59 protein-coding genes and 1 pseudogene (1 of these 60 cut by a window edge) are annotated in these 52,436 nt (G+C 71.6%); 29 read left to right on the top strand and 31 right to left on the bottom strand.

The genetic code is table 11. The features are described from left to right. On the bottom strand, positions 1 to 205 hold the 5' portion of the coding sequence (locus ACGFML_RS03625) for a DUF3311 domain-containing protein (protein ID WP_393539543.1). Its footprint begins 65 nt before the window's first position; the window shows 205 of its 270 coding nt (coding positions 1-205); the start codon lies at positions 203 to 205; the stop codon falls past the left edge of the window. Positions 206 to 338: 133 nt separating this feature from the next. Further along, positions 339 to 1,100, bottom strand: a complete 762-nt coding sequence (locus ACGFML_RS03630; protein ID WP_393540392.1) for a GntR family transcriptional regulator — start codon at positions 1,098 to 1,100, stop codon at positions 339 to 341. A gap of 241 nt (positions 1,101 to 1,341) precedes the next feature. On the opposite strand from ACGFML_RS03630, the gene ACGFML_RS03635 reads away from it, so the two are divergent. The 4 genes from ACGFML_RS03635 to ACGFML_RS03650 all read left to right on the top strand — a co-directional run bounded on the left by ACGFML_RS03635 (position 1,342) and on the right by ACGFML_RS03650 (position 6,115). Then, positions 1,342 to 2,607, top strand: a complete 1,266-nt coding sequence (locus ACGFML_RS03635) for an extracellular solute-binding protein (protein WP_393539545.1) — start codon at positions 1,342 to 1,344, stop codon at positions 2,605 to 2,607. 101 nt (positions 2,608 to 2,708) lie between these two features. Next, a complete protein-coding gene (locus tag ACGFML_RS03640) occupies positions 2,709 to 3,710 on the top strand; it encodes a carbohydrate ABC transporter permease (protein ID WP_393539547.1) in 1,002 nt (333 codons plus the stop codon). Beyond that, positions 3,707 to 4,546 (top strand): carbohydrate ABC transporter permease, encoded by an 840-nt coding sequence (locus tag ACGFML_RS03645; RefSeq protein ID WP_393539549.1) that lies wholly within the window; start codon positions 3,707 to 3,709, stop codon positions 4,544 to 4,546. The genes ACGFML_RS03640 and ACGFML_RS03645 overlap by 4 nt, the downstream gene beginning before the upstream one ends. 3 nt (positions 4,547 to 4,549) lie before the next feature. Then, positions 4,550 to 6,115 (top strand): glycoside hydrolase family 3 protein, encoded by a 1,566-nt coding sequence (locus ACGFML_RS03650; RefSeq protein ID WP_393539551.1) that lies wholly within the window; start codon positions 4,550 to 4,552, stop codon positions 6,113 to 6,115. 194 nt (positions 6,116 to 6,309) lie between these two features. Here ACGFML_RS03650 and nagB read toward each other — a convergent pair whose 3' ends face one another. Further along, entirely contained in the window at positions 6,310 to 7,092 is a 783-nt protein-coding gene (gene nagB / locus ACGFML_RS03655; RefSeq protein WP_393539552.1) for a glucosamine-6-phosphate deaminase, read from the bottom strand. 159 nt (positions 7,093 to 7,251) lie between these two features. Beyond that, on the bottom strand, positions 7,252 to 8,025 hold the full coding sequence (locus ACGFML_RS03660) for an SDR family oxidoreductase (protein WP_393539554.1): 774 nt from the start codon (positions 8,023 to 8,025) through the stop codon (positions 7,252 to 7,254). Between the two features lie 141 nt (positions 8,026 to 8,166). Between ACGFML_RS03660 and ACGFML_RS03665 the strand changes: the two genes are divergently transcribed. Both ACGFML_RS03665 and ACGFML_RS03670 read left to right on the top strand, forming a co-directional pair. Continuing rightward, positions 8,167 to 8,787 (top strand): TetR/AcrR family transcriptional regulator, encoded by a 621-nt coding sequence (locus ACGFML_RS03665; protein WP_393539556.1) that lies wholly within the window; start codon positions 8,167 to 8,169, stop codon positions 8,785 to 8,787. Between the two features lie 469 nt (positions 8,788 to 9,256). Then, on the top strand, positions 9,257 to 10,729 hold the full coding sequence (locus ACGFML_RS03670; RefSeq protein WP_393539558.1) for a sensor histidine kinase: 1,473 nt from the start codon (positions 9,257 to 9,259) through the stop codon (positions 10,727 to 10,729). A gap of 240 nt (positions 10,730 to 10,969) precedes the next feature. On the opposite strand, the gene ACGFML_RS03675 is transcribed toward ACGFML_RS03670, so the two are convergent. Together ACGFML_RS03675 and ACGFML_RS03680 are read right to left on the bottom strand one after the other, a co-directional pair. Further along, entirely contained in the window at positions 10,970 to 11,227 is a 258-nt protein-coding gene (locus ACGFML_RS03675; protein WP_003983230.1) for a WhiB family transcriptional regulator, read from the bottom strand. A 320-nt stretch (positions 11,228 to 11,547) separates the two neighbouring features. Continuing rightward, positions 11,548 to 12,531, bottom strand: coding sequence for a diacylglycerol/lipid kinase family protein (locus ACGFML_RS03680; protein WP_393539560.1), 984 nt, complete (start codon positions 12,529 to 12,531; stop codon positions 11,548 to 11,550). 96 nt (positions 12,532 to 12,627) lie between these two features. On the opposite strand from ACGFML_RS03680, the gene ACGFML_RS03685 reads away from it, so the two are divergent. Continuing rightward, entirely contained in the window at positions 12,628 to 13,089 is a 462-nt protein-coding gene (locus tag ACGFML_RS03685; RefSeq protein ID WP_393539562.1) for a hypothetical protein, read from the top strand. Between the two features lie 118 nt (positions 13,090 to 13,207). Here the strand turns inward: ACGFML_RS03685 and ACGFML_RS03690 are convergent, their stop codons facing one another. The 4 genes from ACGFML_RS03690 to ACGFML_RS03705 form a co-directional block, all read right to left on the bottom strand. Then, the gene (locus ACGFML_RS03690) at positions 13,208 to 14,176 is read right to left on the bottom strand and encodes an RNA polymerase sigma factor SigF (protein ID WP_393540394.1); all 969 of its coding nucleotides are present in this window, start codon (positions 14,174 to 14,176) and stop codon (positions 13,208 to 13,210) included. 43 nt (positions 14,177 to 14,219) lie between these two features. Continuing rightward, a complete protein-coding gene (locus ACGFML_RS03695) occupies positions 14,220 to 14,633 on the bottom strand; it encodes an anti-sigma regulatory factor (RefSeq protein ID WP_393539564.1) in 414 nt (137 codons plus the stop codon). Between the two features lie 301 nt (positions 14,634 to 14,934). After that, positions 14,935 to 15,423, bottom strand: a complete 489-nt coding sequence (locus tag ACGFML_RS03700) for a GNAT family N-acetyltransferase (protein WP_393539566.1) — start codon at positions 15,421 to 15,423, stop codon at positions 14,935 to 14,937. A 32-nt stretch (positions 15,424 to 15,455) separates the two neighbouring features. After that, positions 15,456 to 15,716 carry a UBP-type zinc finger domain-containing protein gene (locus tag ACGFML_RS03705; RefSeq protein WP_393539568.1) on the bottom strand — a complete coding sequence of 87 codons (261 nt, stop codon included), beginning with the start codon at positions 15,714 to 15,716 and terminating at the stop codon, positions 15,456 to 15,458. Between the two features lie 58 nt (positions 15,717 to 15,774). Here ACGFML_RS03705 and ACGFML_RS03710 point away from each other — a divergent pair, with 58 nt between their 5' ends. Continuing rightward, a complete protein-coding gene (locus ACGFML_RS03710) occupies positions 15,775 to 17,373 on the top strand; it encodes a Na+/H+ antiporter (protein ID WP_393539570.1) in 1,599 nt (532 codons plus the stop codon). A 56-nt stretch (positions 17,374 to 17,429) separates the two neighbouring features. Here the strand turns inward: ACGFML_RS03710 and ACGFML_RS03715 are convergent, their stop codons facing one another. Both ACGFML_RS03715 and ACGFML_RS03720 read right to left on the bottom strand, forming a co-directional pair. After that, positions 17,430 to 18,392: a 1-aminocyclopropane-1-carboxylate deaminase/D-cysteine desulfhydrase gene (locus ACGFML_RS03715; RefSeq protein WP_393539572.1), complete on the bottom strand. Its 963-nt coding sequence runs from the start codon at positions 18,390 to 18,392 to the stop codon at positions 17,430 to 17,432. A gap of 39 nt (positions 18,393 to 18,431) precedes the next feature. Then, positions 18,432 to 19,160, bottom strand: a complete 729-nt coding sequence (locus ACGFML_RS03720) for a helix-turn-helix domain-containing protein (protein ID WP_393539574.1) — start codon at positions 19,158 to 19,160, stop codon at positions 18,432 to 18,434. 334 nt (positions 19,161 to 19,494) lie between these two features. Between ACGFML_RS03720 and ACGFML_RS03725 the strand changes: the two genes are divergently transcribed. Continuing rightward, the gene (locus ACGFML_RS03725; protein ID WP_393539576.1) at positions 19,495 to 19,737 is read left to right on the top strand and encodes a hypothetical protein; all 243 of its coding nucleotides are present in this window, start codon (positions 19,495 to 19,497) and stop codon (positions 19,735 to 19,737) included. A gap of 813 nt (positions 19,738 to 20,550) precedes the next feature. Here the strand turns inward: ACGFML_RS03725 and ACGFML_RS03730 are convergent. The 3 genes and pseudogenes from ACGFML_RS03730 to ACGFML_RS03740 form a co-directional block, all read right to left on the bottom strand. Further along, positions 20,551 to 20,694, bottom strand: a pseudogene (locus ACGFML_RS03730) (1-aminocyclopropane-1-carboxylate deaminase); the annotation flags it as partial. A gap of 54 nt (positions 20,695 to 20,748) precedes the next feature. Beyond that, positions 20,749 to 21,339, bottom strand: a complete 591-nt coding sequence (locus ACGFML_RS03735; protein WP_393539578.1) for an N-acetylmuramoyl-L-alanine amidase — start codon at positions 21,337 to 21,339, stop codon at positions 20,749 to 20,751. A gap of 163 nt (positions 21,340 to 21,502) precedes the next feature. Next, complete coding sequence (locus ACGFML_RS03740) at positions 21,503 to 21,736, bottom strand: hypothetical protein (RefSeq protein ID WP_393539580.1); 234 nt, start codon at positions 21,734 to 21,736, stop codon at positions 21,503 to 21,505. Between the two features lie 89 nt (positions 21,737 to 21,825). Between ACGFML_RS03740 and ACGFML_RS03745 the strand changes: the two genes are divergently transcribed. The 3 genes from ACGFML_RS03745 (at position 21,826) to ACGFML_RS03755 (ending at position 23,779) form a co-directional block, all read left to right on the top strand. Beyond that, positions 21,826 to 22,557 (top strand): helix-turn-helix domain-containing protein, encoded by a 732-nt coding sequence (locus tag ACGFML_RS03745; RefSeq protein WP_393539581.1) that lies wholly within the window; start codon positions 21,826 to 21,828, stop codon positions 22,555 to 22,557. Positions 22,558 to 22,566: 9 nt separating this feature from the next. Beyond that, a complete protein-coding gene (locus ACGFML_RS03750) occupies positions 22,567 to 23,484 on the top strand; it encodes a glutaminase (RefSeq protein WP_393539583.1) in 918 nt (305 codons plus the stop codon). A gap of 73 nt (positions 23,485 to 23,557) precedes the next feature. Continuing rightward, entirely contained in the window at positions 23,558 to 23,779 is a 222-nt protein-coding gene (locus tag ACGFML_RS03755; protein ID WP_393539585.1) for a hypothetical protein, read from the top strand. Positions 23,780 to 23,789: 10 nt separating this feature from the next. On the opposite strand, the gene ACGFML_RS03760 is transcribed toward ACGFML_RS03755, so the two are convergent. From ACGFML_RS03760 to ACGFML_RS03770, 3 genes are all read right to left on the bottom strand, one after another. Further along, entirely contained in the window at positions 23,790 to 24,224 is a 435-nt protein-coding gene (locus ACGFML_RS03760) for a VOC family protein (protein ID WP_393539587.1), read from the bottom strand. A 67-nt stretch (positions 24,225 to 24,291) separates the two neighbouring features. Beyond that, a complete protein-coding gene (locus ACGFML_RS03765; protein ID WP_393539589.1) occupies positions 24,292 to 25,236 on the bottom strand; it encodes a beta-ketoacyl-ACP synthase III in 945 nt (314 codons plus the stop codon). A 326-nt stretch (positions 25,237 to 25,562) separates the two neighbouring features. Next, the gene (locus tag ACGFML_RS03770; RefSeq protein ID WP_393539591.1) at positions 25,563 to 26,525 is read right to left on the bottom strand and encodes a helix-turn-helix transcriptional regulator; all 963 of its coding nucleotides are present in this window, start codon (positions 26,523 to 26,525) and stop codon (positions 25,563 to 25,565) included. 288 nt (positions 26,526 to 26,813) lie between these two features. Here ACGFML_RS03770 and ACGFML_RS03775 point away from each other — a divergent pair, with 288 nt between their 5' ends. The 3 genes from ACGFML_RS03775 (at position 26,814) to ACGFML_RS03785 (ending at position 29,367) form a co-directional block, all read left to right on the top strand. Beyond that, a complete protein-coding gene (locus ACGFML_RS03775; protein WP_393540396.1) occupies positions 26,814 to 27,899 on the top strand; it encodes a magnesium and cobalt transport protein CorA in 1,086 nt (361 codons plus the stop codon). Positions 27,900 to 28,201: 302 nt separating this feature from the next. Next, positions 28,202 to 29,068, top strand: coding sequence for an oxaloacetate decarboxylase (locus ACGFML_RS03780; protein ID WP_393539592.1), 867 nt, complete (start codon positions 28,202 to 28,204; stop codon positions 29,066 to 29,068). Beyond that, the gene (locus tag ACGFML_RS03785) at positions 29,065 to 29,367 is read left to right on the top strand and encodes a hypothetical protein (protein ID WP_393539594.1); all 303 of its coding nucleotides are present in this window, start codon (positions 29,065 to 29,067) and stop codon (positions 29,365 to 29,367) included. Before ACGFML_RS03780 ends, ACGFML_RS03785 begins: the two co-directional genes overlap by 4 nt. A gap of 118 nt (positions 29,368 to 29,485) precedes the next feature. Here the strand turns inward: ACGFML_RS03785 and ACGFML_RS03790 are convergent, their stop codons facing one another. Continuing rightward, positions 29,486 to 30,757: a CynX/NimT family MFS transporter gene (locus ACGFML_RS03790; protein WP_393539596.1), complete on the bottom strand. Its 1,272-nt coding sequence runs from the start codon at positions 30,755 to 30,757 to the stop codon at positions 29,486 to 29,488. Next, positions 30,750 to 31,472 (bottom strand): FadR/GntR family transcriptional regulator, encoded by a 723-nt coding sequence (locus ACGFML_RS03795; RefSeq protein WP_393539598.1) that lies wholly within the window; start codon positions 31,470 to 31,472, stop codon positions 30,750 to 30,752. The genes ACGFML_RS03790 and ACGFML_RS03795 overlap by 8 nt, the downstream gene beginning before the upstream one ends. 155 nt (positions 31,473 to 31,627) lie before the next feature. Here ACGFML_RS03795 and ACGFML_RS03800 point away from each other — a divergent pair, with 155 nt between their 5' ends. The 4 genes from ACGFML_RS03800 to ACGFML_RS03815 all read left to right on the top strand — a co-directional run bounded on the left by ACGFML_RS03800 (position 31,628) and on the right by ACGFML_RS03815 (position 33,523). Then, a complete protein-coding gene (locus ACGFML_RS03800; protein ID WP_393539601.1) occupies positions 31,628 to 32,065 on the top strand; it encodes a fluoride efflux transporter FluC in 438 nt (145 codons plus the stop codon). Continuing rightward, positions 32,062 to 32,523: a DUF190 domain-containing protein gene (locus ACGFML_RS03805; RefSeq protein ID WP_393539603.1), complete on the top strand. Its 462-nt coding sequence runs from the start codon at positions 32,062 to 32,064 to the stop codon at positions 32,521 to 32,523. Before ACGFML_RS03800 ends, ACGFML_RS03805 begins: the two co-directional genes overlap by 4 nt. Next, on the top strand, positions 32,520 to 32,894 hold the full coding sequence (gene crcB, locus ACGFML_RS03810) for a fluoride efflux transporter CrcB (RefSeq protein WP_393539605.1): 375 nt from the start codon (positions 32,520 to 32,522) through the stop codon (positions 32,892 to 32,894). The genes ACGFML_RS03805 and crcB overlap by 4 nt, the downstream gene beginning before the upstream one ends. A gap of 71 nt (positions 32,895 to 32,965) precedes the next feature. Further along, complete coding sequence (locus ACGFML_RS03815) at positions 32,966 to 33,523, top strand: GNAT family N-acetyltransferase (RefSeq protein ID WP_393539606.1); 558 nt, start codon at positions 32,966 to 32,968, stop codon at positions 33,521 to 33,523. Between the two features lie 248 nt (positions 33,524 to 33,771). On the opposite strand, the gene snpA is transcribed toward ACGFML_RS03815, so the two are convergent. Further along, a complete protein-coding gene (snpA, locus tag ACGFML_RS03820) occupies positions 33,772 to 34,419 on the bottom strand; it encodes a snapalysin (protein ID WP_393539608.1) in 648 nt (215 codons plus the stop codon). 192 nt (positions 34,420 to 34,611) lie between these two features. Here snpA and ACGFML_RS03825 point away from each other — a divergent pair, with 192 nt between their 5' ends. The 3 genes from ACGFML_RS03825 (at position 34,612) to ACGFML_RS03835 (ending at position 38,219) form a co-directional block, all read left to right on the top strand. Next, positions 34,612 to 35,604, top strand: coding sequence for a LysR family transcriptional regulator (locus ACGFML_RS03825; protein WP_393539610.1), 993 nt, complete (start codon positions 34,612 to 34,614; stop codon positions 35,602 to 35,604). A 276-nt stretch (positions 35,605 to 35,880) separates the two neighbouring features. Next, on the top strand, positions 35,881 to 36,285 hold the full coding sequence (locus ACGFML_RS03830; protein WP_393539612.1) for a hypothetical protein: 405 nt from the start codon (positions 35,881 to 35,883) through the stop codon (positions 36,283 to 36,285). Positions 36,286 to 36,779: 494 nt separating this feature from the next. After that, on the top strand, positions 36,780 to 38,219 hold the full coding sequence (locus ACGFML_RS03835) for a hypothetical protein (protein ID WP_393539614.1): 1,440 nt from the start codon (positions 36,780 to 36,782) through the stop codon (positions 38,217 to 38,219). A 136-nt stretch (positions 38,220 to 38,355) separates the two neighbouring features. Here the strand turns inward: ACGFML_RS03835 and sodN are convergent, their stop codons facing one another. After that, positions 38,356 to 38,751 carry a superoxide dismutase, Ni gene (sodN, locus tag ACGFML_RS03840; RefSeq protein WP_393539616.1) on the bottom strand — a complete coding sequence of 132 codons (396 nt, stop codon included), beginning with the start codon at positions 38,749 to 38,751 and terminating at the stop codon, positions 38,356 to 38,358. A 167-nt stretch (positions 38,752 to 38,918) separates the two neighbouring features. On the opposite strand from sodN, the gene sodX reads away from it, so the two are divergent. Next, positions 38,919 to 39,404, top strand: a complete 486-nt coding sequence (sodX, locus tag ACGFML_RS03845) for a nickel-type superoxide dismutase maturation protease (protein ID WP_393540398.1) — start codon at positions 38,919 to 38,921, stop codon at positions 39,402 to 39,404. On the opposite strand, the gene ACGFML_RS03850 is transcribed toward sodX, so the two are convergent. Then, complete coding sequence (locus tag ACGFML_RS03850) at positions 39,308 to 39,937, bottom strand: CGNR zinc finger domain-containing protein (RefSeq protein WP_393539618.1); 630 nt, start codon at positions 39,935 to 39,937, stop codon at positions 39,308 to 39,310. The genes sodX and ACGFML_RS03850 overlap by 97 nt on opposite strands. 105 nt (positions 39,938 to 40,042) lie before the next feature. Between ACGFML_RS03850 and ACGFML_RS03855 the strand changes: the two genes are divergently transcribed. Further along, the gene (locus ACGFML_RS03855) at positions 40,043 to 40,804 is read left to right on the top strand and encodes a class I SAM-dependent methyltransferase (RefSeq protein WP_393539619.1); all 762 of its coding nucleotides are present in this window, start codon (positions 40,043 to 40,045) and stop codon (positions 40,802 to 40,804) included. Between the two features lie 49 nt (positions 40,805 to 40,853). On the opposite strand, the gene ACGFML_RS03860 is transcribed toward ACGFML_RS03855, so the two are convergent. The 3 genes from ACGFML_RS03860 to ACGFML_RS03870 form a co-directional block, all read right to left on the bottom strand. Continuing rightward, positions 40,854 to 41,606: an amino acid ABC transporter ATP-binding protein gene (locus ACGFML_RS03860; protein WP_393540400.1), complete on the bottom strand. Its 753-nt coding sequence runs from the start codon at positions 41,604 to 41,606 to the stop codon at positions 40,854 to 40,856. Between the two features lie 47 nt (positions 41,607 to 41,653). Continuing rightward, positions 41,654 to 42,592: an amino acid ABC transporter permease gene (locus tag ACGFML_RS03865; protein ID WP_393539621.1), complete on the bottom strand. Its 939-nt coding sequence runs from the start codon at positions 42,590 to 42,592 to the stop codon at positions 41,654 to 41,656. Positions 42,593 to 42,663: 71 nt separating this feature from the next. Further along, on the bottom strand, positions 42,664 to 43,635 hold the full coding sequence (locus ACGFML_RS03870; RefSeq protein ID WP_393539623.1) for an ABC transporter substrate-binding protein: 972 nt from the start codon (positions 43,633 to 43,635) through the stop codon (positions 42,664 to 42,666). A gap of 533 nt (positions 43,636 to 44,168) precedes the next feature. Between ACGFML_RS03870 and ACGFML_RS03875 the strand changes: the two genes are divergently transcribed. The 3 genes from ACGFML_RS03875 to ACGFML_RS03885 all read left to right on the top strand — a co-directional run bounded on the left by ACGFML_RS03875 (position 44,169) and on the right by ACGFML_RS03885 (position 47,101). Next, complete coding sequence (locus tag ACGFML_RS03875) at positions 44,169 to 45,383, top strand: NADP-dependent malic enzyme (RefSeq protein WP_393539625.1); 1,215 nt, start codon at positions 44,169 to 44,171, stop codon at positions 45,381 to 45,383. A gap of 141 nt (positions 45,384 to 45,524) precedes the next feature. Beyond that, on the top strand, positions 45,525 to 46,487 hold the full coding sequence (locus ACGFML_RS03880) for a zinc-binding dehydrogenase (RefSeq protein ID WP_393539627.1): 963 nt from the start codon (positions 45,525 to 45,527) through the stop codon (positions 46,485 to 46,487). Between the two features lie 14 nt (positions 46,488 to 46,501). Continuing rightward, complete coding sequence (locus ACGFML_RS03885; protein ID WP_393539628.1) at positions 46,502 to 47,101, top strand: HutD family protein; 600 nt, start codon at positions 46,502 to 46,504, stop codon at positions 47,099 to 47,101. Between the two features lie 51 nt (positions 47,102 to 47,152). Here ACGFML_RS03885 and ACGFML_RS03890 read toward each other — a convergent pair whose 3' ends face one another. Then, positions 47,153 to 47,926: an antibiotic biosynthesis monooxygenase gene (locus tag ACGFML_RS03890; protein ID WP_393539631.1), complete on the bottom strand. Its 774-nt coding sequence runs from the start codon at positions 47,924 to 47,926 to the stop codon at positions 47,153 to 47,155. Positions 47,927 to 48,037: 111 nt separating this feature from the next. On the opposite strand from ACGFML_RS03890, the gene ACGFML_RS03895 reads away from it, so the two are divergent. Both ACGFML_RS03895 and ACGFML_RS03900 read left to right on the top strand, forming a co-directional pair. Continuing rightward, positions 48,038 to 48,247, top strand: coding sequence for a helix-turn-helix domain-containing protein (locus ACGFML_RS03895; RefSeq protein WP_393539633.1), 210 nt, complete (start codon positions 48,038 to 48,040; stop codon positions 48,245 to 48,247). Further along, positions 48,247 to 48,798 (top strand): Clp protease N-terminal domain-containing protein, encoded by a 552-nt coding sequence (locus tag ACGFML_RS03900; RefSeq protein WP_393539635.1) that lies wholly within the window; start codon positions 48,247 to 48,249, stop codon positions 48,796 to 48,798. The genes ACGFML_RS03895 and ACGFML_RS03900 overlap by 1 nt, the downstream gene beginning before the upstream one ends. Positions 48,799 to 48,858: 60 nt before the next feature. Here ACGFML_RS03900 and ACGFML_RS03905 read toward each other — a convergent pair whose 3' ends face one another. From ACGFML_RS03905 to ACGFML_RS03920, 4 genes are all read right to left on the bottom strand, one after another. After that, the gene (locus ACGFML_RS03905; RefSeq protein WP_393539637.1) at positions 48,859 to 49,740 is read right to left on the bottom strand and encodes a hypothetical protein; all 882 of its coding nucleotides are present in this window, start codon (positions 49,738 to 49,740) and stop codon (positions 48,859 to 48,861) included. A 253-nt stretch (positions 49,741 to 49,993) separates the two neighbouring features. After that, positions 49,994 to 51,118 (bottom strand): helix-turn-helix transcriptional regulator, encoded by a 1,125-nt coding sequence (locus ACGFML_RS03910; RefSeq protein ID WP_393539639.1) that lies wholly within the window; start codon positions 51,116 to 51,118, stop codon positions 49,994 to 49,996. Between the two features lie 2 nt (positions 51,119 to 51,120). Beyond that, positions 51,121 to 52,056, bottom strand: coding sequence for a DUF4097 domain-containing protein (locus tag ACGFML_RS03915; RefSeq protein WP_393539641.1), 936 nt, complete (start codon positions 52,054 to 52,056; stop codon positions 51,121 to 51,123). A 144-nt stretch (positions 52,057 to 52,200) separates the two neighbouring features. Then, on the bottom strand, positions 52,201 to 52,380 hold the full coding sequence (locus tag ACGFML_RS03920; RefSeq protein ID WP_393539643.1) for a DUF6104 family protein: 180 nt from the start codon (positions 52,378 to 52,380) through the stop codon (positions 52,201 to 52,203). Positions 52,381 to 52,436 lie beyond the last annotated feature (56 nt).

The raw sequence follows: 52,436 nt of genomic DNA on the forward strand, positions 1-52,436 counted from the left end.
TCAGCACGGTCGAGATCAGCACCCAGAGCATCTGGTACCAGTAGAAGAACGGGATCCCGATGAGCGTCGGCTCCATGCGGGCGTACGAACTCACCCACAGCATCGCCACGAACGGAGCGAGCAGACACACCCCGATCACCACCCGGGCGGGCGTGACGACGCGTCTGCGCTCCGGTGGTGCGGCTGCCGACTCTGGCTGTGACATGGCGGGCTCCGTCCGTGGCCTGTTCTCCTGGGTAACAGGCTGGAAATCTAAGCCAGGGTCGTGGCGCGCGTCACTAGGTGTCCGCATATCGGTATGGCATACCTGAGTTGTGGGCCCGCGGCGCGGGGCCCGCTCAGTCGGTGGGGCGGCGCAGCCGGGCGACGAACTTGTAGCGGTCGCCGCGGTAGACCGAGCGCACCCACTCCACGGGCTCTCCCCGGGCGTCGAGGGAGTGCCGGGAGAGCATCAGCATCGGCAGGCCGACGTCCGTGCCCAGCAGCCCGGCCTCGCGCGGGGTGGCCAGCGACGTCTCGATGGTCTCCTCCGCCTCTGCCAGGCGGACGTCGTAGACCTCGGCGAGCGCGGTGTAGAGAGAGGTGTACTTGACGAGGTTGCGGCGCAGCGCGGGGAAGCGTTTGGCCGACAGGTGGGTGATCTCGATGGCCATCGGCTCGCCGCTGGCCAGCCGCAGCCGTTCGATGCGCAGCACCCGGCCGCCGGCGCCGATGTCCAGCAGAGCGGCGAGGCGGTCGTCGGCGGTGACATAGCCGATGTCCAGCAGCTGGGACGTCGGCTCCAGTCCCTGGGCGCGCATGTCCTCGGTGTAGGAGGTCAGTTGCAGCGCCTGGGAGACCTTGGGCTTGGCGACGAAGGTGCCCTTGCCCTGGATGCGCTCCAGGCGGCCCTCGACGACGAGTTCCTGGAGGGCCTGGCGAACCGTCGTACGGGAGGTGTCGAACTCCGCGGCCAGGGTGCGCTCGGGCGGCACGGGGGTGCCGGGCGGGAGTGTTTCGGTGATCTCCAGCAAGTGCCGCTTGAGGCGGTAGTACTTGGGCACCCGGGCGGTGCGCGGGGCGCCGCCGCCGCTCTCGGCACTGCCGCCTTCGGTCTCCATGGCCCGCCTCTCCGACTGGTGTCGCGCTGCCGTCACCGGCTCCTCCGTACGTAGCGGCTCACATCGTGGCACGAGTGGACACCGCGTGCCGCCTCGCAGGTCCCGGACCCCCAGATGTCGGTCCGGTAACGGACCTGACAGCGACTCTTATACACCCTTGACACCCCAAAAGGTCTAGGCCAAGCTGCGGGCACTGGTCTAAACCATTAAAGACCACACCCGGCCTTTGGGGGAGAGCGCAATGAAGCGTGGGCTCATAGCGGCGACGGCGGTCGCGGGAATGCTGGTGGGTGTCGCTGCCTGTGGGTCGAGCGGCGGCAAGGCGGGAGCGGACGGCTTCAAGGGGCAGAAGCTGACCGTATGGGTCATGAGCGGGTCGAATCCGGCGCAGTGGAGCAAGCAGGTCTCCGCGCAATTCAAGAAGAAGACCGGCGCCACCGTCGAATTCAAGGTCCAGCAGTGGAACGGAATTCAGCAGAAGCTGAGCACCGCACTGTCCGAGGACACCCCGCCGGATGTGGTGGAAATCGGCAATACGCAGACGGCGGCCTATGCGAAGGCGGGCGCCCTGGCCGACCTCGGTGACCTGAAGAAGGACATCGGCGCGGACTGGAACGACGCCTTCAACAAGGCGTCGCTGGTGGACGGCAAGCAGTACGCACTGCCGTGGTACGCCGGAAACCGCGTCGTCATGTACAACAAGAAGATCTGGGCCGAGGCGGGCCTGACGGGCACCCCCAGGACCCGCAACGCGCTCTTCAAGGCGTTCGACACCATCAAGAAGAAGACCGACGCCGAACCGCTCTATCTGCCCGGCCAGAACTGGTACTTCTTCGACGGCCTGACCATCGGCACCGGCGCCGACCTGGTGAAGAAGCAGGGCGGCAGGTGGGTCTCCAACCTCGGCGACCCCAAGGTCTCCAAGGCCATGGACATCTACCGGCAGTACCAGTCCTTCAGCACGGCCCCGAAGAACAAGGACGAGGCCACCCCGCAGCAGGCCGAGGTGTTCGCCAAGGGGAAGACCGGCGCCGTCATCGCCATGGGCTACGAGGCCGCCACCGCGATCAAGGCCAATCCGGACATCAAGAAGGACATCGGCTTCTTCACCATTCCCGGTGAGACCGCCGCGAAGCCCGAGGGCGTCTTCCTCGGCGGCTCCAACTTCGCCGTCGCCGGCATGGGCAAGAACCAGGAACTCGCCAAGGAATTCCTGAAGATCGCCCTGTCGAAGCAGAACGACGCGCAGATGGTCAAGGAAGTCGGCTGGACGCCGAAGTCCCCCGACCTGGCCGACGCCGCCAAGGGAAATCCGGCCGCGCTGGCCGCCGCACCCGCCGCGGAGAAGGCCGGCGGCACGACTCCGCTGATTCCCCAGTGGGCCGCGGTCGAGAACCTTCCGAACCCGATCAAGAGCTATATGACGGCCGTGCTGGGCGGTAAGTCCCCGGCCGACGCCGCCAAGGGCGTCGAGTCCGAGATCAACACACGCCTCGCCAAGGAGTAGTCCGGCACCGGGCACGCAACCAGCTGCGTACGGGGCCGGCCGTCCCCGGCCCCGTACGCGCACACCGGGTAACCGCAGGCAACGAGGGGGAGCAGGGTCCCATGGCAGTGCAGCTCGACGGCGCGGTGGTCAAGACCGCGGCGCGGACCGGCAAGGGGGGCCTGCCACCCGGCCGGCGCGGCTCCGGGAGACGGCAGGGCTCCGGGAGACGGCGCGGCACCCCGTATCTGCTGCTGCTCCCGGCCCTGTTGGCGACCGCGGTGCTCCTCGGCTGGCCGATGGTGCGCAACATCCTGCTCTCCTTCCAGAACCTCAACATGAAGGAGCTGATCCAGCACCTCACCGAGTGGCGGGGAGCCGGCAACTACCAGGAGATCCTGGGCAGCGAGCAGTTCTGGCGGGTCACCCTGCGCACCATCGTCTTCACCGCGGTCAACGTCGTCCTGATCATGGTGCTCGGCGTGCTGATCGGACTGCTGCTGGCCCGGCTCGGCAAGAAGATGCGCCTGACGCTGTCCGCCGCGCTGGTGCTCGCGTGGGCGATGCCGGTGATCGCCGCCACCACCGTCTTCCAGTGGCTCTTCGACTCCCGCTACGGCGTCGTCAACTGGCTGCTGGACCGACTCGGTTGGCACGCCATGGCCCACTACGACTGGGTCGGCACCCAGCTGTCGACGTTCTTCGTCATCACCGTACTGATCGTCTGGCAGTCGCTGCCCTTCGTGGCCCTCAACCTCTACGCCGCCACCACGACCATCCCCAGGGAGCTCTACGAAGCGGCCCGGATGGACGGCGCCGGCACCTGGCAGGTCTTCACCTCGGTCACCTTCCCCTTCCTCAAGCCCTTCTTCCTGGCCACGACGTTCCTGGAGGTCATCTGGGTCTTCAAGGCGTTCCCGCAGATCTTCGCGATCAACGAGGGCGGCCCGGACCGGCTCACCGAAACCCTGCCGATCTACGCCTTCACCGAGGGCGTCGGCAACCTCCACTTCGGTATGGGGGCCGCGATCTCCCTGCTCACGATCCTGGTACTGCTCGCCATGACCGCGTACTACCTGCGTCTGACGCTCAAGCAGGAACGGCAAGAGGAGAACGAGCTGTGAAGCGCGCTGCTCATTCGACGGTCGGCCGCATCTGGCCCAACGCGACGGCGGCCGTGCTCGCCCTCGGTTTCGTCTTCCCCGTCTACTGGATGTTCACCACGGCCTTCAAGCCGACCCGGGACATCATCACGGAAGACCCCGTGTGGTTCCCCTTCCACGGGACCTTCGAGCACTTCGCGACCGCGGTGGACGCCCCCGGCTTCTGGACCCTGGCCGGGAACTCGGCCGTGGTGACCGTCCTGGCCGTCGGCCTGTCGCTGGTCATCGCGCTCTGCGGGGCGTTCGCCCTGACCCGGATGCGCTTCAAGGGCCGCAAGGGCATTCTGCTGACCTTCATGGTGGCCCAGATGGCGCCCTGGGAGGTCATGGTGATCTCGATCTATCTGATCGTCCGCGACGCCGACATGCTCAACAGCCTCCTCCCGCTCACCTTCTTCTACATGGTGATGGTGCTGCCCTTCACGCTGCTGACGCTGCGCGGCTATGTGGCCGCGGTGCCCAGGGAACTGGAGGAGTCCGCGATGGTCGACGGCTGCTCGCGCCGCCAGGCGTTCCTCAAGGTCGTCTTCCCGCTCCTGGCCCCCGGCCTGATGGCCACCTCCCTCTTCGGCTTCATCACCGCCTGGAACGAATTCCCGCTCGTCCTGGTCCTCAACAAGGAACCGGAAGCGGGCACCCTGCCGCTGTGGCTCTCGCAGTTCCAGAGCCAGTTCGGGGACGACTGGGGTGCCACCATGGCCGCCGCCTCCCTCTTCGCCGTCCCGATCCTGCTCCTCTTCCTGTTCCTGCAACGCAAGGCGGTCGGCGGTCTCACCTCCGGCGCAGTGAAGGGATAACGCATGGCTGCCCCTCTTGGCCCCCTCGGCCCCGTACGCTCCACCGACACCCTCACCCGCGACGCCCTCGCCGTCCTCCAGCCCGGCTTCACCGGCACCACGGCCCCCGGCTGGCTGCTCCGCCGCCTCGACGAGGGCCTGGCGTCGGTGGGCCTGTTCGGCCGCAACGTGCACAGTGAGGAACAACTCGGTGCGCTGTGCGCCCGGTTGCGCGAGGTCCGTGAGGACCTCCTCGTGGCGATCGACGAGGAGGGCGGCGACGTCACCCGCCTCGAGGTCCGCGGCGGCTCGTCCTTCCCCGGCAACCTCGCGCTCGGCGCCGTCGACGACACCGCCCTGACCCGTGACGTGGCCCGGGAACTCGGCCGCCGCCTGGCCCGCTGCGGCGTCAGCCTCAACTGGGCGCCGTCCGCCGACGTCAACTCCAACCCCGCCAACCCCGTCATCGGCGTCCGCTCCTTCGGCGCCGATCCCGGGCTGGTCGCCCGGCACACCGCCGCCTACGTCGAGGGCCTCCAGTCCGCCGGCGTGGCCGCCTGCACCAAGCACTTCCCCGGCCACGGCGACACCGCCGTCGACTCCCACCACGACCTGCCGCGCATCACCGCCGACCTGCCCACCCTCCAGGAACGCGAACTCGTGCCCTTCCGCGCGGCCGTCGCCGCCGGCACCAGGGCCGTGATGAGCGCGCACATCCTGCTGCCCGCCCTGGACGGCGACCACCCGGCCACCCTCAGCCCGGCCGCCCTGCACGGCCTGCTGCGCGCCCCCGTCGCCGAGGGCGGCCTCGGCTTCGACGGTCTGATCGTCACGGACGGCATGGAGATGCAGGCGATCGCCGCCACCTACGGCATCGAGCGCGGCAGCGTCCTGGCCATCGCGGCCGGCGCGGACGCCATCTGCGTGGGTGGGGGACTGGCCGACGAGGACACCGTGCTGCGGCTGCGCGACGCCCTGGTGGGAGCGGTGCGCGACGGGGAGCTGTCGGAGAAGCGGCTCGCCGACGCCGCAGCACGGGTGCGCGCCCTGGCGCGCTGGACCCGGAGTGCGGGCGCGGCGGCGGGGACCGCGCCCGCACCCGGCATCGGCCTCACCGCCGCCCGGCGCGCGCTGCGCATCACCGCCGACGGCCCGCACCGGCCGCTCACCGGCCCCGCCTGTGTCGCCGCCTTCACCCCGCTGGCCAACATCGCCGTGGGCGACGCAACCCCCTGGGGCGTCGCGGCCGAACTCACCCGGCTCCTCCCCGGCACCCGGACCGTCGCCTACACCGCCGAGGCCGCGGCCACCGCGGGCGTCCCCGCCATGGTCGACGGCCTGCTTGCGGAAGCCGACGACCGCCGTGTCGTCGCCGTCGTCCGCGATGTCCACCGCCACCCGTGGATGGCCGAAGCCCTGCGCGTCCTCGTCGCGGCCCGCCCCGACACCGCGGTCGTCGAAATGGGTGTCCCGCAGGCCCCACCCGTCGGCGCGCTCCACATCGCCACCCACGGCGCGGCCATGGTGTGCGGCCGGGCGGCGGCCGAGGCTCTGACGGACAGTGAGCGGCACACGGCGGCCGGCGGCTGAGCACGCCGTACGGGGCCGGTTCCGCGGTCACCGCGAGGCGAACCGCGCGACCGGCCCGGCGCACACCGCGCCGCAGCGACCGGACACGAGCGACCGGCGGCACCTCCCTGACGCAGGGGCCCAGGGGGTGTCCGTGTCCGCAACGTCCCGCCCGGGCCGCCTACGGGCGGACGACGGGACTTTGCGGACAACCCCTAGATCCCCTGCCACTCCGGCTTCGCCGCATACGTGTCACGGAAGTACTCGGCGAGCTTCAACTTGGACGCCGCGGCCTCGTCGACGACGACCGTCGCATGCGGGTGCAGCTGCAGGGCCGAGGCCGGAACCAGTGCGGCGACCGGACCCTCGACGGCATGGGCCACCGCGTCGGCCTTGCCCTCGCCGGTGGCGAGCAGGACCAGGTGACGGGCCTCCAGGATGGTGCCGATTCCCTGGGTGATCACGTGGTGCGGCACCTCGTCGAGGCTGTCGAAGAAGCGGGCGTTGTCCTCCCGGGTCTGCCGGGTGAGGGTCTTGATGCGGGTACGGGAAGCGAGCGACGAGCACGGCTCGTTGAAGCCGATGTGCCCGTCGGTGCCGATGCCCAGCAACTGCAGATCCACACCCCCGGCCTCGCTCAGCGCCGAGTCGTACGCCTCGCACGCGGCCTGGACGTCCGCTGCCGCGCCGTCCGGCCCCATGAACGCCTCTGCGCCGAGCCCCAGCGGCTCCACCACCTCGCGCTGCACCACCGAACGGTAGGACTCCGGGTGCCCGGTCGGCAGGCCCACATACTCGTCGAGCTGGCAGATGCGGGCCCGTGAGGCGTCCACCGCACCGGCCCGGACCTTCGCCGCGAGCGCCTCGTAGACGGGCAACGGGGTCGAGCCGGTGGCCACACCGAGCAGCGCGTCGGGCTTGCGACGCACCAGGGTGGCGATGGCCTCCGCGATGAGCTCGCCGCCTGCCGTGGCGTCCGGGACGATGACAACTTCCACGCTGGGCCTGCCGTTCTGGAGAATGGGCTATGTGGTATAGACCAATCTAGCAGAGGGCCGCCCCGGAAACCGGATGCCGTCACGCAAGGGCAGGGGACGATTTCGCGTCGTCCTGGTGGCCGTCGGACCACCAGGACGGTACGCGGACCGTGGCGTCCGTCAGAGCAGTACGCCTCCCGTCGCGTCGATCCAGTGGCCGGTCACCCAGCGGCTGTCGTCCGAGGCGAGAAAGGCGACGACGTCACCTATGTCGGTGGGGTCCGCGATCCGGCCCAGCGGGGACACCGAGCCGAGATACTCGCGCGCCTCGCTGTTCGCCTCCCCGCGCAGCCAGCCGGCATTCATGTCCGTGTCGACGGCGCCGGGGGCCACGGCGTTGACCGTGATCCCGCGCCGGCCCAGGTCCTTGGCGAGCGTCGACGTGAAGACGTCGATCGCGCCCTTGGTCATGGCGTACGTGATCAGCTCGGGCTTGGCGGCCCCGCGGGTCAGGCCCGTCGAGATGTTGATGATCCGGCCGCCGTCCCGCAGGTGGTCCAGCCCCTGCTGGACGACGAAGAACGGAGCCTTGGTGTTGACCGCGAAGAGGCGGTCGAAGTCCTCCTCCGTCACCTTGCCGATCGGCTTGAGCGTGCCGTCGACCGCCTTGTTGATGCCGGCGTTGTTGACCAGGATGTCCAGCCCGTCGGCCTGCTCGCGGAACGCCGTCCACAGGGTGTCGGCGTCCCCCGGAACCCCCAGCTCGGCACGGACCGCGAAGGCCCGCCCGCCCGCGGCCTCGATCGCCGAGACCGTCTCCTTGGCCGCGGTCTCGTCGCGCCCGTAGTGCACGCCCACCCGCGCGCCGTCCCGCCCCAGTCGCTCCGAGATCGCCCGGCCGATACCCCGGCTGCCGCCCGTCACCAGTGCCGTCCTGCCGCTGAGTGCACCCATGGCGCTACCCCTCCCCAATCCGTGTGCGCTCGACGGAACGACTGCGCATGCAGGCGGTCCCGCACCGGAGCGCTTTCTGTATCGCTCGATACAGAAAAACCGTAACACGCCTTCCGTATCGGCCGCTATAGAATTGACTCCATGGCGACCAAGAACGCGAAACAACGCGGTCGGCCCCGCTCGTTCGACCGGGACACGGCCCTCGAAAAGGCCCTCCGGTCCTTCTGGGAAAACGGCTACGAGGCCACCTCCATCTCCGACCTGACCCGCACGATGGGCATCAGCGCGCCCAGCCTCTACGCCGCCTTCGGCGACAAGCGGACACTGTTCGACGAGGTCGTGGCCGAGTACGGCCGGCTCTACGGCGGCTTCCTCTCCCGCGCCGTGGCCGAGGAGCCGACCGCCCGCCGCGGTCTGGCCCGGGCGCTGCGCGAGGCGGCGGCCGAATACACCGCGCCCGGCCGCCCCCGCGGCTGCCTGGTGATCAGCGCCGCCCAGAACACCGCCCCCGCTTCGGCCGAAGTGGCCGAGTCCCTCCGGGAGATGAGGCTGTCCACCCGCCGGGATTTCGAGCGCGTGATCACGGCGGACATTGCCGCGGGAGAGCTGCCCGCCGATACGGACGCGACGGCGCTCGCCCACTATCTGGGAGCCGTCGTGCAGGGGATGTCGCAGCAGGCGCGGGACGGCGCTGACCGGGTGACGCTGGAGGCGGTGGCCGACCTGGCGATGCGGGTCTGGCCGGAGCGGCCCCGACCCTAGAAGGTCGACGTGAGGGGGCCCGACGTGAGGGGGCTCGACGCGAGGGGGCCGTGCGGCCCGGCGCCCACGTCCCCTGAAGCACCCGCGGGCCGCGGCGCCGGGACAGGACCCTCAACCTGTCCGGCACCGCAGCCCGGAGCTGACACCGTCCGTCCCCGTTGTCCGGCCGGGAGCACCCCATGTGCGGTAGGAGTACGGCCCCGGCCCGGGGCCGGTCGGTCGGAGGCCGCGACGCAGTCAGGGCAGAGAGCGCCTCGGGCCTCGTTCCGCCCTCCTGTGCGGGGAGAGCGGAGGTTCATGAGCCGGGGTTTACCGGCGGATGTGGTGTATCCGATATTGTGGACTAGACCATTCTCGGTTGTCCATGCCCGTGCACGGCCCGCGGATGTCCGCGGGTGTGGGGACGGACAAAAGATACGCCTGAGCAACGGGTACACGCTACGCCGGTAGGCTCCGGGATGTGCCCTCCATGAACGATCTCGTACGCCAGCACACCGCTCTGAGCGACTCGGACCTCGAGTGGCTGCATCTGCTGGTCTCGGAGTGGCAGTTGCTCTCCGACCTTTCCTTCGCCGACCTCGTGCTCTGGGTTCCCACCCTCGACGGCACCCGGTACGTCTCGGTCGCGCAGATGAGGCCCAATACCGGCCCCACCTCGTACCAGGACGACATGGTCGGCCATCTCGTTCCGCGCGGCCGCCGGCCGATGCTGGACTCCGCCCTCGACGAGGGGCGGATCGTGCGGGAGGGCGACCCGGAGTGGCGGGAGGAGGTGCCGGTGCGGGTCGAGTCGATCCCGGTCCGCCGCGAGGGGCGGGTGCTCGGCGTGATCGCCCGCAACACCAACCTGCTGACCGTCCGCACGCCGAGCCGCCTGGAGCTCACCTATCTCCAGAGCGCCTCCGACCTCGCCCAGATGATCGCCGCAGGATCGTTTCCGTTCCCCGGCCAGCAGGTCGACATGGATGCCTCGCCGCGGGCCGGCGACGGTCTGATCCGGCTCGACGCCGACGGCGTCGTCCAGTACGCCAGCCCCAACGCGCTCTCCGCCTACCACCGCCTCGGCCTCGCCGCCGACCTGGTGGGCCACCACCTCGGACAGGCCACCGCCGAACTCGCGCCCGCCCGCGGCCCGGTGGACGAAGCGCTGGTCAAGCTCGCCAGCGGCTGGGCCCCCCGGGAATTCGAGGTCGAGGGCGAGGAAGGCGTCATCCAGTTGCGTGCCATTCCGCTCAAACCGAAGGGTGCGCACATCGGTTCCCTGGTCCTGCTGCGCGATGTCACCGAACTGCGACGCCGTGAGCGGGAACTGATCACCAAGGACGCCACCATCCGGGAGATCCACCACCGGGTGAAGAACAATCTCCAGACCGTTGCCGCACTGCTGCGGCTGCAGGCCCGCCGAATGGATTCCGAGCAGGGCCGCGACGCGCTCAACGAAGCGGTACGCCGGGTCGGTTCGATCGCGATCGTGCACGAGACCCTGTCGCAGAACCTCGACGAACGGGTCGAGTTCGACGAGATCGCCGACCGGGTGCTGGCCATGGTCGCCGAAATCTCCCCCGGAAAGGTGACGGCCCGGCGCACCGGCCGCTTCGGGATCCTGGACGCCGAGGTCGCCACCCCGCTGTCGATGGTGCTCACCGAGGTCCTGCAGAACGCCCTGGAGCACGCCTTCGGCCAAGCGGAAGGCGGCACCGTCGAGGTCGGCGCGGTGCGGGGCGGCAGCCGCACCGAACCGCGGCTGCTGGTGACCGTCCAGGACAACGGCCGCGGCCTGCCCGAGGGGTTCGACCCGCAGCGCGCCGGAAACCTGGGGCTGCAGATCGTACGGACCCTGGTGGAGGGGGAGTTGGGCGGCACGTTCGACATGGTGCCGGCGCCCGGGCACGGCACACGCGTCGTGCTCGACGTACCCGTCCGTGCCGAGAAGCAGCACTGAGGCGGGCGCCGGTACCCGGCTCGCGGAGCCGGCCGCCCCAGGAGGGGGACCGAACCGGAACCATGGCGAACCGGAACCATCACGAGTCCGAACCGTGACGGGCCGGAACAGCAACAAGCCCCGGACCCATCTGGTCCGGGGCTCAAAGCTATTGCGATGCGGTAACGACCGGGCTTGTCAGCTCCGGGGCTGCATCGGGATTACTGCGCGCTGCGGCTCGGGGGCCACGGGGCGACTGGCTCAGGCGCTGGCGTTGCGCGCCCGGTTGCGAGCTGCACGGCGCTTCATTGCGCGGCGCTCGTCCTCGCTCAGTCCACCCCAGACGCCGGAGTCCTGGCCGGACTCGAGCGCCCACTGCAGGCACTGCTCCATGACGGGGCAGCGGCGGCAGACGGCCTTGGCTTCCTCGATCTGCAGGAGCGCAGGACCGGTGTTGCCGATGGGGAAGAAGAGCTCGGGGTCTTCCTCGCGGCAAACGGCGCGGTGACGCCAGTCCATGGCTGCTCCATCTCCTCGTATGACGGGAACGTTGCTTGTGAATGTGAACGCTTTCACGAATCCCTCCACAAGGGAAGGGCCGAAATCCAGTGGAGAACTGGCGCGGTCCTGTGGAATGAGGAGGAGGATTCGGGCTCTCAAGGGGGCCGGTGAAGTGGCCGTCCCGATCGCCATGAAGAGACTCGCAAACCTCAGCGGCGGATACAACCCCTTCCGGAAACTTTTTTTTGATTCCTTGGTGTCGCCTCAGTCACAGCCGTCATTCCAGGGGGTGGAAGTCAGTCTAAACGTTCGAGTGAAAGGACTTTAGGCCCTGCTGCTCACACAATCACACGCAGTGCACGGCGAACGCCTGTGAACGTCACGCTCGTACGCAGTCCCAGGTGGTCCCCGTCCATCTGGAAGGGCAGTGGCGCCTGCGAATGCAAGGTGAACTCGGTGAGGTCGTGGAGTGAGACGGCGTGCTTGCCCCGGGGGCCGCGATGTGGTGTTGACGTCAGCAGCTGGGTGCCGTAACGGGCCACCGACGGTGTGGAGAGCCTGCCCAGTGCGAACAGATCCAGGCCGGTGTCGAACGACGCGTCGGGGGACGGGTAGATCGGGCGATTGCCCAGGTAGGTCCAGGGTGCGGTGTTGCAGATTATGGACATCACGAGGTCCTTGACGACCTCGGGACCGCCGTCCGCACCGGCCGGGCGTTCGAGGGTGATGGAGCCGTGCCGGCGGTTCTGCTCGCCCAGGTACTGGCGTACGAACTGTCGCACGTACAGGGCATGCGTCGAACGCTTGCCGCGTTCGCGCTGTTGCTCTACGCGGCCCACGACGCCCGCGTCGAAGCCGAAGCCGGCGCAGAAGGTGAACCAGCGCGCCGGTGCGCCCTCGTCCGTGCTGCCCGGGGTGCCGGAGGCCAGGCCCAGGCCGATGGTCCGCTCGCTGCCCTCGCGCAGCGCGTCCAGCAGGGCGCCGGTCGCCTCGACGGCGTCATTGGGCAGGCCGAGCGCGCGGGCGAAGACATTGGTGGAGCCGCCCGGCACGACGGCGAGCCGGGGGTGTGCGTCCGGTTCGGGGCCGTTCGCCAGCAGGCCGTTGACGACTTCGTTGACCGTGCCGTCGCCGCCGAGCGCCACGACCAGTTCGGTCTCGCCGCCCTCGGTGGCCTCCCGGGCCAGGTCGCGGGCGTGCCCGCGGTACCTCGTCTCGGCGACCTCCAGCTTGAGGTCGCTGGCCAGCGCGTGCGTGAGCACGTCACGGGTGCGGGCACTGGTGGTGGTAGCTGCGGGATTGACCACGAGAAGTGCGCGCATACGAGTCAGCGTACCTACCTGCCGGTACTCGTTTCACGCCCCGTCCAGGGTTCGGGCGGCCCCGGGCCCCGGTACCGCCGGCGCTACCCTGCTGGGGTGAGCAGTCAGCAGAAACAGTCCGCGAACCGAGCCGCCGGCACCCCCGCCGTACCCGAGCCGACCGGCCCGCGTCCCGCCCGGCTGAGCGCCGCCGCGGCGCTCACCGGGGTCGAGGGGCTGGCGCTGGCCGCCATGGGCGCCTACATGTTGATCATGGGTTTGACCGGGTCGCCGGACAGCCCGCAGCAGGCGGAGATGGGCGGCGTGACCGTGCTCGCCCTCGCCGTGCTGCCGCTCGTGGCCGCGCGCGGCCTGTGGTTGCGCCGCCGCTGGAGCCGCGGCCCGTCGCTGATCACCCAGATCGTGGCGCTGCCGGTGGCCTGGACGCTGATCAAGGGGGGCGGGACGCTGATCGCGGCCGGCGTCGGGCTCGCGATCGTCGCCGTCGTCGTGCTCGTCCTGCTGGTCAATCCGACGGCCACTGTGGCCCTGGGCATCGGCCCACGGGAAACGGACTGACGGGAAGAACGCCGAGAGGCGAGGAACGCTGAGGGGCGGGGAACGCTGAGCGGCGGGGAACGCCGAGGGGCGGGGCCCCGAGGGTCCCGCCCGCCGCACGCCGGTCCGCTCCCGGTGCCTACTCCTCCACCAGGAGCCTGTCCCGCAGCTGTGCCAGGGTCCGGGCCAGAAGGCGCGAGACGTGCATCTGGGAGATGCCGACCTCCTGGGCGATCTGCGACTGGGTCATGTTGCCGAAGAAGCGCAGCAGAAGGATCTTCTTCTCCCGGGGCGGGAGGTCCTCCAGCAGCGGCTTGAGCGACTCGCGGTACTCCACCCCCTCCAGCGCCTCGTCCTCGGCGCCGAGGGTGTCGGCCACGGCCGGGGACTCGTCGTCCGTGTCCGGCACGTCCAGGGAGAGCGTGCTGTACGCGTTCGCCGACTCCAGGCCCTCCAGGACCTCCTCCTCGGAGATCCCGAGGTGTTCGGCCAGCTCATGGACGGTCGGTGCCCGACCGTGCCGCTGGGAGAGCTCGGCGGTCGCCGTGGTCAGCGAGAGCCGCAGCTCCTGGAGGCGGCGCGGGACGCGGACCGCCCAGCCCTTGTCGCGGAAGTGCCGCTTGATCTCTCCGACGACGGTGGGGGTGGCGTACGTGGAGAACTCCACGCCGCGCTCCGGGTCGAAGCGGTCCACGGACTTGATCAGACCGATGGTGGCGACCTGGGTCAGATCGTCCAGCGGCTCGCCGCGGTTGCGGAACCGCCGGGCCAGGTGCTCGACCAGCGGCAGATGCATCCGCACGAGGGTGTTGCGCAGCTCCGCGCGCTCCGGGGAGCCGTCGGGGAGCTTGCGCAGCTCGTAGAACATCGCCCGGGCGCCGCTGCGGTCCTGCGGTTCGTGCGGCCCATGGGCATGGTGTTCCTGCCGGGGTCGGTGGCCGGGATCCGGCGGGCCGTGCCGGTCCGGCTGCTGCCCCTGCTGCTCGCTCTGGTCCATGTGGTCCGCCCGCTCTGCCTGCTCCGCCGCGTCCAACCGGCCGCCGTGGTCGTCCGTGCCCACCGGATGCGGCCGGGCCTGCTGCTCGGGGATGGCCACACCGCGCGCCATCCGCGTGCCGCGTTCGAGATCTTTCACGGGGCCCCCTGTTCGGTCATGACGGTCCGGGACCGGCGCCGCGCTCCTTGTACAGACTGATGGTGACCGTCTGGTCGTCGGCGACGGTGGAATCGACCTTGCCGGCCAGCGCGGAGAGCACCGTCCAGGCGAAGGTGTCGCGCTCCGGGGCGCGGCCGTCGGTCGTCGGGGCCGACACGGTCACCTGCAGCGCGTCGTCGATCAGGCGGAAGACGCAGCTCAGCACACTGCCGGGGACGGCCTGTTGCAGCAGGATCGCGCAGGCTTCGTCGACCGCGATGCGCAGGTCCTCGATCTCGTCGAGGGTGAAGTCCAAGCGGGCTGCGAGTCCGGCAGTGGCCGTACGCAGCACGGACAGGTAGGCACCCGCAGCGGGCAGACGGACTTCCACGAAGTCCTGAGTCCCGGGCTCGCCTGCGATCTGGGACACCCTCACCTCCAAGGTGGCACAAGCTGGTTGAGCTGGAATGCTGGATGTCCCGAGGGCTTCGGGGCATCCACGCCGGGCGGTTTCTCCCGTCGGGTGAAAGGAGAACGAACCGGCGCAGCACATGGTTCGGCTGCGACGCTATCGCGATCTGCGGGCCGGTGTCGCCCGGAAGGAGCACGGCTGCCGTCCGGGCAGCGCACCGTCCCGCGGTGGCCCGCGGTCGCGGTCACTGACTGTTACTTATTGTACGGCCATGAGTACGGACGGTGGCTAGAGGTCTGCACCGCCCAATACCATCCGATTACGCTCCGTTGACGCGCGAGGTGGCGGCAAGGTTGTGCAGCGCCTCTCCGGTCAGCCGGAAGACGGTCCATCCGTCCATCGGCCGGGCGCCGATCGACCGGTAGAAACCGATGGACGGTTCGTTCCAGTCCAGGACCGACCACTCGAAACGCTCGTACCCGCGGGCCACGCAGAGGTCGGCGAGGGCCGTCAGGAGCGCCTTGCCGTGGCCGCCGCCGCGCGCCTCGGGGCGTACGTACAGGTCCTCCAGGTAGACACCGTGCGTGCCGGTCCAGGTCGAGAAGTTCCGGAACCACAGGGCAAAGCCCACCGGGGCGCCGTCCGCCTCCGCGACCAGGGCGTGCACCGCCGGCCGGTCCCCGAAGAGCGCCTCTTCCAGCTGCGGAACGGTGGCCTGTGCGGCCTCCGGGGCGCGCTCGTACGCGGCCAGCTCGGCGATCATGGCCAGGAGGACGGGGACGTCGGCGGGGGTCGCTTCGCGGATCATGCCGCAAGGCTAAGGGCGGGCCGGCACACGCCTCACACCAGGAGCTGGTCGACGAAGCACCAGCGCCAGTCCTCGCCCGGTTCGAACGACCGCATCACCGGATGGCCGGTCTCGTGGTGGTGCGCCGTCGCATGCCGGTACGGCGAGGAATCGCAGCATCCGACATGACCGCAGGCCAGGCAGAGCCGCAGCTGTACGGGGTGGCTGCCGACGGCCAGGCACTCCACGCAGGTGGCGCTCAGCGGGGCCGGTTCGGCGCGCGGCAGTTCGGGAACATGCGGGCACTCGCTCATGATGGCCAGGTTAGATCGCCGGGACGGCCGGCGGCGGGTACGGGGACGGGACGGACCGATGGACGTGATGCCGCTGCTGTTGCTGGTCGCGGGGAGCGCGGGAGTGGCCGGCCTGGCCCGCCGCACGCCCGTTCCGGCGCCCCTGCTGCTGGTCGCCGTCGGGCTCGCGGCCTCCGCCGTCCCCGGTATCCCCGACTACACGCTCGACCCGCACATCGTGCTGCCGCTGCTGCTCCCCCCGCTGCTGCACACCGCCGCGCTGGACGCCTCGTACCTGGACCTGCGGGCCAACCTGCGGCCGGTGGCGCTGCTGTCGGTCGGCTACGTTCTCTTCGCGACGCTGGTGGTGGGCTATGCCGCCTACCTGGTCATCCCGGACCTCCCGCTGACCGCGGCGCTCGTCCTGGGCGCCGTCGTCGCCCCTCCGGACGCCGTCGCGGCCACCGCCATCGCCCGCAGGCTCCGGCTGCCCAACCGCATCACCACGATCCTGCAGGGGGAATCGCTGGTCAACGACGCCACCGCGATCACCGCCTACAAGGTGGCGCTGGCCGCGGCCGTCGGGATCGGGGCCACCTGGGGCGACGGGATCAAGGAGTTCGCCATCGCGTCCCTGGGCGGCATCGGCGTCGGTGTCGTCCTGATGGTGCCGCTGCACTGGCTGCGCTGCCGGCTGCGCGACTCGGCGCTGCTGGAGAACACCCTCTCGCTGCTGATCCCGTTCGTGGCGTACGCGTCCGCCGAGCAGTTCGGTGCCTCCGGGGTGCTCGCCGTCGTCGTGGTCGCCCTCTATCTGGGCCACCGGTCCTGGCAGGTCGACTTCGAGACCCGGCTCCAGGAGGACGCCGTCTGGAAGGTCGTCTCCTTCGTGCTGGAGTCCGCGGTCTTCGCCCTCATCGGACTGCAGCTGCCGGTGGTGCTGCGCGGGCTGGGGGAGTTCGGTGCGGGGGAGGCCCTCTGGTACGCGGCCGTGGTCTTTGCCGTCGTGGTCGTCGCCCGCTTCGTCTGGGTCTTTCCCGCCACCTATCTGCCGCGCGCCCTGTCCGCCCGGATCCGGGATCGCGAACGCGAGACGAACTGGACCGCGCCGGTCATCGTCGGCTGGGCCGGAATGCGTGGGGTGGTGTCGCTGGCCATCGCCTTCTCCATCCCGGCCACCGTGCGCGGCAGCGATCCCTTCCCGGCCCGCAACCTGGTGCTGTTCCTCACCTTCACCACCGTCATCGCCACCCTCGTCGTCCAGGGGCTGACGCTGCCGCCGCTGATCCGCGCGCTGGGTCTGCCCGGCCGTGACGAACAGGCCGAGACGCTCGCCGAGGCACAGGCCCAGAACGAGGCGTCCCGGGCCGCCGAGGCGCGCCTGGACGCCCTCCTGGAGGACCCCCGCAACGCGCTGCCTGGCCCCCTGGCCGACCGTCTGCGCACCGTCCTGGAGCGGCGCCGCAACGCGGTGTGGGAGCGGCTGGGCACGGTCAACGAGGAGACCGGGGAGTCCGCCGACGAGACCTACCGCCGGCTCACCCGCGAGATGATCGAGGCCGAACGCCGGGTCTTCGTCGAGCTGCGCGACGCCCGCCGCATCGACGACGAGATGCTGCGCATCCTGCTGCGCCGGCTGGACCTGGAGGAGGCGGCGGCCTACCGGGAGCGGGCTTGAGGGCCTCCCGTCACCCGGGGATGTCGTCGCACTCCCGCCCGGCCGCTGCGGACGATCTACGGCGTTCCGGTGACCACGGCCGCCACCGAGCTGCCCGGGGCGAACGCGCCCTCCTCGGCCAGCGTCGTCAGACCGTGGAGCAGCTTGGCGACGTAGACGCGCTCCACCGGGAGCCCGTGGCGGGCCTCGAAGGCGTCGGCGAAGGCGTCCAGCCCGGGGGTGGTGCGGGCGTATCCACCGCCGTGGAAGCGGTCGTCCAGCCGCCAGTCGCCACGCGGTCCGCCGAAGGCGGCGTGCTGGAGCCGCGCGACCTCCTCGTGGAGGAAGTGCGGGCCCCCGGGGCCGCCGCCCTTGAGCACGGGGAAGCCGAGGGCCCGCTGCTGCGGGCCGAGCCCCGCCGCCAGTCCCGCGAGCGTGCCGCCCGTACCGCAGGCCACCGCGACCGTGTCCGCGGTCCCGCGCAGCTCCCGGCCCAGCTCCACGCAGCCCTGTGCGGCGAGGGAGTTGCTGCCGCCCTCCGGTATGACGCGGCAGGCGCCGAAGCGCCGGCGCAGGTCGGCGAGGACGTCGGGGTCGGTCTTGCGGCGGTACCGGGCGCGGTCGACGAAGTGCAGCCGCATGCCGTCGGCGGCGCAGCGGGCCAGGGACGGGTTCAGCGGGGCGGTGGCGAGTTCGTCGCCGCGGACCACGCCGACGGTGGCGAAGCCGAGGAGGCGGCCGGCCGCCGCGGTGGCGCGCAGATGGTTGGAGTAGGCGCCGCCGAAGGTCAGCAGCGTCCGCTCGCCGGCCGTGGCGGCGGCCCGCAGATTGGGGGCGAGCTTGCGCCATTTGTTGCCCGGAGGGTACAGCTCCACTGGTCCAAGCGCAGCCGTGTCCCAAGGCAGCGTGGTGTGAATGAGGTCATCCCGCTTCAGCAGCAGGCGCACGCCCCGGCGGGCGAACCGCTCATCCTCGATCTCCTGGAGGGGGGAGGGAGGGCGGGGCCGGAGGGCGGTGGCGAGGTCTACGGGGTGGTTCACCCGTCCATTGTGGCCGCTGTGCTCGCAAAGCTTCCGGGCTCAGCCCACCGGTACCGCGCGGCTCCACAGCTCCTCGGAGTGCTCCGCGAATCGGTCGAACATACCCCCCGCCCCCTGGCGACGCAGATGCAGCAGTGGTGAGTCATGGCCCACGAGCCGCGCCAGGTGGGGCGTCACCAGCGCATCGCTGTCGAACCGGAACACGGACAGTGACACGTGATTTACGGCGTCCTCAGCGCTGCTGTAACGCGTTTCCAGTCCAGGAAGGTCGCCCCATCGCCCCAGGTGTTCCAGAGTGATCCGGATCCGGGTGGACACGCTCAGGGCGACATCTTCGATCGTCTCCCGCTGGGCGGTGACCTCTCCGGCGGGGTCACCGAGAAGAATCCTGACCCGACAGCCGGACTCGGCCTTGCGGCGTATGGTCTCGGCGAACCGGGGCATCTGGGTCCAGAAGAAGTAGTTCGTATACCCGGCTAGGAACAGTTCCTCGCTGCTGTTCTCGACAAGCTCAGCCCACACGGTGGATGGGCAGGCGGACCGGTACGGATACGAGTGGACCAGCTCACGGTCATTGCCGGTCTTGATGCGGTCCTTCACTACTCGGGGCCACAACATCTCTTCATCAACTCCCAACGCTCGGCAGGCGTCCTCACGATTGGTTGCGTGCGGTACCAGTCCGGCGTCAGCCAGCCACCGCTCCACGGTCTTGCTGGTCACCCCCACTCGGGCCGCCAGCTTCCGGGGCGAGAGACCGGCATCTGCCATAGCTGATCGTAAGGCGACGTTCAAGACTTCCCCCTCAGACGTTTGGGCCGTCTTGACGCTACGCCTGGAACCGCCCAACTGTCCCTGGTACGGGGCGGATACGTCCTCAAGGGCGATCCACTATCAGGCACATGAGACGCCAGACAACGATGCAAGGGCCCGTACACGGAATGATCCCTTCGAGCCCTCCCGAACCCGCCGAAGGGTGCGATGTCTGCGGGGCTCTGGTCAAGCAACGTGGGGAAGCCCTCGCGAGAGGAGACCGCTCCGCCGTGTCCGACTGCAACGTTGAGTTGGCGGCCCACCCCAAGCATCGAAATTCCAGGGGGGAGTGATGGACATGCAGACATGGCAAGACGGCCGTACGAGGGCTGAGGACGCCACCACAGCACTCCGGGAAGCCCTCTACGCACTCGGCCTCTCAGAAGCCGTCGTCAGAGGTATCCGGCCTGTGGTCACCCATTCGGGAAGGTCATATGTCGATCTGGGCATGTTCCGCGCCGACGAGGCCGAACAGGCAGCGGAAGCGATCCGCACGGCAGTCGCCACGGATGATCCCTCCACGGTTGGTTCTTGACGCCGCCTCCCATGGCGGGCTGCTTTCGATGCCTCTCGGGCACCTATGCCCCAGGCCGTTGTGTCATCGGGCCAGCGCAGAGCGCGCCCGTGCGTCGAGGCGTAGAGGAGAGACGGGCCCGAGCCGAGCGGTCTAAATGTTCTTCACTTGTTCAAGGGCGCGCCTGCGGCGCGCCGGGCGGCCCCTGCCGCTCCGCCCGGGCGTGCGGCCTTCGGCCGGTCCCGTCCGGGCGGCAGCCGCCCTACGCGCTGGGCGGCTGTGCGTGCGAAGAATGCCGCTCGGATCGGGCCGCTCCTTCCCCGCTCTTCTCGCTGCCGATAGGTGCCTGCCCGATTCGCCGCACGAGCGTATGGCCCCCTGTTCTCTCGCCCCATGGCAGCTACCGCCCAAAGCCTCGCAGCGCCGGCCGCGTGGCCACAGCGCGCCATCGGGCACCGCGCGTCAAGCCGCCGACTGCCACGCGGCAGGCTCCGGATCAAACCAGACAGTGTTGTGCAGCCGCCGGTTGTCCGCCTTCAGCGGTTCCTGTTTCGCGCCCACCCAGTGGAAGCAGCAGCGCGCGTAGAGCTCTCCAATGCTGCCGCTGCGCCTGCCTTGGCCTGGTGGGGGAAGCAGCGTCACGGAATGGAGCACGACGCGGAGAAGCATCCTGGCCCGGTCCAGGTCGGCTGCAATCCATGCCTTGTGGAGCACATCTGGGTCGCGCAGAATTTCGGGATCCAACGATGAGGCGATCTCTGCCAGGTCGGCGCTCATGGGCTCTAGCTGAGCCTCGATGGAATGACCAGGCCAGGCCCGCAAACATCCAGTCGGCCTACTCCTGGGCAGGTCCGGGTGGATCAGGTCGTCCCGCTTCAGCAGCAGCCGCAGGCCGCGGCGTGCGAACGGCTCGTCGTCGACCTCCTGGAGGGGGGAGGGCAGGCGCGGCCGCAGGGCGTCGGGGTCGGGACGGGACATGCCGTCCATTGTCCCGTGCGGCCGTGACGTCCGCGCGGCCCGTCGCGGGTGCGGTCACTTGAGGCGGTCGCGGATCCGCGCACGCAAATCATCCATGGCGAAGCCGCGGGGATCGACCTTGCCCGGCTGCCACTCCAGATGGCCGATCACCGACCGCTCGGTCCAGCCGTGTGCCCGGCACAGCGCCGCGGTGGCCTTCTCCAGGGCCGTCATCTGGGCCGGTGGCCAGGGATCCTCGCCGTCGCCGAGGTTCTCGCACTCGAAGCCGTAGAAAGCCTGATTGCCGTCGGCGTCGGTGTCGTGGTCCGGCGGCAGCCGCCTCTCGGCGATCACCGCCCGCAGGACGTCGCCGTCGCCGAGCCCGGCGTGGTTGGCGCGCCCGCAGCCGACCAGGTGCACCGTGCCGTCCTTGGTGATCACGCCGTGGCACAGCGGGCCCGGCAGATCCGGGTGGCCGTTGTAGCAGACCCGGACCGTGCTCTCGGCGCCCGACGTCGCGGTGTGGTGCACCACGATGCCGTGCACCGGGCCCCACGGGCCCATGTGGTCGCGGTTGTGCGTCCTCCAGTCGCCCACCTCGACGACACGCAGCCCCTCGTCCTTGAGCGCCTCGAGGAACCGGGCGGCGGACAGCGGTTCGGACATGACCCACTCCGATCGGTGCGCGGCGGCCGCCCACCGCGCACCGCCTCCTGCCTCGCTTCTACGGGAAGTCCGGGGCGCATGGAGTGGAACGGCATAAAACGGACCGGCTGTTCGGTGGGTGTGCGAGCGAATCGGGCCAGGAGCGGGCGTGGCCGGGCACCTGCTAGCCGTGCAGGAACGCGTCCCCATGGGCGTTGATGTGCGCCTCCAGCTGGCCGAGCGCCTCGCGGGTCGCCTCCGGTGTGCCGCTGCCGCTGCGCTCGGCGTAATAGGCGGCGCCCAGCTTTCTCAGCAGGTCCGAGCCGGCCCGGTGCGCCTGCACCTCGTCGACCTTCTGCTTGCCCTGCGCCAGTCCGCGCTGCGCCTGCTCCTTGGCGCGGTCGAGAAACCCTGACATTGCTGCCTCCGTGAAGGTGGGTGTCGTACGGGGATCAAAGGGATCAACGGCGCGGACGGCCGTGGGGTTCCCGTGTCAGGCTGGGGCATGTGGGCGAAGAGCGCGATCCGGGTGGGCCGCACGGCGCACCCGCCTACCGTGAGCGCGGCTCCCGGCTGCCCGGTGCGGTGCTGTGGACCACCACGGTGCTGCCGTCCGTGCGTCCGGTGCTGCCCGACGGCTGTATGGACCTGATCTGGACCGAGGGGCGGCTCCTGGTGGCGGGACCCGACACCGGGCCGCACCACCCGGCCGCCGCCGGCGCGCCGCCCGGCGCCCGCTTCACGGGGCTCCGGTTCGCCCCGGGGCAGGGCCCGGACGTGCTCGGCGTGCCCGCCCACGAACTGCGCAACCTCCGGGTTCCGTTGGAGGAGCTGTGGCCGGCGGGCCGGGTACGGGAGCTGGCCGGGCGGGTGGCGGCCGAGGGCGCGGCCGCCCTGGAGGAGGCCGCCGGGGCCCGTCTGTCCCCGGCCGCCCCGGGCCGCTCCAGGATCGCCGCCGTCGCTGCGGCCCTCGCCCGGGGCCGCCCCGTCGCCGAGGTCGCCCGCGCCGCCGAGCTCGGCGAGCGCCGGCTGTACCGGCTCAGCCTGGACGCGTTCGGCTACGGCCCCAAGACCCTCACCCGGGTGCTGCGCTTCGTCCGGGCCATGGACCTGGCGCGTGCGGGTGTGCCGTACGCCGAGGCCGCCGCGCGCGCCGGTTACGCGGACCAGGCGCATCTCGCGCGCGAGGTGAAGTCGCTGGCGGGGGCTCCGATGGGGGTGCTCCTCGCCTCGGGTTAGCGTGTGCCCATGGACTACCAGGCCGTGATCGAGGAGGTGGCGGCCCATGCCCGGCCCTACGTGGGACAAGGGCAGGTCGCCGACTACATACCGGCGCTGGAGCGGGTGTCCGCCGACCGGTTCGGGATCGCGGTGACCGACCTCCACGGCAAGGTGTACGGCACCGGTGACTGGGAGGTGCCCTTCTCCGTCCAGTCCATATCCAAGACCTTCTCGCTGGCCCTGGTGATGGCCCAGAGCAACGGCGACGACGCCATCTGGCGGCGGGTGGGCCGCGAGCCGTCCGGTACGCCGTTCAACTCGCTGGTGCAGCTGGAGGCGGAGAACGGCATCCCCCGCAATCCGTTCATCAACGCGGGCGCCCTGGTGGTCACCGACCGGTTGCAGACCCTCACCGGCGACGCCAGCACCTCGCTGCTGGAGTTCCTGCGCGAGGAGAGCGGCAATCCGGAACTGGCCTTCGACCAGGCGGTGGCCGGCTCCGAGGCCGACCACGGTGACCGCAATGCCGCGCTGGCGCACTTCATGGCGTCCTTCGGCAACCTGGAGAACCCGGTCCCCAGCGTCATCGAGCACTACTTCTGGCAGTGCTCGATAGAGATGAGCTGCCGCGACCTGGCCACGGCCGGCGGATTCCTGGCCCGCCACGGCCTGCGCGCCGACGGCACCCGGCTGCTCCAGGCCCGCGAGGCCAAGCGGATCAACGCGGTGATGCTGACCTGCGGGACGTACGACGCGGCGGGGGAGTTCGCCTACCGGGTGGGACTGCCCGCCAAGAGCGGGGTCGGGGGCGGAATCGTGGCCGTCGTGCCGGGCCGCTGCACCCTGTGCGTGTGGAGCCCGGGGCTGGACGCCCGCGGGAACTCCGTCGCCGGCGCCGCGGCCCTGGACCACTTCACGACCCTGACCGGCTGGTCGGTGTTCTGAGCCGGGCCGCCCGCCCGCCTGCGTTGTGGCCCGCCCCCGCTCGGCGCATCGTTGGGCTAGGAGGTGCACCGCCATGGACCACGAGATCCGCGCCGAATACGAGGAAGGCGTGCTGCCGCACGCGGACACGCCGGTCAAGCTCTGGCACATGACGCGGGTGGGCAGCACCACCGCCATGTGCGGCCGGGACCTGGCCCCGGCGGCCGCCACCCAGCCGGCCGACGTGTGGGGCACGTCCAAGGCCGAGCCGTTCTGTTTCCTCTGCGGCGCCCAGTATCTGCGGGAGCAGCCCTGACCGGCCGCGGTCAGCTCGGCAGCGGCCGCCCTTCCAGCGGCGCGAAGAGGTCCACCCCGTGGCCGTCGGGGTCCCGTACGACGGCGTAGCGCTGGCCCCAGAACGCGTCCCACGGGGCCTTCTCGCCCGCGTAGCCGGCGGCGGTGAGCTCGGCGTAGAGCGCGTCGACCCCGTCGGGGCCGGCACATTCGAAGGCGAGACCGGACGGCGTGTCGGCCTGGGGCGGCAGCCAGTCGGGGTCGACGGCGCGCGCGGTCTCGTACGAGTCCCACATCAGGCGCAGCCCACCGGGGAGCTGCGCCTCGGCGTGCGGGGCGGTGTCAGCGTCGGCCGGGATGTCCAGGCCGAGGCGGCGGTAGAAGGCGAGCGAGGCGGCCATGTCGGCGACGGTCATGCCGAAGGCCGCGAGACGGGGGAAGCGGGGGGACGGTGCGGATGCAGTCATGCGGCGAGCGTAGGAAGCGCGCCGCCCCGCGGTCTTGAACGAATCGGACGCAGGCGCCCGCCCGGTCTCACGGGCAGCGGATGACCTGCCCCGCGTAGGAGAGGTTGCCGCCGAAGGCGAAGAGGAGCACGGGCGCGCCGGAGGGGATCTCGCGGCGTTCCACCAGCTTGGCCAGGGCCAGCGGCACCGAGGCGGCCGACGTGTTCCCGGAGTCGACCACGTCCCGGGCAATCACCGCGTTGACGGCGCCGATACGCTCGGCGACCGGCTCGATGATCCGCAGGTTGGCCTGGTGCAGCACCACACCGGCCAGGTCCTCGGGCAGGATGCCGGAGCGCTCGCAGACCCGGCGGGCGATGGCCGGGAGCTGTGTGGTCGCCCAGCGGTAGACGGTCTGGCCCTCCTGGGAGAAGCGGGCCGGCTCACCCTCGATCCGTACCGCGTTGCCCATCTGCGGTACCGAACCCCACAGCACCGGGCCGATGCCCGGCTCCGGATCGTCGGACGCGCCGACCACCGCGGCGCCGGCTCCGTCGCCTACCAGGACGCAGGTCGTGCGGTCCGTCCAGTCGACCACGTCGGTGAACTTCTCCGCCCCGATGACCAGTGCGTTCCTCGCGGATCCGGCGCGGATGGCGTGGTCGGCGGTGGCCAGCGCATGGGTGAAGCCGGAGCAGACGACGTTGATGTCCATGGTGGCCGGCGCGGTCAGACCGAGCCGGGCGGCGACCCGCGCCGCGGCGTTCGGGCTGCGGTCGGCGGCCGTGCACGTCGCGACGAGGACGAGGTCGATGTCCTCGGTACCCAGCCCGCTCGTGGCCAGCGCCTTGGCGCCTGCCTCGGCGGCCATCGAGTCCACCGTCTCGTCCGCCGCCGCGATGTGCCGGGTCCGGATGCCGACGCGGCTGCGGATCCAGGCGTCGTCGGTGTCGACGAGCCGGGCGAGATCGTCGTTGGTGAGCACGCGGGAGGGCTGGTAGTGGCCGAGTGCCAGGACGCGTGACCCCGTCATGAGCTCCCCTGTAGGTACGTGGGCGGGCGGGTGTGCGACCAGTCTCACCCCTTGGTGCCGGGCGGGGGTTGCGCGTTCCGCCAACGTTCCGCCGTCAGAACTGGAGAGATCTGCCCGCCGCGGACTCTCCGTCCGGCGCCCGTCACCGTGCCGGGACACGCTCGGTGACGGGTGGGCCCGTACGGTCGGAGGACAGCGGGTCGGCCCGTTCGCCCGATCCAACGGCAGGGGTCGGCGTCCTGGGGGGATTGCTCCGTCCGAGGGCGCGGCCCCGAGCCGCAGCGGCACCGGGGGCACGGCGGCTTCGGGCAGCGGCCGGGCCCGGGTCAGTCCGCCGTCGCGCGCAGCGCCCGGTCACCCATCGTGCGCAGATACGCCGCCAGCCCGGGCGGCTCGTGCACCGTGTAGTCGCACCCCAGCGCGGCCAGCCGCATGGCCAGCCACTCCAGCGAGTCCGGTGCGCTGCGCCAGCGGCACGACCGCGCGTCGAGCGGCTCCACCTCGCCCGCCCGGCCGCCCAGCCGCGCCGCCACTTCGGCGGCCGGCGCGTACACCGTCGCCACCGCCCGCTGCGCCGTCGGCCCCGCCCCCTGCAGCCGCTGCGTCAGGTAGGCCGCGGCATCGGGGGCGGGCAGCTCGCGCGCCGGGGCCCGCACGCCCGTCGGGAAGGTCTCGGTCAGCCGGTCCACCCGGAAGATCCGCCAGTCCTCGCGGTCGTTGTCGTACGCGACGAGGTACCAGCGCCGCTCCGCCGCCACCAGCCGGTGCGGCTCCACCAGGCGCTCGGTCCGCTCGCCCGCGCCCGCCTGATAGCGAAACCGCACCCGCTCGTGGTTGGTGATCGCCGCGGCGAGCGCGGTGAGCTGTCCGGGGTCGACGGTCGGGCCGTCGCCGGTCGGCATCGGGACCGTGGCGCTGCCGAGCGTGCTCACCCGCCGCCGCAGCCGGGCCGGGAGCACCTGCTCCAACTTGGCGAGCGCCCGTACGGATGCCTCCTCGACGCCCGTGACGGTGTGCCCGGCGGCCGACCGCAGGCCCACCGCGATGGCCACCGCCTCCTCGTCGTCCAGCAGCAGCGGCGGCATCGCGGTGCCCGCGGCCAGCCGGTAGCCGCCCACCGCGCCCATCGTCGCGTGGACGGGATAGCCCAGCTCCCGCAGCCGCTCGATGTCGCGCCGGATCGTCCGGGAGGTGACCCCCAGCCGCTCGGCCGGTTCGCTGCCCGGCCACTCGCGGGGGGTCTGGAGCAGGGAGAGGAGGTGCAGAAGGCGTGCCGATGTCTCGCTCATTCCCCCGATGATGGCGGGCGAGCGGGACCGGAGCCGTCGGGTGTGACCGAAGACGCGGCTGCGGCGTCCGGCACCGGGGCGCCGGACGCGGCGCCGGACGCAGGGCGAGCCGGGTCGGCGAAGTCCTGGCGGGGGCGGCGGAGTTGACGATCGGCCCGGTCGCGAGGGGTCCGCGCGCGCCCCGGGAGGGGGCGCCGGGGCGGCCGTGGGGCGGCCCGCCGGGGCGTAAAAACTGGCTCTTCGCCGTACCGTTCCTGGGCCGCCGCCCGCCATACTGGCCGGGTGTCGATGATCAGCAACCTCCGTAAGGCCGTCCGGCTGCCGCAGCCGCGCACCCGGGGTGTCGACCTCAGCCACCCGGCACGCTCGCCGCTGGGCACCGCTGTGGTGAACTGCGCGGTGTACGTGGACGGCGTACGGCAGGACGGCAACCACCCGGCCGACGTGGCGATACGCCGGGTCCGCGAATCCGGCAGTGGATTTGTCTGGATCGGGCTGCATGAGCCGTCCGAGAAGGAATTCGCCGGAATCGTGGAACTCTTCGGGCTGCACCCGCTCGCCGTCGAGGACGCGGTCTACGCCCATCAGCGGCCCAAGCTGGAGCACTACGACGGCTCGCTGTTCACGGTCTTCAAGACCGTCCGGTACGTCGATCACGACCGGCTGACCGAGTCCAGCGAGGTGGTGGAGACCGGCGAGATCATGGTCTTCACGGGTGCCGACTTCGTCATCACCGTCCGGCACGGCGGGCACGGTTCGCTCGGCCCGCTCCGGGAGCAGCTGGAGTCCGTGCCCGAGCAGCTGGCGCTCGGCCCGTCCGCCGTACTGCATGCCGTCGCCGACCTCGTCGTCGACGACTACCTCGACGTCACGGCCGCCGTCCAGGTGGACATCGACGACGTCGAGAGCGAGGTCTTCTCCGTCCGCGGCGGTGGCGGGGCCGGCCGGATCTACCAGCTCAAGCGCGAGCTGCTGGAACTCAAGCGCGCGGTGGCCCCGCTGGATCGGCCGATGCAGGAGCTGGCCACCCAGCCGATGGCGCAGGTCGAGCCCCGGATCAAGACGTACTTCCGGGACGTCGCCGACCACCTCGACCGCGTCACCGAGCAGATCACCTCCTTCGACGAACTGCTCAACTCCATACTCCAGGCGCATCTCGCCCAGGTGACCGTCGCCCAGAACGAAGACATGCGCCGGATCAGTGCCTGGGTCGCGATCCTGGCCGTGCCGACCATGGTCTGTGGCGTGTACGGCATGAATTTCGACCATATGCCGGAAAAGCACTGGACGTTCGGCTATCCGCTGGTGATGGTGGTGACCGTGGTGGCCTGTTGGGGGATCCACCGCGGATTCAAGCGGAACGGGTGGCTCTAGGCGGACACCCCCTTGGGGCGGCCGACTCCGGGGCGGCCTGTGGGCGGGCTGCCGCGTCGCCGTCCGGTGGCGGGTGTGTGCGGTCGGCGGCCTCCGGTCGCGACGGGGTGCGCCGACTCCCGGATGAAGTAAAGAGAAGGTCATGGCGTGTTAAAGCAAGTTTGATGTCGCGCGTCGGATAAATATGCCCCTGTCCCGTTCTTCATGGAGCGGGGTGCCGCGGCGAAGGGCGGACCGTGCGTCCTTCGGCGTGCCCCGGACACCGGACCGCGGTTCCCGCCGGTTCTGTTAGGAGCAGCACAATGCGGTACGGACAAGCACTGCGTGACGAGATCGCGGCCAAGGGCACCACACCGCTGATCGGCGTCCATGACATGTACTCGGCCTCCATCGCCGCCGGGCACTACAACGGCTTCTTCGTGTCCGGCTTCGGATTCGCCGCGTCGTACTACGGGCTTCCCGACATCGGATTCATCGCCTGGCCCGACATGGTGGCCTTCGCGGAGCGGCTGCGCGGCGCCTTCCCGCGCCACCATCTGCTGGTGGACATCGATGACGGCTACGTCGATCCCGAGGTGGCCTGCCATGTGGTGCAGCGCCTGGAGCGGATCGGGGCCACTGGCGTGATCCTGGAGGACCAGCGGCGTCCGCGCCGCTGCGGGCACGCCGACGGCAAGCTGGTGCTGCCGCTGGAGGACTACCTGGAGAAGCTGAACCTGGTGCTGGCCAGCCGTACCGACCTGCTGGTGGTGGCCCGTACCGATGCCACGGAGGAGGACGACATCCTGCGGCGGGCGGCGGCGCTGGCCGAGACCGATGCGGACGTGGTGCTGGTCGACGGGGTGCGCAGCGTCGAGTGGATCCGCCGGATCCGCCGGGTCATCGGCGACAAGCCGCTGCTGTTCAACCAGATCGCCGGGGGAAAGTCGCCGCGGCTCTCGCTGCCGGAGCTGACGGAGCTGGGGGTCGACGTGGCGATCTACAGCACCCCCTGCCTCTTCGCCGCGCACGGGGCGATGGAGGCGGCGATGGCCGAGCTGAAGCTGGCGGACGGGCGGCTGCCGGCCACCGGCGGTGCCGGGGTCGGTGTCGGGGTCAAGGAGGCCACCGAGCTGCTGGCCCGGAACATCAGCCGGCACCACCCCGCACGAGAGACCGTCCCCGCATGACGTCCGGTGCGGGGCCGCGGCACGCCCGTCGGCGCCCCCGTTGGCTGGGACGCCGGATGGGTGGGGCCGCGCTCCTGGCGGCGGCGGTCGCCCCCGAGGTCGTCGGGGCCGGGGCGCCGTCCGCGCAGGCGGCGGAGCGGTCGCTGGTGCTGATCGACAACTCCCACGCCGACTCCTGGCTGGAGGTCGACCGGGCCGGAAACCTCCAGACCGGGAGCGGCATCGCGGGCAGCGATCTCGACGGCGCCGTGACCAGGCTGACCGGCGCCCCGGCGCATCGGCCGGCGAGGGACCGGTGACGGCGGACCGGTGAGCGCGGACCGGTGACGGCGGCCGGGTGAAGACGTGGCGGGGGCGGTGCTCGGGGACCGCCCCCGCCGCTCCGCCCGACGCCGGGACGTGTCCGCCCCGTCCCCTCTAGCGCTCCGCGACGTGCCGGGGTCGGGCCGCGCCCAGCCCCATCGCGATCTGCGGCAGCAGGAGGACGAGCAGTAGGGCCAGCGGGACCGTCCAGCTGCCCGACGCGTCGTGCACGGCGCCCAGGACGGCGGGGCCGGTGGCGGCCAGGACATAGCCGAAGCACTGGGCCATGCTGGAGAGTTGGGCGGTGTGCCGGGCGTCCGGCGCGCGCTGGACGATGAACAGCAGCGCCAGGCTGATCGCCGCACCCTGGCCCAGCCCCAGCAGCGTCATCCAGACGTAGGCTCCGCCGACCGGCGCGGTCAGCATCCCCGCGAAGCCCGCCGCGCACAGCAGCGCACCCAGCGCCGCCAGCGCCCCGGCGCGGATCCGGCGGCCGACGATCACAGGGGAGAGGAAGGAGCCCGCGATGCCCAGCAGGGAGGAGAAGGAGAGCATCCAGCCGGCGTCGCCCGCGCTCGCTCCGGCGTCCTCCAGCATCGTCGGCAGCCAGGCGGCCGCCGCGTAGTAACTCAGCGACTGCAGCCCCATGTAGCCGGTGACCTGCCAGGCCAGCGGGTCGCGCCACAGGCCGCGCACCGGGTGCGCCGCCTGTTGCGCCACGGTCGCCGCCACCCGTGTGCGGGAGCGGAGCTGCGGCAGCCAGACGACCGCGGCGACGACCGCCAGGGCGCCCCAACAGGCCAGCGTCGCTTGCCAGCTGAGTCCGGCGGCCTGCTGCACGGGCACGGTGACCCCGGCCGCGAGGGCGGCGCCGCCGAACAGCGACATGGAGTACAGGCCGGTCATCAGCCCGGCGCGGGCCGGGAAGTCCCGCTTGATCAGGCCGGGCAGCAGGACGTTGGCGACGGCGATGCCCGCGCCGATCACGACCGTCCCGGCGAACAGTGCCGCCACCGAGTCCAGCAGCCGCAGCGCGGTGCCCGCGCAGATCAGCGCCATGGTGCCCAGCAGCGAGCGCTCCATGCCCAGTCGCCGTCCCAGCCGCGGTGCGACGGGCGCCAGCAGTCCGAAGCAGAGCAGCGGCAACGCGGTGAGCAGGCTGGTGGCCGCGGCCGACATCCCGCTGTCGTCGCGGATGGTGCCGGCGAGCGGGGAGACGGCGACCAGCGCGGGGCGCAGGTTCAGGGCCAGCAGCACGACGCCGGCGCCGAGCAGGAGGGCGCGGCGCCCGGTCACGCCGGGGGGGCCGGCGGCCGGTGCGGCGGGTGCGGCCGGTGCGGCGGCCGGGCGCGTCGGCCGGGTGTCCGTCGGTAGGTCGTCAGGCATGGGTGTCGTCTCCTGGGGAAGTGCGTCCGGTCCCGCGCAGCGCGTCCATGGCTTCCGTCAGGTGCGCCAGTGCCGCGTCCTCGGCGGCCTTCGCGTCCCGGGCCTCGATGGCGTCGACGATGGCGGTGTGCGCGTCGAGCTGATGGCGGACCGCGTCGGGCAGTGACGTGCCGACCACCGCCTGCAGCGTGTCGCGCAGGGCGTCGCTGAGGTGTTCGTACAGCTCGGCCAGGACGCTGTTGTGCGCGGCGGCGGCCACGGCGCGGTGGAAGCCCATGTCGGCGTCGATGAAGGCGGCCACCTCGCCGGCCTGCCACGCCCGGCCGCGCTCGGCCAGCGCACCGCGCAGCGCGGCGAGGTCCTCGTCGGTCCGGCGCGCCGCGGCATGGCGCGCCGCGTCCCGCTCCAGGCAGGCGCGCACCTCGTACGCCTCCAGCTGTTCGGCCCGGCGCAGCCGGCGCTGGACGGCCGCGCCGAAGTCGCTGCTGGCCCGGACGTAGGTGCCGTCACCCTGTCGCGGTTCGAGCATCCCGGTGTGCACGAGGGCGCGCACCGCCTCGCGGACGGTGTTGCGGCCGACGTCCAGCTGTTCCACCAGGACGGGCTCGGCGGGGATCTTGCTCCCGACCTGCCACTCGCCCTCGGCGATCAGCCGTTCCAGCTGCTCGATGACCAGGTCGACCAGGCTGCTGCGGGCGGCGTTGCGCAGTGGCATGGGACGCCGTACCTCCACCCTCTACGGGACATGAATTCTACCGGTGATGGGAACATCCCATGTTTAGCGGTGTCAAACGACAGGGGTTAGCCTGAGGCCGCCGATGATCTCGAAGGCAGGACGATCTCGGCTGAGTGGGACCACCCGGGAGACCCATGAACATGCGAGCCCGCCGGTCGGCGCCCTGGCAGGGCCAGTGGCCGGTGATCGGCGCGGTGGCCGCGGGCGGCGGGATCGGCGCCGCGGCCCGCTACGGCGCCTCGCTGATCTGGCCGACGGCCCCCGGTGCCTTCCCCTGGACGACCCTGGCCGTCAACGTCCTCGGCTGCGCGCTGATGGGCGTGCTGATGGTGCTGATCGCCGAGCGGTGGTCGGCGCACCGGCTGGTGCGCCCGTTCCTCGGTACCGGCGTCCTCGGCGGCTTCACGACGTTCTCCACGTACGCGGTCGACGTCCAGCGGCTGGTGGACGCGCGGCGGGCGGCGCTCGCCGCGGCCTGTCTGGCGGGCACCCTGTTCGCCGCGCTGGCGGCCGTCTGGGGTGCGGCTGCCCTGACCCGCGAATTCCTCGAACGAAGGCGGCGGTCGGTATGACACGGTTGCGCGGTCCGGCGCTGCGGCTCACGGTGATCGTCGGCGAACACGAGCTGTGGCACCACAAGCCCCTGTACGCGGAGATCGTGCACCGCGCGCACGCCGCCGGGCTGGCCGGTGCCAGCGTCTTCCGCGGCATCGAGGGCTTCGGCGGCTCGTCGGTCGTGCACACCCAGCGGCTGCTGTCCCTGAGCGAGGACCTCCCCGTCGCGGTGGTCGTCGTCGACACCGAGGTACGGGTGCGCGACTTTCTGCCGCAGCTGGCCGAACTGGTGGCGGAAGCGGGCCTGGTGACCCTCGACCGGTGTGCGGTGCTCGCCCCCGGCGACCTGAACGCCGCGGGCGACGGCGGCACGGAAGGCGAGGGCGGAACCGACGACGGAACCGACGACGGAACCGACAACGCCACCGACGACGGCACGGACGGCGGCGCCACGGCGGCGGGCGGGCGCGGGTGAACTGGGTGCTGGTGGTGGCCGGCGCGGTGGTCGGGGCGCCGCTGCGCTTTCTCACCGACCGCTTCGTCCAGTCCCGGCACGACAGCGTCTTCCCGTGGGGGACGTTCGCCGTCAACGTCATCGGTTCGCTGATCCTGGGCCTGCTGACCGGCGCGGCCACCTCCGGTGCCGCCTCCCCGCACCTCCGGCTCCTCCTCGGCACCGGGTTGTGCGGAGCCCTGACGACGTACTCGACCTTCTCCTACGAAACGCTCCGGCTCGCGACGGACGGGGCCCGGGGCGCCGCCGCGGCCAATGCGGTGGCGAGCGTGGCGGCCGGGCTGGGCGCGGCGTTCGCGGGGGTGGCCTGCGCGCGGGCGCTGTGGGGCTGACCGGGTAGGACCGCCCCGTGGGCGGGTATCCTCCGGCTGTCCGGCCGGAGGGGCGGAACGGGGGAGGGCTCATGGCAGAGGTGTTCCTGCGGCGGCTGAGCAGGTGGCAGGCGGAGACCCAGCGGGAGTCGGTCGCCGACCTGTACGCCGCCGCCCACCACGATCCCCCCGCCGGGCAGGCGGCCCCGCAACGCGAGGAGTTCCTGCGGCGGTTCGCCGGTTACGACGTCCAGCGCCCCGGGTTCGAGATGGTCATCGGCAGCGATCCCACACTGGCCGGCTGCTGCTACGGCTATCCCGCGGACCGCGAGGGAGAGTGGATCCGGGAGTACCCCGGCCCCGATGGGCCACCGGGGGAGCTGCGGGAGACGGCAGCGGCGGGACGGCTGTTCCTCGTCGCGGGGCTGATGGTGCTGCCGTCCCACCGGCGCCGGCGGGTCGCCACCCGCCTTCAGGAGGCGCTGCTGATGCGCAGCACCGGCGCCCTGGCCCTCGCCCTGATCGCCGCGGACAACGCGCCCGCCGGGGCGGCGCTGCGCTCCTGGGGCTGGCGGCCGGTGGACGGCCGGCCGCGGGACGTCGCCGGCGCCGCGGCCCGGCGGGAGGCGTGGGCCCGCCCGTTGCCGTAGCCACGGCGCGGGGCGGCGGAGCCGCGGCCCCGGACAGAACAGTGCGGTGGGGCCCGGGAAGTGGAGCCCCACCGCTGTGGCGATCGCGCGCGAGGAGCGCGGAGGCAGCCGGCGCCGCCATTGCCGCCGGAGCTGCTCGCGCCGCCGGCGCCGCCGGGTGCCCGAAGGCCGGCCGCCAGGTACCGGCCCTCGGAAGGCCACGCCGCAGTCGTGGCCTCAGCCGCTGTCGCAGCTGGTCACAATGGGCTTCAGCCGGTCAGGCCGTTGGCCCAGAGCTGGTCCACCTGGGCCCGCTCGTTGGCGTCCGGCTGGGTGTTCTGGCAGGACGTGCCGGGTCCGCCGCCGGACATCAGTTCACTGCAGGGGCCCTCGTAGTGGTCCGGCAGTCCCAGCACGTGGCCGGTCTCGTGCGCGGTGACGCGGGTGGAGTTGTACTCCTGGTTCTGCTGGTAGTCCAGGAAGACGAAGCCCTTGCCGTGGCCGTCGGTGCTGGCGTAGGAGCCGCGCGGGTCGTCGCCCTCCTTGTACTGGAAGTCGCCGCCGCTGCCTTCCTGGAGCTTCACGTTCTGCACGGCGCCGTTCCAGATGGACGCGCTCTCGGATATCTGACCCTTGAACGTCGGGGCCGCACTCGCGTCGTAGGTCACGGTGACCGACTTCAGGCCCGGGTGGGCCTTCATCTTCGCCTTCGCCGACTTCATGACGGCCTCGAAGAACGCCTTCGTGTCGGCCTTCTGCGCGGGCGAGCCGGTGTACGCGGCGATCGACGCCGGCGTGCTCTGGCGGGTGACGGTGTGGGCGGAGGGGGAAGCTGCCGAGACCGGCGCCGCGGCCGCGAGCGCGGCGGCGAGGCCCAGGCCGAGCGCTGCCGACAGCGCCGTCTTGGGAGATCTCATGTGGGGGGCTCCTTAAGTTCCGGGGGCCGCGGTCGCCGTGTGGGGCGGCGACCGGGACCCCGCGGATTTCTTGGTGCCGTTGAGTCTGGACGGAGTTCACCCGTGAAGCGGAGATGCTAAGTGGCGATAGCACCAGTCAATACCCCGCGAAAAAGAGCGAGTTCAGGCGGGTTTGAGACTCTGGTGTGACCGATGCCGACGTTTTATGCTCCGGACGTGGAGCTCGAGGTAAGGCATCTTCGCGCGCTGTGCGCCATCGCCGACTCCGGCAGCGTACGCAAGGCGGCCCGGCAGTTGGGCATGACCCAGCCTTCCTTGACGACACAGCTGCGGCGCATCGAGAAAGCCCTCGGTGGCCAGCTGTTCTTCCGCGAGGCCACCGGTAGCCGACCCACGCCGCTCGGCCACACGGTGCTGTGCCGAGCCCGCCCGATAGTGGCCGAAATGCGCGCTCTCGTCGACGAGATCGCCACCGTCTCCGTACGGGAGCGGGGTGCGCGACTGCACATCGGCAGCACCAACAGCCGCGCCGTCGCCGGCTGGCTGCGCCGCCTGCGCGTCCGCCTGCCGGAGACGGACACGACCATCAGGACCGACGTCTCCGCCAATGCGCTGCTGCAAATGGTCGCGATGGGGCAGCTCGACGTCGCCTTTGTGCACGAGGTCGAGGGCGCCCCGCTACGCGTCCCCGACGGCCTGGTCGAGCGTGACCTCATCTCCCGGGAGCCGCAGTTCATCGCCCTGTCCGACGCCCATCCCGCGGCCGGCCGCGATGTCGTCCACGTACAGGACCTCGCGGACGACCAGTGGATGGTCGACCCGACCGTCGACGGTGAATGGGCGGGCCTGCGCCGCATCTGGCACGCCGCCGGGGTCAACCCACGGGTGGTGCACGGCGACTACCTCACCGCCGTCGACCTGGTCACGGCCGGCGAGGTGGTCACCCCCTGCCAGCCGACCGCCCGCTCCCGCCCCGGCATGGCCGTCCGCCCGCTGCACGGCGACCCGCTGGCCGTCCGCCTCTTCATGGCCTGCCGCCCCGACGGCACCCCCGCGGCCCCCGCCGACGCCCTGTTCGCCGACCTGACCTCGTCGTACATGGAGATCGCGTGGTCCAGCGCGGCCTATCGAGAATGGCTGCTGCGGCACGACGGGCCGCTCCCGGTGCCGGCCGCCGCCCCGTAGGGGACCGCCCCGGTCGGGACGTCGACGCCCGCGCGCAGCGGCGCGATCAGGCCGGCGCGGCACGGGCCCCATGCGGAGCGCGCGGCGGTCGCCGGGACCGCCGCCGCCCGGCGAGATTTCCTGGGTTTTTTCGCGGTCCGCGTCCGGCGGTCCAGCGGCATGCGGCGCTCGCCCCGTGTGGCGGGTTGCCGACCGGGATGAGGAACCGCATACTCCGTTGTCGTAACTATCTGAAATCGGTCTAATTCTGGCCGTGTTCACCTTCACGGAGTAGAAATGCACAAGCTTCGCAAGGCCGCCGTCGTGGTTGCCGCCCTCGGCAGCATCGGACTCCTCGGGTTCGGCACCGCAGGCGCCGCCGTGGCGGGCGGTGCGGACTACAGCGGCAAGGCGGCAGGCAAGGCCTCCGCCCGGGCCGGGTACGAGCACGTCAGGTCCGGTGGCCACGGCGGGCGGGGCCACTGGGGCAAGTCGGGCCACGGCAGGAAGTGGGGTGGCAGGAGCGTCGTGATCCGCCAGAGCACCACCTGCCGGTCGCACGACGCGAACGTCGACGTGCTCGGCCAGGTCGGCATCGCGAACGGCCTGGCGAGCAACCTGCTCGGCGGCGAGCGCGGCTCGGGCAGGCAGCGCACCGACCTCGGTTCGGACCTGGGCTGCAACAACGTCGTCGGCAGGTGACGGACCGGCTCCGGTGTCCGGGCGACAGGTCCGGCCCCGGAGCCCCTTCGTGCCCTGCGGCGGGCCGGGCACGGGCGCCCGTGCCCGGCCCGCCGCAGGGCTCAACGACCGTCGGCCGGGCTTCTCGGGGAGCACCGGCCGACGGCCCGGAGGTCGGACCGGCCCGGGCCGCACGGGAGCGGCCGGCTTCCCGGGCGAGGGCGAACTCCCGCCGAACCGGCGGTTCGACGGGGCCGTACCCGCCCCTCGCCGCCCCCGAGGTGGCGACCGCCCCGCAAAGTGGTTTGTCGATGAGTTCCGAAGCAGCGCAAACTGGGCCTCCTGCCACCCCGGCCGGTGTGGGCCCCGTGCCGTACAACAGCCGGTCCGGTGGCCCTCCTTCCTGTCCGTAGACCGCTGACCCCGGTCCGGACCCCTATCCCAAGGGCCAGAACAACTTCATGACTTCCCACATAGCCGTTTGCCGGCGACGCCTGCCCATTTGGGTGATCCCGATGTTGTGGACCCTCGCTCTCGGTCTGTGGGGACTTTCCCGGCAGAACAGTGTGTGGCGGGACGAGGCCGCGACCTGGCAGGTGGCCCGACGGTCCGCTGCCGAGATATGGCACATGCTGGGGCAGGTCGACGTCGTGCACGGGCTCTACTACCTGCTGATGCATGGGCTCTTCGGGGTTTTCGGGCCCAGCACCACGACCCTGCGGCTGCCTTCCGTGCTGGCCATGGCGGTGGCGGCGGCCTGTGTGGCCGTCACCGGCCGACGGCTGGCGGGGGGTTGGGCGGGACTGGGAGGAGGGCTGGCGTTCGGGCTGCTTCCGGCCGTGCAGTTCCATCTCCAGGAGGGCCGCCCCTATGCACTGGTGGCGGCCGGGGCCGCGCTCTCGACACTGCTGCTGGTGACCGCGCTCGAGGGGCGTGGCGGGGCGATGTGCTGGCCCGCGTACGGAGGGACGGTCCTGCTGTGCGGGCTGCTGAACTGGCTGTCGCTGCTGATTCTGCCCGCGCACCTGGCGACTTTGGTCTGGACGCGCGTCGGGCGCGGAACCTGGACACGCTGGGCGGCGACCTCGGTGACGGCCCTGGCGGGGGTACTGCCGTTGATCCTCTTCAGCCGGAGCCAGTCCGACCAGGTGTCCTGGATACCGCCGTTGACCTGGCACATGATGATCGGCCCGGCGGTCCTGCTGGCGATCGGCGGCCTCGGAGCCCTGCTGGACCGGCCGCAGGCGGGCCGGTTGTCGGTGGCGGCGATCGGGTTGCCGCTGCTGGCCGTGCCGCAGATCGCCCTGATCGGCCTCTCGCTGGTCCAGCCGCTGTTCCTGGACCGGTACGTGCTGTTCAGCCTGCTGGGCCTGGCCCTGCTGATAGGGGCGGGGCTGGGTGCGGCCGTACGGTCGGCCACCCGGCGGTCGCCGAGGGCATCGATGTGGATCCTTCCCGCGGCGGTCGCCGTGGCGACGGTGGCCCTGCTGCCGCAATCGCTGGCCAAGCGCTCTCCGGCGAGCCGGGTGGACGACGTCCTGGCAGTGGCGGCGGATGTGCGGCGCCTCAAGGAGACCGGATCCGCGGTCCTCTTCATACCGGCGGCACGGCGCGACACCGCGTTGGTCTCACCCGACGCCTTCACCGGCCTGGGGGACATCGCTCTCCTGGAGGGCCCCGAGCGGTCCGGGACGCTGAAGGGGGTGGAGGCCGGTCCGCCCCGGATCCGGGCCGCGATGCTGGCCCAGCGGCGGATTCTGCTGGTCACGGACGCGACAGAGGTGGCGACGCCGATCTCGGCGGAGCGGGACAGGGTGAAGCTCTCCGTGCTGAAGGAGTACTTCACGGTGGTGGCGGACGTGCAGGTACGCGGTCGCAGGGTGACGGTGCACGAACGGCGCGGACCGGGCCGGCGCTCCGCCGCCGCACGTCCGGCGGGCGCGCCGGACGCGTGATCGCATCCTCCGCCCCCGGCTCGCGCCTCGGGCTCCCGAAACGACCGCACCCGGTCCGCCATGGACGTCGTAGGGACGTCCTGCGGACCGGGTGCGGTCGGATACCGGCGAGGTGCCTGCGGGCTGCCGCCCGGGCTCAAGCCTTCTTGGTCTCCCAGAAGATCCGGTCGATCTCGGCGATGAGCTCGAGGGCCTTCTCGCCGGTCTTCGGGTCGTTGGAACCCTTGGCGGCGCTGAGGGCCTTGAGGGTGTCGTTGATCAGCTGGTGCAGCTGCGGGTGCTTCTCGAAGTGCGGGGGCTTGAAGTAGTCGCTCCACAGCACCGAGACGTGGTGCTTGGCCAGCTCGGCGCGCTGCTCCTTGATCAGGACGGCGCGGGTGCGGAAGTCCGCGTCCTCGTTGGCCTGGTACTTCTCCTGGACGGCCTTGACCGACTCGGCCTCGATGCGGGCCTGGGCCGGGTCGTACACGCCGCAGGGCAGGTCGCAGTGGGCGCTGACCTTGACCTTGGGGGCGAACAGGCGGGAAAGCATGTGCAGTCCTCCTCGTGATCGTCTTCTCAGGTGCGAGATTACTCGGTGGGGGAAGGCTTTTCTCGGGCGCCCCGGGGGTCTTAGGGCAAAAGTCCAGTGCCGGGCCGGGGCTGATGGAGGATGGACCGGTGAGCGGGTCGAACCGGGGCAAGGCCGGGAGGTACGGGATGCCGGAGCGGGTGCACGAGCGCGGGCCGGAGCGCGAGCAGGGGCCTTCGGGCGGCCCCGGTGGGCCGGGCGGTGAGCGCGGCGGGCCGCTGCGGGCGTTCGGGCTGGCCGAGGTCTACAACCCGTCCATGCTGCCGACGCTACGGCCGGGGGACCAGCTGGTGGTCCACTACGGTGCGCCGGTGCGGCCCGGTGACGTGGTGGTGCTGCGCCACCCCTTCCGACAGGACCTGCTGATCGTGAAGCGGGCTGTGGCGCGGCGGGACGGCGGTTGGTGGGTGCAGGGCGACAACCCGTACGTCACCCACGACAGCCGGGAGTTCGGGGCGGTGCCGGACGAACTGGTCATCGCCCGCGCCCGGGTGCGGCTGCGGTCGCCGCGCGGGGTTCAGCCGTCGGCGCGTGCGGTGCTCTCCTGGGCCTTCTCCGCGGTGCGGCCGCTGCGGTCGGACCGTTCGCTCTCCAGGCGCTTGCGGGCGCGGTAGGCGGCGACGTTGGCGCGGGTGGCGCAGCGGTCGGAGCAGTAGCGCCGGGAGCGGTTGGTCGAGGTGTCGAGGTAGGCGTTGCGGCACGGCCGCGCCTCGCAGATGCCCAGCCGGTCGACGCCGAGCTCGGTGAGGTGGAACGCCAGGCCCATGCAGGCGGTGGCGGTGTAGCTCGCGGTGGCGTTGGCGGCGTGGTCGGCGATGTGCAGGTGCCAGTCGGGCCGGCCGTTGTCGTCGCGGAACTCGTGGCCGGAGATCTGCGGGCTGACCGGGAACTCCATCATCAGGGCGTTGAGCAGGTCCACGGCCAGCACCTCGTCGCCGGTGTCCGCCGCCTCGAAGACGGCGCGCAGCCGGGCCCGGACCGCCCGTAGCCGGGTGACGTCGCTGTCCGTCGCGCGCCGGGCGGTCTGCTGTGCGGGGCCGAAGAGCGCGCGCACCGTCTCCACCGTGGTGAGGGTGTCGCCGCCGCGCTCGGGCTGCTCGGTGTTGACCAGTCGCACGGCGAAGTCCGAGTAATAGGCCAGTTCCACTTGTAGTCCTTACGGGACGGGATTAGGGTACGGGTGCGCGCTGTTCGTAATAGGCATTGTGCCTATGTGGCTATTACCAGGGTAGTACGGACCGGAGGGGCCGATATGACCGAGACCATGGCCGGAGCCGACTGGCAGGCGTGGCAGAACAGTTGGGACCGCCAGCAGGAGTGGTACCTGCCCGACCGCGAGGAGCGGTTCGGGGTGATGCTCGACATGGTGGAGGCCCTGGTGGGCACCGCCCCCCGGGTGCTGGACCTCGCCTGCGGCACGGGCAGTATCTCCGACCGCCTGCTCAAGCGCTTCCCGGAGGCCGAGAGTGTGGGGGTGGACCTGGATCCCGCGCTGCTGGCCATCGCGGAAGGGTACTTCGCCGGCGAGCGCAGGGTCCGCTTCGTACGAGCCGATCTCAAGGACCCGCAGTGGACTCAGAAGCTGCCGCACGCCTCGTACGACGCGGTGCTGACGGCCACCGCGCTGCACTGGCTGCACACCGACGATCTGCGCACGCTGTACGGGCAGGTCGGCCGGCTGGTGCGGGACGGCGGGGTCTTCATGAACGCCGACCACATGCCGGACGAGCACACCCCGCGCATCAACGACGCCGACCGGGCGCTCCGGCATGCGCGGCAGGGGCGGGCCAAGGAGGCCGGCGCGGTCGACTGGGCGCAGTGGTGGCAGCTGGCCGCCGCCGACCCGCGGCTGGCCGGGCCGACGGCCGAGCGCTTCGAGATCTACGGCGAGCACGCGGACGGGGACACCCCGTCGGCGGCCTGGCACGCCGAGGTCCTGCGCGCCTCGGGCTTCGCCGAGGCGCGGTCGGTATGGGCTTCGCCCTCGGACGCACTGGTACTGGGCCTGAAGTAGGCCCGGGGCGAGCCGCTGCGCGGCGGCCGGCGCCGCGCAGCGGGGCGCGTCAGAGCACCTTCGACAGGAACGACTTGGTGCGGTCGTGCTGCGGGTTGCCGAGGACCTCGCGCGGGTGGCCGGATTCGACGACCACTCCGTCGTCCATGAAGACCAGCGAGTCGCCGACCTCGCGGGCGAAGCCCATCTCGTGGGTGACGACGATCATCGTCATGCCGTCCGCCGCCAGGTCCTTCATGACGTCCAGGACGTCACCGACCAGTTCCGGGTCGAGGGCCGAGGTCGGCTCGTCGAAGAGCATCAGCTTCGGTTCCATGGCGAGCGCGCGGGCGATCGCCACCCGCTGCTGCTGGCCGCCGGAGAGTTGCGAGGGGTAGTTGGCGGCCTTGTCGGACAGCCCGACCCGGTCCAGGAGTTTGGCCGCGCGCTCCCGGGCCACGGACTTGGACTCGCCCTTGACCTGCATCGGCGCTTCCATGATGTTCTCCGCCGCGGTCATGTGCGGGAAGAGGTTGAAGCGCTGGAAGACCATGCCGATGTCACGGCGGCGGGCGGCGACCTCACGGTCACGCAGCTCGTAGAGCTTGCCGTGGTGCTCGCGGTAGCCGACGAGTTCGCCGTCGACGGACAGCCGGCCGGCGTTGACCTTCTCCAGGTGGTTGATGCATCGGAGGAAGGTCGACTTGCCGGAGCCGGACGGGCCGATCAGACAGAAGACCTCCTTCGGCGCCACTTCGAGGTCGATGCCCTTGAGGATGTGGGCCGCTCCGAAGGACTTGTGCACGCCCTCGGCCTTGACCATCGGGAGGCCGGATGTGCCGGCGGTGTTCTCGGTGAGCTTGCTGGCGGTCATGCGGCACCTCCGGAGCGGTTGAAGCCGCCGAACAGCTGCGCCCTGGCGCGCTGGAGCGGGGTGAGGGGGAGCTGGCGGCTGGAGCCGCGGGCGTAGTAGCGCTCCAGGTAGTACTGGCCGATGCTCAGCACGGTCGTGGCGACGAGGTACCAGGTGGCGGCGAGGATCAGCATCTCCACCACGGCGCCGGAGTCACGTCCGACGTTCTGCGCGGCCTGCAGCAAATCGTAGTACTGGACGGCGATGACCAGTGAGGAGGTCTTCAGCATGTTGATGACCTCGTTGCCCGTGGGCGGCACGATCACCCGCATCGCCTGCGGCACGACGATCCGCCGCAGCGTCTTGCCCTGGCTCATGCCCAGCGCGTGCGCCGCCTCGGTCTGGCCCTCGTCGACGGCGTTCAGGCCGGCCCGGCAGATCTCCGCCATGTACGCCGCCTCGTTGAGCCCGAGGCCCAGCAGCGCGCACAGGAACGGGGTCATGAAGTCCGACCACTCGTCCTTGTAGATCGGCATGATGTCGATGTACCGGAAGACCAGGCCGAGGTTGAACCACAGGAACAGCTGGACGTAGACCGGCGTACCGCGGAAGAACCAGACGTAGAACCACGCGACGGTCGCGGTCACCGGGTTCTTGGACTGGCGCATCACGGCCAGGATCACGCCGCCGACGACACCGATGATCATCGAGAGCACGGTGATCAGCAGGGTGTTGCGCAGGCCCTTGAGGATGTCCGCGTTGAACAGGTACTGGGGGATGGCGTCCCAGTTGACGTTCCCCGTGGCGAACGCCCGGCCGAGCAGGAAGAGCACCGCGAGCACGACGACCGCCGCGACCCAGCGTCCGTAGTGGCGGACCGGAATGGCCTTGATGGGGTCGGGCTGGGGCGGCGGCCCGGCCGCCGGCGGCTGGGCCGACTTGTCGTCAACTGACACGGGTGATGCCTTTCAGCGTTCGGCGGGAGGTGCGCGGAGGGAGCGGAAGCGGAGGGAGGGCTCGCGGCGGCTCAGGAGCCACTGTTGAGCTTCACTTCCTTGACCGCGGCGTCCTTGACGTCCCACTTCTTCAGGACCTTGGCGTACGAGCCGTTCTTGATGGCGTTCTCGAGTGCTGCCTTGAGCGCGTCGCGCAGCTTCTCCTGGCCCTTGGGGACCGCGATGCCGTACGGAGCCGCCTTGAGCGGTCCGCCGCCGACCATCTCGAAGTCCTTGCCGTGGCCGGAGACCTTCACCGCGTATGCCGCGACGGGGTAGTCACTGGAGACGGCGTCCACACCCGCGGTCCGCAGCCGGGTCTGGGCCTCGGAGTCGTTGTCGAACGCCTCGATCGCGATGGGCTTCTCGCCGCGCGACGCACAGGCCTTGGACTTGTCCTTGGCCAGGTCGTGCGAGACGGTGCCGCGCTGCACGGCGATCTTCTTGCCGCACATCGCTTCCCAGCTGTCGATGCCCTCGGTCCTGCCCTTCTGGGTGTAGAGCGAGACGCCGACGTTGAGATAGTCGACGAAGTCGAGGCCCTCGACGATCTTCTTGCCCTTGCTGTCGATGCCCCGCTGGCGTTCCGGGGTGTCCGTCATCGCCGACATCGCGATGTCGTAGCGCCCGGACTTCATCCCGCCGATGAGGGTGTCGAAGGTGGCGTTGTTGAAGTTGAGCTTGATGCCCAGCTCCTTGCTCATCACCGCGGCCAGATCGGGGTCGATGCCCTCGACCTGGCCGTTGCTGCGGAACTCCACCGGCTTGTACGTGATGTCCGAGCCGACCTGGAGCAGGCCCAGCTCCTGGACGTCCTTGGGGAGCATCTTGAAGAGCGGCGCGTCGGGGTTGCGGTTCTTCTGCGCGTTGCGCTTGGCGATGGCCGCGTCCGTCTGGTCGCCACAGGCGCTGAGCAGCAGCATCGAGGCGGCGACCGCGGCCACTGCGGCCACGGCTGAGCGAGACCTGCCGAAGGCCGAGTGACGGGTGGTGCTTGCGGTCATGCTGATCCTCCTGCGGATGGGAGTAGCCGACTGGCGGCGGCCGGGCACACACCTTCGAGCGACACGACCTCGGTTGATTGACGGAATCCTGCCATCCGGACTCCGGTATTCGGACTGTCGCGCAGGTCAAAATCGGATAACGGACGAGCGGGTCGTGGGTGTGGCCCGTATGGCGCAAGGGTGAACGGTTGTGGGGGCCGCGCACGGACCGCCCCGGCCCCACCTGGGCCGTCTCGGATTCCGGACTGCTGGGGGTGGCACTTCAGCATCTTTATATATTTCGCGGCTAATGTCGGATCTCTGAACCCGAGGGTAATGAATCCAACTCGTCGGCACCCTCGACCGTCCGGTAAAAAGGTTCGTTACACCCCTCATCCGGGGCTCAGGGCGCGTGTGCGGCGCGCCCGGCGTCCGTACCTCCCCCCGCGCGGCGGCCATCCGCCTCGCAGGGCGCGGACGCGGTGCCCGCCCACCCCTCAACCAGGGAGTGGTCACCCTCAACTGTTTGACGAAGAAATAAGGGGTTGGAACAAGTGGCAGCGGAGATCGTCAATCCTCGCAGCGACAGCACTACGGGCGCGGGCTCGGACGAAGAGTTCTTCGATCCGGCCTTCGCGCTCCACCGCGGCGGCAAGATGGCCATTCAGGCGACCGTGCCGGTCCGCAACAAGGACGACCTGTCCCTCGCGTACACGCCGGGCGTGGCCAAGGTGTGCAGCGCCATCGCCGAGCATCCCGAGCTCGTGCACGACTACACCTGGAAGTCCCAGGTCGTGGCCGTCGTCACGGACGGCACCGCGGTGCTGGGCCTGGGCGACATCGGCCCGGAGGCATCCCTCCCGGTGATGGAGGGCAAGGCCATCCTCTTCAAGCAGTTCGGCGGAGTGGACGCGGTCCCGATCGCGCTCGCCACCACCGACGCCGACGAGATCGTGGAGACCGTCGTCCGCCTGGCACCGTCCTTCGGCGGCGTCAATCTGGAGGACATCTCCGCGCCGCGGTGCTTCGAGATCGAGGAGAAGCTCAAGGAGCGCCTCGACATCCCGGTCTTCCACGACGACCAGCACGGCACCGCCGTGGTCACGCTGGCCGCGCTGCGGAACGCCGCCAAGCTCACCGACCGGTCGCTGGGGCAGCTGCGGGCGGTCATCTCGGGTGCCGGCGCGGCCGGTGTCGCCATCGCCAAGATCCTCGTCGAGGCGGGCATCGGAGACGTGGCGGTCTGCGACCGCAAGGGCATCGTCTCGGCCGACCGTGACGACCTCACCGACGTCAAGCGCGCGGTGACCGGCTTCACGAACAAGGCCGGGCTGACCGGTCCGCTGGAGCACGCCCTGGACGGGGCGGACGTCTTCATCGGGGTCTCCGGCGGCACGGTGCCGGAGGAGGCGGTGGCGAAGATGGCGAAGAACTCGATGATCTTCGCGATGGCCAACCCGAACCCGGAGATCCACCCGGACGTCGCGCACAAGTACGCGGCCGTGGTCGCCACCGGGCGCAGCGACTTCCCGAACCAGATCAACAACGTGCTCGCCTTCCCCGGAATCTTCGCCGGCGCCATGCAGGTGCGCGCCTCGCAGATCACGGAGGGCATGAAGCTCGCCGCCGCCGAGGCGCTGGCCGCCGTCGTCGCCGACGAGCTCAGCGCCGAGTGCGTCATCCCGTCGCCGTTCGACGAGCGCGTCGCCCCGGCGGTCACCGCCGCCGTCGCGGCCGCCGCCCGTGCGGAGGGCGTCGCCCGCCGCTGACGCGCGGCGTTCGGACGCCAACGGGCCGGGCCCGCACCTGAGAAGGGTGCGGGCCCGGCCCGTTGCGCACGGGGGCGGGCGCGGTGCGTGTCACACCCGAGTGCGGTACCGCGGTGCCCCGTCGCGGCCTACTTTGGGATCATGTTTGCTGCCTACGCCGCCCGCATCGACCGCGACCAGCCCCTCAACGGCCTCGAACTGGGCGACCGCCCGGCCCCCGAGGCCCGACCCGGCTGGACCACCGTCAACGTCAAGGCCGCCTCCCTCAACCACCACGACCTCTGGTCGCTGCGCGGGGTCGGCATCACCGAGGACTCCCTGCCGATGATCCTCGGCTGCGATGCCGCCGGGACCGACGCGGACGGCAACGAGGTCGTCCTGCACTCCGTGATCGGCCAGACCGGCCACGGAGTCGGCCCCGACGAGCCCCGCTCCATCCTCACCGAGCGCTACCAGGGCACCTTCGCCGAACAGGTCACCGTCCCGTCCTGGAACGTCCTGCCCAAGCCCAGGGAGCTCTCCTTCGAGGACGCCGCGTGTCTGCCGACCGCCTGGCTGACCGCCTACCGGATGCTCTTCACCAACGCCGGCGTCCGGCCCGGGGACAGCGTCCTGGTCCAGGGTGCCGGCGGCGGCGTGGCGACCGCCGCCATCGTGCTGGGCGCCGCCGCCGGACTGCGCGTCTTCGCCACCAGCCGCGACGAGGCCAAGCGCAAGCGTGCCGAGGAACTGGGCGCCGAGGCGGCGTTCGCGTCCGGCGAGCGGCTGCCGCAGCGGGTGGACGCGGTCATCGAGACGGTCGGCGCCGCCACCTGGTCGCACTCGGTCAAGTCGCTGCGCCCCGGCGGCACCCTGGTCATCTCCGGCGCCACCAGCGGCTTCCACCCCGAGCGCACCGAACTCAACCGGATCTTCTTCCTGGAGCTGCGGGTCGTCGGCTCGACGATGGGGACCAAGGAGGAGCTGGCCTCCCTCCTGAGCTTCTGCGCGGCCAAGGGCATCCGTCCGGTCATCGACTCCACGCTGCCGCTGGACCGGGCCCGCGAGGGATTCGAGAAGATGGCGCAGGGCGATCTGTTCGGCAAGGTCGTCCTGACGGTCTGAGGCGGCGCAGCGCGATGACGGGCGAGGGAGCGGGGGACGGAGCCGTGCGGATTCTGCGGGCGGAGGGGCGGGCCGCCGCGCCCTGGAGCAACGGTGGCGGGGTGACCCGCGAGATCGCCGTCCACCCGCCCGGCGCCGACTGGGACGGGTTCGACTGGCGGGTCAGCCTCGCCGACGTCACCCGGGACGGGCCGTACTCGCCGCTGCCGGGCGTCCGGCGCATCCTCACCGTCGTCGACGGCGGCGGTCTGGCACTGACCGTGGACGGCGCGCCCCGTCTTCTCCCGGACCGGTTCCGGCCGTTCGCCTTCTCCGGCGGCGCCGTCACCGACTGCCGACTGCTGGACGGCCCCGTCGTCAACCTGAATGTGATGGTGCGCGAGGGGCGGGCCCGGGCCGTGGTGGAGATGGTGCGCGGGAGCCGTGCGGTGCCGCCCGGCGACGCGCTGGTGGTCGCCGTGGAGGGGAGCGCGCAGCTGGCGGCGCCCGGGGAGCCCGGGGTGCGGCTGGCACGGTTCGACGCGGCCGTGGTGGTGGCGGGCGCGCGGTGCGAGGTGCGGACGGCGGGAGTGGCGGCGGTGATCGCCCTGTCGGCGGGCGGCGACGACGGCTGAGCCGGGCGGGACCCGGCGGCCCCGCCGGGGGCGACGTGACACCGGTGTGCGTCAAGGGAGTCGGCGTCCTGCGTGGTGCGCGGCGGGGCCCGGTGATGGGACGTTGACCAGGCTCCTGTGGAGCGTGTATTGCGTGGCACCGGCCGCTTCGGGCGCCCCGGGAACCGCCGAAGTGACGGTCACGCCGTCCGTGGCCGCGATCGCCGCCCCGAACCGTGCCGCCACCGCACCCTCCGTGAAGGCCCGCCAGGCCGAGGGGTCCGCCCACTCCGCGAAGATGACCACCCGGCCGCCGTCCCGGCTCAGATGGAGGTGGGCGCCGAGCAGGCCCGGCACCTGTGCGCGGGCCAACTCGTCGGGGAGGTGGTCGGCCAGGGCACGCTGGACGCCGGGGCCGGCGGTGGCGAAGGCGGGGGTGGTCAGGAGCGCGGGCGCGCGGCCGGCCCGCTCCGGTGCCACCCAGCTGTGCGTGCGCACATAGCGGACCAGGCCCGGCCGCCGGATGCCGGGGAGCGCCGTATCGATCCGGCCGGCGACAGCGGGGCGCCGGGTGCGCGCCCATTCCCGGTGCGCGTCGTCGCTCGTCCACTGGGCGTAGTGCAGGAGATGACTGCCGTCGGCGCTCAGGAAGACGCTCAGCGAGAGCATCGCCGCCGGGCGTGACTGCCGCTCCCACTCGCCGAGCAGCGCGTCCGCGGCGGCGTGCCGCGCCTCGGGTAACGCCGTGATCCAGGGGCTGACCAGAGCGGAGGCGGCGTCGGGGCGGGCGAAGTCGGGGAAGGCGGCGGTCTGCGGCGGGCGGGGGGAGGCAGGCGTCTCGGTCATGGGGGGGGGAGCGTCGTCCCTCAAGTGCCCTTGAGGTCAAGGGGTATGGGGCGCGCAGCCGATCTGTCAATGATGGTTGACGTCGTCGAGGTGTCAACGTAAATTGACATCATGACCGAAGCGACGGATCTCGCCGAGCGGGCGGGCGACCGGGACCCCAGGGTCGGACTGCGCGCCGTGACTGCGCTCCGCCGGCTGTTGGAGCAGCTCGAAGCCGTACAGGTGCGCAGCGCCCGTGCGAAGGGCTGGTCATGGCAGGAGATCGCGGCCGAGCTGGGTGTCAGCAGGCAGGCGGTCCACAAGAAGCACGGGAGGCGTTGATGTTCGAGAGGTTCACGTCGGATGCGCGCGCCGTCGTCCGCGGCGCCGTCACCCGGTCCGAGCGCACGGTCGGCGGCACGGTCGGCGAAGCGGAGCTGCTGCTCGCGCTGCTGGACCGTACGGACTCGACCGCCGCGGCGGTGCTGCGCGACCTCGGCCTCGCCGGTCGGCGGGAGTCGGTGGCGGACGGGCTGGCTGCGGTCCGCCGGCGGGGCGGTGTCTCGTCGGCCGACGCCGAGGCGCTGGCCGCGCTCGGCATCGACGTCGACGGGATCGTGGCGCGGGTGGAGCGGGAACACGGTGTCGGCGCGCTGGCCGCAGGCCCGGCCGGGCGGCGCGGAAGGGGGCGCCGGTTCGGCCCGGAGGCGAAGTCCGTGCTGGCGCGCTCCCTGCGGATCGCGGTCGGCCGCGGCGACCGGCAGATCGGCGACGAACACCTGCTGCTCGCCCTGACCGCCCGCCCGGGCCCCGCCGCGGCCGTACTCGCCGACCACGGGGTGGCGCACGCCGATGTGGTGCGGGTGCTGGGCGAGGTGGCCGGGGTGCGGTGAGGGGGCGCGGGGGCGGGAAGGGGCGGCCGGGCCGCCGCCCCGGGAGGCGGGGCTCGCTGCCTACGGATAGCCGGCGTGCACCGTGCCGATTCCCAGGGTGCTGCGGCGGGGCAGATAGCCCGCCTCGAAGGCGGCGCTCAGGACGGGCTTGAGCAGCTGGGCGAGGCGCTCCGCGCGGGAGTGGCCCAGGGCCCGCCACGGGCCGGCGGCGAGTCGGTCCGTCATCTGCTCGATCGCCTCGCGTTCCGTGCGGCCGCGGTCGGTCGCCGCGCCGTCCGGGGTGATGCAGCCACGGGCGGCGAGGCGGTGCCGGGCCTCGCTCCACTCCTCGGCGCTCCAGCCGCGCCCGGCGAACTCGGCGGTCGGCGCGGCGCCGACGGCGGCGAACGACACCAGCGCCTCGCAGGGGTCGAGACCGAACGTCAGCAGGGCCGCCAGATGGCCGTCGCCGCGGTGTTCGCGGAGCACGGTCGCGGCCTGCCAGAGCACCAGATGCGGCGCGTCGGGCCAGGGCAGATCGCGGTTGGCGGCGGCCAGCGGGCGGCCCGCGAGTCCGGCGTTCTCCGCGGCCTGGCGCGCCAGCCGGGCCGCCTCGGCGAGCTGGCCACCGGTCAGCCGGCCGCCTATCAGGGTGGTCAGCGCACGGTCCATGGCGAGCAGCCGGGCGTCCAGCACCTTGGCCGGGTCGGCGGTGGTCCAGATCCCGGGGACATGACGGGCGATCAGCCGCGGACTGAAGCTGTAGAACGTGGCGGCCACCAGATCGGGTCCGGCGGCCCCCAGCGGGGCCGTTCGCCAGGCGAAGTAGCTGGGCCAGCGGGAGGCGACGTCGTAACCGAGATCCGAGGCCATCTGGCGGGCCTCGGGGGCGAAGTAGAGCGTGGCATGCAGCGGCTCGATCTGGTGCCACATCCGGCGGGCGACCGAAAGGTAATCCGACATCGCTGCACCTCTTGGCCTTCACGATGCGTACGGACAGGGGGAGTTGACGGAGAGCTGACCGTGCACCGGGCGCGGTGAACCCTGCGAGGAAGAAATTCCCCGATTACGCGCCGTGAATCCCAGCTGGGTAAATTAACTATGGGTAACCGACGGGGGCGGCGTGGCGGGGGGTTTCGGCCATGGCCTCCGGCCGGTCGGGTCCGCACGGTGGGCCGGGGGCGTGTGCCCCCGGCCGTTGCCCGGCTGCGTGCGGCTATTCCTCCGGATCCACCGCCCGCGCACCGTGCTCCGGATCGCGGAGCAGCGCGCCGATGTGGGCCGCCGTCGCCGACAGCCGCCGGCGGGACTCCGTCAACTGGCCCGGGGTGATGCCGTGGTCGCGGGCCGCGTCCCGCAGGTCGTCGCGGAATCGGTCCAGCAGCCGGTCGAAGTCGCGGGCCGGGTCCCCGCTCGCCGGTTCGGTCGCCCACCGGGGGGCGGCGGGCGCCCCGGCGGTGTCCTCCGCCGCCTCGACGCGCTCGACCGTCACCCGGGGAGTGGCGTCGGAAGCGTCGTGCCCGACACCGGACTCGCCGTTCCGATCGGGCTTGCCCGGCTGATCGGACCGGCCGCCGGTGAACCGGCCGACCTCCCGCGAGACCTCGGACAGCGCCTCGCGCACCGCCCCCGACCAGTCCCCGGTCCGTACGTGCCCCTGGGTCTGTTCCTGGACCCGCTTGATGACCCGCTGCATCTCGTCGCGGGCGAACGCCTGGGCGTCCTTGGCCTGCTGGCGCGCGCGCTGGGCGTCCTGTTTGGCCCGGCGGCTCTCCTCCTTGGCCCGGCGGGCCTGCTCCTTCCACTCCTCCTTGGCGCGCCGGAACTCCTCCTTGGCCTGCCGCCACGAGTCCTTGTCGCCGAATCCGCCGTCGGCGTACCCGGCCGGGCCGGAGCGCGGCCACCCGCCGTCGTCGTCCGCGGCGTCCGTGGGCCGCGAGTCCCGCGCGCCCGCGCGGGCCTGCTGCGCGGCCTCGCGCATCTCGCGGCGCAGGTCCCGCGCCGAACCGCTCACGTCCTCCCGGATGTCCGAGGCCAGTGCGGCCACCGACTCCCGGATCTCCAGCTCCAGGTCCGCCAGTTCGCCGCCCCGGTCGGCCAGTTCGGCGCGGCCGGCGCCGGTGATCGAGTACACCTTGCGGCCGCCCTCGGTGGCGTGCGTGACCAGGCCCTCGGCCTCGAGCTTGGCGAGCCGGGGGTAGACCGTGCCGGCCGAGGGGGCGTAGAGGCCCTGGAAGCGCTCTTCGAGGAGGCGGATGATTTCGTAGCCGTGCCGTGGGGCCTCGTCCAGCAGCTTGAGGAGGTAGAGCCGCAGGCGGCCGTGGGCGAAGACGGGGGGCATGCTCAGAGCACCTTCTTCCCGGCGTCGGAGGGGGCGTGGGGTGGGGGAGTGGGGCCGCCGGACGGTCCGTCGTCCGGGCCGGGGCCCGGGGCGTCCGCGGCCGTGTCCGCCGGTTCCTCGAACGCCGGGCGGCGCAGCAGCGCCAGCCCGCCCGAGACCGTCGTGACCTTGAGGCGGCCGGTGCCCGCGCCCAGCGTGCCGGTGATCTGCCGCGTCCCCCATCCGCCGTCGACCCGCAGGTCGTCGAAGGCGTTGGCGACCGGGCCGGAGGTGGTGTTGGCCTCCACCGTTGCGTCGGCCGGATCGGGCAGCCGGATGGCGACCTCGCCGGAGACCGTCGTCAGATCGATGTCCGTGCCCTTCGCGGCCGGATCCAGGTCGAGGACCATGTCACCGCTGACGGACTCGGCGCGCACCGCGCCGCCGCCGCCGTCGATCACCGTCAGATGCCCGGAGACGGAGTGGAACCGTAGATCGCCGGTGACGCCCTGGGCCTCGATGTTCCCCGTGACGGTGTCCGCCTGCACGCTGCCGGCCAGCCCCACCAGAGTGGCGTCACCGGAGACGCCGCGGACGGCGGTCCGCCCCGAGATCCCGGAGACCACCGCGCTCGCGCCGACCACGCCGACCTCGACGCGGGCGGCGGCCGGGACGGTCACCGAGACCACGGCCCGGCGGTTCCAGCCCCTGCGGTCGAGGAACTTCAGGAAGCCCTTCCAGGGGAGGTCGGGGTAGGCGACGGAGAGGGTGCCGCCGTCGTACGAGACGGTCAGGGGTTCGCCGTCGATCTCGCTGACCTCCAGGCGGTGCGGGCCGTCGTCCGAGGTGCCGACGACGTTGACGGTGCCGCCGGCCAGACGCACGTTCAGGGCCGTGACGGGCTCGGTGAATTCCAGCTTGTGCGGTGCGGAGATCTTCCACTCGGTCCGGGCCGGCATGCCGCGCCTCCCCTGGGCAGGGCTGCGTCCGCGCGGGCAGGCCGGGCAGGGGCACCGGGGCAGCGCGACGCAACATATCGTGTCTTCGCTAGACACGATATATCGCGGAAGGGGGAAGTCAAGCGCCGCCCGTGAGCCGGGCCGCTACTCGTCGTCCTCGTCGTCCAGCCGCGCCAGCCAGGTGGCCAGCCGTTCCACCGGGACCTCGAAGTCCGGGTTGAGGTCGACGAACGTCCGCAGCTGCTCGGCCACCCACGCGAGGGTGACCTCCTCCTCGCCGCGCCGATTCTCCAGCTCCTCGATGCCACGGTCAGTGAAATACACGCGCTCTCCACCAGGGGTCATGGGATGTTCCCGGCCAGGATAGGAGGCTCACGGAC

Origin of the sequence: Streptomyces sp. NPDC048650 (genome assembly GCF_043199095.1) — a bacterium.
Lineage (GTDB): Bacteria > Actinomycetota > Actinomycetes > Streptomycetales > Streptomycetaceae > Streptomyces.

What these genes read in the sequence shown, in the direction of transcription:
- ACGFML_RS03630 (WP_393540392.1), bottom strand. Translation starts at nt 1,100, where the DNA reads ATGGAGACCGAAGGCGGCAGTGCCGAGAGCGGCGGCGGCGCCCCGCGC.
- ACGFML_RS03635 (WP_393539545.1), top strand. Translation starts at nt 1,342, where the DNA reads ATGAAGCGTGGGCTCATAGCGGCGACGGCGGTCGCGGGAATGCTGGTG.
- ACGFML_RS03640 (WP_393539547.1), top strand. Translation starts at nt 2,709, where the DNA reads ATGGCAGTGCAGCTCGACGGCGCGGTGGTCAAGACCGCGGCGCGGACC.
- ACGFML_RS03650 (WP_393539551.1), top strand. Translation starts at nt 4,550, where the DNA reads ATGGCTGCCCCTCTTGGCCCCCTCGGCCCCGTACGCTCCACCGACACC.
- ACGFML_RS03660 (WP_393539554.1), bottom strand. Translation starts at nt 8,025, where the DNA reads ATGGGTGCACTCAGCGGCAGGACGGCACTGGTGACGGGCGGCAGCCGG.
- ACGFML_RS03665 (WP_393539556.1), top strand. Translation starts at nt 8,167, where the DNA reads ATGGCGACCAAGAACGCGAAACAACGCGGTCGGCCCCGCTCGTTCGAC.
- ACGFML_RS03670 (WP_393539558.1), top strand. Translation starts at nt 9,257, where the DNA reads ATGAACGATCTCGTACGCCAGCACACCGCTCTGAGCGACTCGGACCTC.
- ACGFML_RS03675 (WP_003983230.1), bottom strand. Translation starts at nt 11,227, where the DNA reads ATGGACTGGCGTCACCGCGCCGTTTGCCGCGAGGAAGACCCCGAGCTC.
- ACGFML_RS03680 (WP_393539560.1), bottom strand. Translation starts at nt 12,531, where the DNA reads ATGCGCGCACTTCTCGTGGTCAATCCCGCAGCTACCACCACCAGTGCC.
- ACGFML_RS03690 (WP_393540394.1), bottom strand. Translation starts at nt 14,176, where the DNA reads ATGGCGCGCGGTGTGGCCATCCCCGAGCAGCAGGCCCGGCCGCATCCG.
- ACGFML_RS03700 (WP_393539566.1), bottom strand. Translation starts at nt 15,423, where the DNA reads ATGATCCGCGAAGCGACCCCCGCCGACGTCCCCGTCCTCCTGGCCATG.
- ACGFML_RS03705 (WP_393539568.1), bottom strand. Translation starts at nt 15,716, where the DNA reads ATGAGCGAGTGCCCGCATGTTCCCGAACTGCCGCGCGCCGAACCGGCC.
- ACGFML_RS03710 (WP_393539570.1), top strand. Translation starts at nt 15,775, where the DNA reads ATGGACGTGATGCCGCTGCTGTTGCTGGTCGCGGGGAGCGCGGGAGTG.
- ACGFML_RS03720 (WP_393539574.1), bottom strand. Translation starts at nt 19,160, where the DNA reads ATGGCAGATGCCGGTCTCTCGCCCCGGAAGCTGGCGGCCCGAGTGGGG.
- ACGFML_RS03725 (WP_393539576.1), top strand. Translation starts at nt 19,495, where the DNA reads ATGGACATGCAGACATGGCAAGACGGCCGTACGAGGGCTGAGGACGCC.
- ACGFML_RS03735 (WP_393539578.1), bottom strand. Translation starts at nt 21,339, where the DNA reads ATGTCCGAACCGCTGTCCGCCGCCCGGTTCCTCGAGGCGCTCAAGGAC.
- ACGFML_RS03740 (WP_393539580.1), bottom strand. Translation starts at nt 21,736, where the DNA reads ATGTCAGGGTTTCTCGACCGCGCCAAGGAGCAGGCGCAGCGCGGACTG.
- ACGFML_RS03750 (WP_393539583.1), top strand. Translation starts at nt 22,567, where the DNA reads ATGGACTACCAGGCCGTGATCGAGGAGGTGGCGGCCCATGCCCGGCCC.
- ACGFML_RS03755 (WP_393539585.1), top strand. Translation starts at nt 23,558, where the DNA reads ATGGACCACGAGATCCGCGCCGAATACGAGGAAGGCGTGCTGCCGCAC.
- ACGFML_RS03760 (WP_393539587.1), bottom strand. Translation starts at nt 24,224, where the DNA reads ATGACTGCATCCGCACCGTCCCCCCGCTTCCCCCGTCTCGCGGCCTTC.
- ACGFML_RS03765 (WP_393539589.1), bottom strand. Translation starts at nt 25,236, where the DNA reads ATGACGGGGTCACGCGTCCTGGCACTCGGCCACTACCAGCCCTCCCGC.
- ACGFML_RS03770 (WP_393539591.1), bottom strand. Translation starts at nt 26,525, where the DNA reads ATGAGCGAGACATCGGCACGCCTTCTGCACCTCCTCTCCCTGCTCCAG.
- ACGFML_RS03775 (WP_393540396.1), top strand. Translation starts at nt 26,814, where the DNA reads ATGATCAGCAACCTCCGTAAGGCCGTCCGGCTGCCGCAGCCGCGCACC.
- ACGFML_RS03780 (WP_393539592.1), top strand. Translation starts at nt 28,202, where the DNA reads ATGCGGTACGGACAAGCACTGCGTGACGAGATCGCGGCCAAGGGCACC.
- ACGFML_RS03785 (WP_393539594.1), top strand. Translation starts at nt 29,065, where the DNA reads ATGACGTCCGGTGCGGGGCCGCGGCACGCCCGTCGGCGCCCCCGTTGG.
- ACGFML_RS03790 (WP_393539596.1), bottom strand. Translation starts at nt 30,757, where the DNA reads ATGCCTGACGACCTACCGACGGACACCCGGCCGACGCGCCCGGCCGCC.
- ACGFML_RS03795 (WP_393539598.1), bottom strand. Translation starts at nt 31,472, where the DNA reads ATGCCACTGCGCAACGCCGCCCGCAGCAGCCTGGTCGACCTGGTCATC.
- ACGFML_RS03800 (WP_393539601.1), top strand. Translation starts at nt 31,628, where the DNA reads ATGAACATGCGAGCCCGCCGGTCGGCGCCCTGGCAGGGCCAGTGGCCG.
- ACGFML_RS03805 (WP_393539603.1), top strand. Translation starts at nt 32,062, where the DNA reads ATGACACGGTTGCGCGGTCCGGCGCTGCGGCTCACGGTGATCGTCGGC.
- ACGFML_RS03815 (WP_393539606.1), top strand. Translation starts at nt 32,966, where the DNA reads ATGGCAGAGGTGTTCCTGCGGCGGCTGAGCAGGTGGCAGGCGGAGACC.
- snpA (WP_393539608.1), bottom strand. Translation starts at nt 34,419, where the DNA reads ATGAGATCTCCCAAGACGGCGCTGTCGGCAGCGCTCGGCCTGGGCCTC.
- ACGFML_RS03825 (WP_393539610.1), top strand. Translation starts at nt 34,612, where the DNA reads ATGCCGACGTTTTATGCTCCGGACGTGGAGCTCGAGGTAAGGCATCTT.
- ACGFML_RS03830 (WP_393539612.1), top strand. Translation starts at nt 35,881, where the DNA reads ATGCACAAGCTTCGCAAGGCCGCCGTCGTGGTTGCCGCCCTCGGCAGC.
- ACGFML_RS03835 (WP_393539614.1), top strand. Translation starts at nt 36,780, where the DNA reads ATGTTGTGGACCCTCGCTCTCGGTCTGTGGGGACTTTCCCGGCAGAAC.
- sodN (WP_393539616.1), bottom strand. Translation starts at nt 38,751, where the DNA reads ATGCTTTCCCGCCTGTTCGCCCCCAAGGTCAAGGTCAGCGCCCACTGC.
- sodX (WP_393540398.1), top strand. Translation starts at nt 38,919, where the DNA reads ATGCCGGAGCGGGTGCACGAGCGCGGGCCGGAGCGCGAGCAGGGGCCT.
- ACGFML_RS03855 (WP_393539619.1), top strand. Translation starts at nt 40,043, where the DNA reads ATGACCGAGACCATGGCCGGAGCCGACTGGCAGGCGTGGCAGAACAGT.
- ACGFML_RS03860 (WP_393540400.1), bottom strand. Translation starts at nt 41,606, where the DNA reads ATGGTCAAGGCCGAGGGCGTGCACAAGTCCTTCGGAGCGGCCCACATC.
- ACGFML_RS03870 (WP_393539623.1), bottom strand. Translation starts at nt 43,635, where the DNA reads ATGACCGCAAGCACCACCCGTCACTCGGCCTTCGGCAGGTCTCGCTCA.
- ACGFML_RS03880 (WP_393539627.1), top strand. Translation starts at nt 45,525, where the DNA reads ATGTTTGCTGCCTACGCCGCCCGCATCGACCGCGACCAGCCCCTCAAC.
- ACGFML_RS03885 (WP_393539628.1), top strand. Translation starts at nt 46,502, where the DNA reads ATGACGGGCGAGGGAGCGGGGGACGGAGCCGTGCGGATTCTGCGGGCG.
- ACGFML_RS03890 (WP_393539631.1), bottom strand. Translation starts at nt 47,926, where the DNA reads ATGACCGAGACGCCTGCCTCCCCCCGCCCGCCGCAGACCGCCGCCTTC.
- ACGFML_RS03895 (WP_393539633.1), top strand. Translation starts at nt 48,038, where the DNA reads ATGACCGAAGCGACGGATCTCGCCGAGCGGGCGGGCGACCGGGACCCC.
- ACGFML_RS03900 (WP_393539635.1), top strand. Translation starts at nt 48,247, where the DNA reads ATGTTCGAGAGGTTCACGTCGGATGCGCGCGCCGTCGTCCGCGGCGCC.
- ACGFML_RS03905 (WP_393539637.1), bottom strand. Translation starts at nt 49,740, where the DNA reads ATGTCGGATTACCTTTCGGTCGCCCGCCGGATGTGGCACCAGATCGAG.
- ACGFML_RS03910 (WP_393539639.1), bottom strand. Translation starts at nt 51,118, where the DNA reads ATGCCCCCCGTCTTCGCCCACGGCCGCCTGCGGCTCTACCTCCTCAAG.
- ACGFML_RS03915 (WP_393539641.1), bottom strand. Translation starts at nt 52,056, where the DNA reads ATGCCGGCCCGGACCGAGTGGAAGATCTCCGCACCGCACAAGCTGGAA.